This window comes from Enterococcus sp. ZQ21 (assembly GCF_030053755.1).
Classification (GTDB): domain Bacteria; phylum Bacillota; class Bacilli; order Lactobacillales; family Enterococcaceae; genus Enterococcus_B; species Enterococcus_B lactis.
On the sequence record NZ_CP125658.1, the window covers coordinates 2,525,343 to 2,575,000 of the forward strand.

A 49,658-nucleotide genomic window follows, 5' to 3' on the forward strand; every position below is an offset into this window, starting at 1 on the left:
AAAACAAGGACTTCATTCGATTTTAGCTTTAATGCATCAGCCATCCGTTTTACAATAAGGTTTTCGATTCCGTCGGCTATCTCATTAGCTTCTTTGATCCGATGGAAAATATCTTCCGCAACATTATCTGAAACACAGCCACCAATACTATCATGAGCCTGGTTTTGCAAAATCTTTTTCCATAACCGACGAAGTAGGCCTTTACTGATATGGATACCATTTCTTTCTGCAATCAGCATGAGCGGCTCAACTCGTTTTAAAATTTTTTGTTCCAATTTAAAATTTTCTATTTTCATTTTTGTTCTTACTGAGCCAATCGAACGATGAACACGAGAGTAAACCGGCTGACGAAGTTCACCTTTATATTCAGGTAATTCTTTTTTATTTTTGATAACTTCTACATAAGAAGGATAATCTGAAATAATATTGTGGAATTTACTGTATTTATTCAACTTCTCTACGACTTGATCAAAATTTAAAATCATTGACTTTTGATCTACACCCGAAGGTACTAAAATATCTTTGTTTTTTCCTTGCATATGAAGCATTTCAACTGCTTCATCCAACTTTTCTTTTGCAAATTCAGGAATATCTTTAATTGCGTCTAAGGTCATCATTCCAGTCATATAACCAAATGGAAAATTCATGGCATAAACAAATTTATCTCCTAATCCTTTCCAGATAAAGTAAGGAGATGGAACCATCGTTTCAAAGTTTAATCCTCGCCAACACATGAAATTATCGATTTCTACTTGATGCAAAAGTGTAGGCAAATTCGCATTGAACCCAAACGTGTCAGGCAAATACCCTACCATCATTGGATCTCCATATTTAAGGATCGTATCACTGATCCCAATCATTAAGTTTCTTAAAATTGATTCAGCATCCACTAATAAGGCATCTGTTTGTGCATACCACGGTCCCACAAATAGTTGTCCTGTTTTCATCAGTCGTTGGATAACCTTAAGCTTTTGCGGATTGATCTCCAAATACTCATCGACGATTGAAGTTTGTCCATCTAAACAAAAGTTTACTTTAGGGTTCCTTTCCAATTCATCTAGAACTTCAGTAAAGACCTGATCAGACAATACGATGGCATCTTCATTTGTAAAATACCATTCTCTGTCCCAGTGCGTGTGTTGAATTATATGTGCATTGACCATGTCAGATTCCCCTACTTTCCTTCTTCTACTGAATTTACTTGTTGTTCTTTTTTATACTTGATGGATTTTAGTGCATTGACCATTAACGCTGTAACCACTCCCCCAATAACAATTGATACTAAATATAGAGGTATATTCGTAACAAAAGGAATTGCCATAAAGGTTGAAAGCATTGTTTCTTGAGTAACACCAAAAAATCCATTTAGACCACATGCTACTGCAGTGCCCACCACGATGCTTGGTATTACTCGTAAAGGATCTTTCACGGCAAACGGGATCGTCCCTTCAGTAATCCCAACAAGGCCCATAATCATAGCTGTCTTTGCATTATCTCGTTCTGATTCATCATAAAGTTTTTTGTTTAAAATTGTTGCTAAAAACATTCCAAATGGCGGAATAGCAATACCTAATAACATGGCTGTACTAGGTCCAAAGCTTCCGCTTGAAAAAGAAGCAACCCCAAAAGCATATGCAATTTTATTGATAGGTCCTCCCATATCAAACGCCATCATTCCTCCTAAAATAGCCGACATCAAAGCAGCATTTGCTCCTGACATGCCTTCTAGCCAATTAGTCAGTCCTGTTGTCATTGCTTGAATAGGCGTAGCTAGTACATACCATAATATGATTCCAACAACTAATGTAGTAACAAAAGGAATCAGCATAATTGATTTTAGACTAATAACTTGCATCGGTACTTTTACTTTTTTCAATGCATTAGCTAAATAGCCACAAGCTAATCCAGCAACCATTCCTCCAATAAATCCCATACCAAGATTTTGACACATCATCCCAGTGATAAAAGCTGGTGCTAGACCGGGACGGTCAGCAATTGAATATGCGATATAGGCTGAAATCATCGGTACAATAAACTGTAATCCCGTCTGACCAATCATTCGCAGGACTCCCCAGAATGTATCCGTCTGGTCCCAAACACCTGTGCCACCAAAAATGACTGCAATAGAAGTTAGTAACCCTGCTGCTACGACAAGCGGGATCATATAGGAAACCCCACTTTGGAAATGATTTAAAATTTCTCTTCCTTGTTTCTTGAATTCCATTAGTAACTCCCCCACGATACATTTTTTATTTGTTAATTAATGCAATTGCTTCATCAATCGTCTCTTCACCATCTTTTACTACCTCTGAGGTTCCTACTGTTAAAATCGGTTTACCATCAAAGCGACCTCGTTCTGAAACATTTGTATCTACTGCAAATATGACAACATCTGCCTCGGAAACATCCGAAATTGAAAGTTTGTTTTCTATCCCCATAGCCCCCTGTGTTTCTACTTTAATATCTAACCCTTTCTTCTTCGCAAACTTTTCTAAATTAGCTTTTGCCATATAAGTATGGGCAATCCCTGCGATACATGCTGTTACTGCTACTATTTTTGTCATATGAAATTCCTCCTTTTAAAATGATAGAGCTTTTACCAATTCTTTTTTATTTCTCGAATCTTTTATTCTTTTAACAAACTCGTCATCCATCAATCTTCCAGATAATTCTGCTAAAATACGTAAATGATTAGTACCTTTATCAGTGTCTTTTATTGCTAACAAAAAGACGAGATCAACTGGTTGATCATCTAATGCACCCCATTCAACAGACCGCTTTAACTTGGCTACAGCCACTGTTGATTCAATTACTGCTAGGCTTTTGCCATGAGGAATGGCGATATTTTTCCCAATTCCTGTGGTCATATGGTTTTCTCTGTCAAATACGTCTTTTTGAAATTGTTTGTGGTCAGACACAAACCCATTAGTCTCTAACAATTTCGATAATTTTTCGACTACACTTTTTTTATCAGATGCATTTAAATCTATCACTATATTATTTATATTGATTTTTTCACTGATCATTTATAAGCCTTCTTTCAATATATAAACTAATTTTTCAAACGACGAACTCGTTTTTAAATTTGCTAATAACTCATGATTCGAAGCGATTTCATTGAATGTTTCATAAATTTTATTCAATTCAGGTTTTACTTTTTCATTAAGTGCAAAAAAGAAAACAGAATGAACAAGTGTCCCATCCCAATCAATTCCTTCTGGATTAACGTAGACACAGATTACTGGTTTTTTTATAAAATCTACTTCGATATGCGGCATAGCAAAATCATTCATCGCTGTTGAAGATAGTTTTTCTCTTTTGATTGCTCCCTCTAGTATCCCTTCTTTCGCGTAATTTTCTTTTACCAATTTTTTGGTAATTATATTTAAAACGTTCACTTGATTATCCTTTATTTGGTGGGTAAAAAAGCAAAATCGTTTATCTAATAAATTTAGAAAAGCATCTTCTGTTTGTTCATTTAACTGTAGATACTGTTTTACTTTTCTGACATCTGCCCCTAACATCAAAGGACTAACAACAATAACAGGAAAATTTGTATTTTCAATCGGAATCGTGCTTATAACAAGTTCATCAGTGACTTTTCGATCTTGTAGTTCATTGATGCTTAGTACATCTTTTATCTCAACCATATCTGCAAAACCGTTATTTATTCTTTGCTCTAATAATTTTGATGTTCCATATCCGCTACTACAAACTAATATCACTTTCGTTTTGTCAGGTTTGTAACGATCCAAAAGTGATTGAACATGGAGTGTTACGTAAGCGATTTCATCTTCATTGAAATGTATACAGAATCTCTCTTCGATTTCCTCTAATAAATCCACACTTATCATAAATGACCTTTTAAAAGAATATTTGATTTTGTCCGTATAAGGATTATAGATATTTACTCCCAATTTGAGTCTTTTAACTGCTGCATTGAGATGTAATACTAGATTATTGATCAATTCTTCATCAGGATAAAATTCATTTAATTTAGTTCTTACTAGCTCTTGTAGCTCAACACCCATATCTAAATAGGAAAGCTTCGTTTGATCTAAGTCGTGATTCATAGCATTTTTTTCAATCGAAGTAATGTGGATGTCAACATAAGCTTGTTCATCTATTGGCACAATAATTGAAAATGCTTTTTCAATCATTTTGATTAAAATAAGTGTGTTCTCTGAGATTTCTTCTTCAGAATTATTACTACGTGATAAGAAATTGCTTGTTTCAATCCTTTCTATCGCAATAGCAAGGTGGATAGCTAAAGTTTGAAATTCATAATCTGTAAATTTCAATTGTGTCTTATTCATGTATCGATTAAGCAATTCGGCTACTTTTTTCAATATGTCCTTATTTAAGAAATTATTTGCTTCACCAATGAAATTAATATTCAAGTCTAAGAGATCTGTTTTACTGTTAGATGCTGTAAAGCCACCCCAATAATAGTTCACAACTTCTGACATCAACCTTCTTTTACTTTTTTCATCAGCTTTGATGCGCACGCCATTTCGATCTGAAACTAAGGACATCCCATGCTTGTTTAGTCTTTTTCTAACATCTTTCATTGTGCTTTCTACCGTCGACCTGCTCACGTATAATTCGTCAGCAAGATTTTGAATCTTTAGAGAATCATTAGTATTCAATAATTTAGCAAACACATAAGTTAGACGGTCCTCCGGAGAGTCTGCGATATTGATTTTATAACTGGATAATAAATTTCGAAGTGTTTCTTTTTTTCCAATAAGCGAAACGCCTTTTTTAGGTTGGACCAACATTTGTACATCTGGCATTTTTTGGATTATTTCTTTCAAAATTAAAATATCTTTGCTAATTGTTTTCGTAGATACATATAATTGTTCTGATAATTCTTTGTAAGTTGTGTGCTCATTTTCAATCAAAAAGTATAGTATTTTCATTTGCCGTTCGCTAAATTCGATGCCCATTATCTTCACCTCCTGAATACAGCTTAAGTGTACAATTATTATCTCTATTTTCATACAGAAGAAAGTTCTTGATTAATGTAGAAGTTTCTAATATTCTTGATTATTTCAAATCAATAAAAAAGCCTGCAATATTTATATCACAGGCTTTTTTCTCTATTAAATATATATAAGATAATACATTTTTCTACTAGTTCTCACTAATCTTGTATAATTAAACCCTCCGCAACTTGACGGAGATGGAGAAGATGCCCCCGTCTAATTTAGCGGTCATCTCTCCTCTCATTCCTTCCACCAATTTTTTTGACAGGTAAAGCCCGATTCCGCTAGATTCCGTATTTGTGCGGCTGGTATTTTCTGTATAAAAACGCTGGAAAACTTTTTTACTCTCTTCAATCTTGATAATCATAATCAATTGAATTATAGCTTCTCTTGCTAACTTTAACAACTCAATAGTTAGCTCTTCAAAATCATTAAAGCTAATATTATAGGCAAATTCATCTAATCTGCTACTTTCTTTATTTAAATTTAACTCGTAATAGTCTAAAATTTTTAGATACCTATGCTCCATAGCATTCCTTACACCAGATATTTTTTTTAATACTGGATCAATATGTTTATCACCATACACTGTTTTGTTTCTTAAATCTTTGTATATCCACCACAACCCATTCAAAGCATAATTTTCTCTTTGAATTTTTTGGATTTCCTTCCTCCTTTTTTGATTTCTCACATCTTTGTACCATAGATTTACAAAACTAATAACATCATCGGATATGCCCAATTTTAAGTACTTATTTAGAAAATAAGCAAGTTTATCAAATATTGAATATATGCTTCGATACGCAGCTTTTACTTTTTCAATTCCTATTCCATATACTGGGTAGTCAAGAGTATCCACTAAATATACATCCTTATCAGAATAATGTAGCGTTCTATCAGTCAATCCTTCATAAATCCAAAATCTTGCAGATACATATTCTTGTTTAATTTGATTAAAAATACCATGATACCTCGGAAACCACGTATTATCTATATCTTCTACTATTCCAGGTAAGTGTAATGGATCATAGCCAACTTCCATTTCCAAAAAAAGATCATTCAATTGATTGAGTGCTACTCCATTAGCCCCAACCCATGATCTATAGTTCTCTTCTTCCTCAGACATATTCTCTATAGGTTCTAAAAAGTCCGTTAAAGAAAAATCAATCTTTAAATAATCTAAACTGACACTACTTTTAATCCCATTTAAATATTTATAGAAAAGTACCTGTGCCATTTCCTTTTCAGGAAACGTTACTTTCTCATCTAAAACACTTTCCAGTAAATGAAATGCATAACAAAACATAATATGCCTATGGCTCTCATCAAAATAAGAATAGTCTACTATTTTTAAAGCTAAATTTCCAACTGCCATAGGAAAGTTCATTTCTAAAACTTCATTCAAATTATTAATTGATTTTACATATCTACCACACTGAGAAAGTATGTTTCCATAATTAACAGTTAGTTGTAGAAAGAGTCCGTCTATATAAGTTTTTGAAATTATAGAAGATTCATCGTCCATTATCAATTCATCATAGCCTAACAAACATAAATCTTTTGCTGTTCTATATAAATAAAGACACCGTTCATAAGTTTGCTCTTTAGTGTCTATATTTTCATTTTTGGGCAAAATATCCATTAAACTAGTAGCTGAACAATATAAATAACTGGCTTTTATCATCGTGTCTAGTTCTTCTTCATGACCTAAATTAAAACAAATTTCACTCAATTTTAGAGATTTATCAATATCTCCAGAATCAAGAGCTTGATCGCATTCTAATTGCATAATTCGTAATTTCTGATTTTCCCACCAATTTCCGATTTAAACCTCCTCCTTAAGATAAGATGCTATTTCTCTACTATCCTAATAATCTCTGATATATCATCAATCTCTAACGCATCCGCGATTCTTTCAATGTGTTCTAAATAAATTTTCTGTCTTTTTCCATTTGCCAAATTGCTTAAATTTGATGGCTCAATTCCCGATAATCTTGCGAGCTCTCTTAAAGATATTTGTCGTTCTGCTAATAAATCGTTGATTAGCACTTCCACTTTTCTACCACCTTCATTTTCGTTCATTTATATTTCCTCCCCCGTGTTGTCTATATAAACATGGTATAGTATAATAATTTTAGATTGTTGTTCAAATAGACATGGGTTTTATAAAATAGCAGGAGGTACCCTTATGACATCGAAAAATGAAAATAAAGAATTACTGACAAAGAAGAATCAACCGATTAAAACCATTACTCAACAAGATATCAATGCGCTAGAAATAACGCTTGAGCAACTTCAATCATGGTCATCAATACTAGAGGTATTAAACAAATTTTTCGATTGTGAAAAAGAACCAATTAATAAGAAAAATATTATTCAGAAATACCATGCAAATGCCCAAATATTCAAAATCTTTCTCAATGACTTTCTACAACGTACTGAGAGTTTAGAAAAACAGCTTGAAAAGTTAAAAACTAGAGAAAAGGTTAAAATTTATGAAAAATGAGGTAGCTAAAAAGTATTTTTTTTTGACTATTTCGTTTCAATATTCATCTCATTTATTTGCACCTAAAAACACACAAAAAAAAGACACTTTCCAAAACTTGGAAAGTGCCAGAAAAGTTAGGATCAAGGTAACTGCGCTCAGCATTGCTTCGCCCAGTACGATTCTCGTAACTCGTGAACTCGAACGATAATCGCAATTAACGTTTTGAGAATTGTGATGCTTTACGAGCTTTTTTAAGACCTGGTTTTTTACGTTCGACCATACGTGCGTCACGTGTAAGCAAGCCAGCACGTTTAAGCGCTAAACGGAAGTCAGGATCAACTTCTAGCAATGCACGAGCGATACCATGACGGATAGCTCCTGATTGTCCAGCGTATCCTCCGCCGTTTACGTTAACAAATACGTCATATGCGCCTTTTGTTTCAGTAACAGCGAAAGGTTGATTGATTACTTCACGCAAGTCAGCATGTGGAATGTATTCTTCAACATCTTTTTTATTTACAGTAATTTTACCAGTTCCTGGTACTAGACGTACGCGAGCAACTGCGTTTTTACGACGGCCTGTGCCGATATATTGAACTTGTGCCAATGAAATTCCCTCCTATTAGATTAAGTTTGTGATGTCTAAAACTTCTGGTTGTTGTGCTGCATGTGGATGTTCTGCTCCACCGTATACGTTCAATTTTGTAAATTGTTTGCGGCCTAAAGTGTTTTTAGGAAGCATACCTTTTACAGAAGTTTCGATCAAACGACGAGAATTTTTAGCACGCAATTCGCCAGCAGTGATTGATTTCAATCCTCCTGGGTAGTTGCTGTGACGGTAATAAATTTTGTCAGTCGCTTTTTTACCTGTTAATTTCACTTTGTCTGCATTGATGACGATGACGAAATCGCCAGTATCCAAATGAGGTGTGAAAGTTGGTTTATTTTTACCACGTAGTACAGATGCAACAACTGTTGAAAGACGTCCCAATGGAACATCAGTTGCGTCTACTACATACCATTTACGTTCTACTTCGCCTGGTTTGGCCATATATGTTGTACGCACGTTATTTTCCTCCAATTTAAGTTCTGATGTTTGACATACACTTCGAGTTTCCGGGGCTCTTTGTGGGGCAAACAATACCATTTAACATATTACCCGCTAATCTAGTCAATGTCAACGTTTTTCTGCTTGATTGAAAAATTTATATGAAACTTTACTTCTTTTTCTTTCTTTTATATAAAAGGGTCGTTTCCTGCCAAAATGAAAAACAAAAAGGACGCTGAACTATCAAGTTCTGCGTCCTTTTTTCGGTCAAGTTCAACAAAGTTTTTACGCGTCGATCTCTGGCGCTTTGCCTAGATGAGCTTGGATCATCCAGATACGTTTTTCTGTGGCTGTTTTGAATTCGATAAAGATATCTTGTGTTGGATCGTCGCCTTCTTCTCCAGAAACTTCGATTCCTTTTTGGTAAAGATCTGCTAGATAACGGTAGCCTGCAACAAGTGTTTCCAAACGTTCAGGAATCGTGCGGTCCCAACGTCCTACTTCATCAGGGATTTTCGTGTTATCTGCAAATTCACGTAATGTAGAATAAGGTGAACCGTCTAATGTGATCAAGCGTTCGGATACTTCATCTAACTGAGCGTTCAAATCGTCCATGAACTCATCCATCATTGGGTGCAATGTAAGGAAACCTGGTCCTCTCATGTACCAATGTGTTTGGTGAACAACAACAGACATTTGGCTTAGATCTGCAACTAATTGATTTAATACTTCTTTGGTTTGTTGGAATTTCATCTTTCTTGCCTCCTAACATTTTCTTACACTTAAAATAATAGTAGACTTTCAATGAAAAGTACAACAAAATCCTTTACCTGAGAACGATTTTCATTTCGCTTTTTTATCCGTAAAGCCAATCATTTTTCAGAATCAGCTAATTCTTCTCGCAGTTCAGCAAATTGCTGATAAGTCTGTGCTAAATGCTTTTGTGTCGAAACAAATAATGGATAGATTTTCTGATATTTTTTATGATCGTTTTCTTGTACTCCGACTTGCGCTTTCAATTCTATCAATTCCTGTGCTTCACTGATACTTTGAATCTTTCCGATGCTTCGCCAGCCTAAAATCACAGCTCCTAATGCGGATGCTTCTGTGACAGTAGGGAAAACAAGCGGGTAACCCAGTACATCAGCCATCATCTGACGAAAAATCGGAGATTGAGCAAAACCGCCTGTAGCACGGATCTCTGTGAGCTGATTTTCTTGGCAAACTCCTTTTAAAATTCGATAAAGGTTGAGACAGATCCCTTCTAGAATCGCCTTCATCATTTCTTTTTCTGTATGTTGCCGCTGCAAGCCGATAAAACTGCCAAACGCATCTGCGTCCCAAAGCGGTGCTCGCTCGCCAAGCAAATAGGGATGAAAAATCAGACCATTGGCACCTGCTGGCACAAAAGCAATAGCCGAAAGCAGTGCATCATATGGATTTTCGCCTTTTTCTTTAGCAGATTGAACGACTTCCTGTAAAAATGTGTGCCCTGCCCAATCAAAGATGCCAGCACCATTGCTAGTCGCTCCTCCCACTACCCAATGTTTCTGATCCAGAACATAACAAAACGTCTCCATTTCTGGATGGAACTGAGGCTGAGTAGTAATAAAACGAAGTGCTCCGCTCGTTCCTACAGTCAAAGCGGCAATCGTATCACCAAAAGCGCCTAACCCTAGATTAGAAAGCGGCCCGTCTGCCCCTCCCAAAACAAATGATATATCATTTGGCAAACCTAGTTCTGCTGCTGTTTCTGACGGTAGACCTGTTACTTGATAGGTGGAAGGAAACACTTGCGGCAATTGTTCTGTTCGAATGCCCAAGTAGTCAAGCACTTCTTCTGCCCATTGGAATTCATGGATGTCAAAGTATCCAGTTCCTGAAGCTGTTCCGTAATCGCTGATGAGTTCGCCAAACAATCTATAAAAGATATAGTCTTTGATACCGGCAAAATAAGCAGTTTTTTTGAATAATTCAGGTTGGCTGTTTTGCAGCCACTTGATTTTGTTCAATGGTGTCATTGGATGGATCGGTGTCCCAGTCTGCCGATAAAATTCTTTGCCAAGCACGGTATATTTCAGTTTTTCTGCTTCGTCCGCTGCTCGGTTATCTGCCCAAGTGATCATTCGAGATAACGGTGTTTTCTCTTCATCCAACAATATCAGGCTATGCATCGCAGAGGAGAAGGAGACAAATTGAATGGTCGTGTCTGAAGGCAACTGTTTAATTACTTCTTTTATAACGGTGCAGACGCCTTGAAAGATCAATTCCTGATCTTGTTCTGCCATCCCTTGTGTTTCTTGGATCAAAGGGTAGCGAAAATAAGCGGATGCTGCTTCTTGGGCTTCATCTGTGAAAGCAACTGCTTTGGTTTGTGTGGTTCCGATATCTAATCCGATTGAAACGTTCATTTTTTCACCTCAAATTTTATGTATGTACAAAAATTTAGTTTAAGCTTGCGTATCTTGGTTTTGAAAAGGGGGAGATGGCGTGTTACTTTATTTTATCATTGGTTGCTGTATTGGGTCATTTTTATGTTTAACCGCCCAGCGGATTCCGTTAGGTCACTCTATTATTTATCCTAGATCCCATTGTGTCAAATGCTGTCGTTCGCTTTCTTGGTATGAATTGATTCCGATTCTCTCGATCATCGTCCAACGTTTTCGCTGCCGCTATTGCCGGTGTCGGTTGCCCTTCTACTATTTGCTGGCAGAAGTCTTATGTGGTGGTCTTTTTGTCTGGTTCTTTACTTTTTCTTCCGCAAGAAATTTTTCGACGTTCATTTGGGTGCTTTCGGCTTTGCTATTTTCGTTGATAGACTTGTTTTACTTCATGGTCCATTCTCACACGCTATTCTGCTCCTGGGCTGTCTTATGGATTTTTTGGTTGCAGGCCGGCGTTTTCCAATGGCACAGTATGTTGTTAACGTTCATCGTAGGCGTTGTATGCCTTCGCTATGGTCAATCCTATCTCGGAGCTGGCGATACTCTGTTGGTGCTTTCTTGGAGTGGGGGCTTGCCTCTGGAAGAGTTGCTTCGGGTCTTGTTTCTGGCTAGCCTGTTTGGAATATCCTTTTTTTCTGTTTACTTTATCTGTCATAAAAAAAAGTTGGAAAAGCTGCCTTTCATTCCTTTTTTGAGTAGTGCCTTGCTGATCGTCCTTCATTTTAGGTATTGAAAAAAGGTTGTGACAAACGACTTGTCACAACCTCTGATATACGGTGTTCCAGAAGTAGCTTTTTCGGCTTCTTATTTTTTGCCGCCCCAATGTCGACGAATGAAACCGGCACGTCCAGAACCTTCTCGATAAAGATTGTAATGGAGCTTGTTTTTCTTGTAATAATCCTGATGGTAATCTTCTGCAGGATAAAATTCGCTTCTTGGTTCGATTTTTGTCACGATCGGCTTATCGAATCGCCCGCTGTCTTGCAATGCTTGTTTTGAACGCTCTGCAATGTTTCGTTCTTCTTCATCACTATAGTAGATCACTGGTCGATAAGAATCACCACGATCAGCGAACTGTCCTAACGCGTCAGTCGGATCGGTTTGCTGCCAATAGATTTCCACCAACTGATCATAAGAAATAACTTCTGGGTCATATTCGATCTCTACGGCTTCTGTATGCCCTGTTGTGCCTGTTGTTACTTGTTCGTAAGTTGGATTTGGTACATGCCCGCCTGTATAACCGGATGTCACAGAAATGATCCCTGGCTGCTCTTCAAATGGTTTGACCATACACCAAAAGCATCCGCCTGCGAAAACTGCTTTTTTTGTCATATAAAATCCCCCTTTTTTCTCATCATACCTGTTTTATAGATAATTAAAATTATTTTGCTTGTTTTTACCCCCTCCCGGTATTTTAGCAGATTTTTCTTCATTTTCCTTCTCTTTTAATTGGTTGTGGATAACTATAAGGTTTGTATTAAACTATTTTTTCCACAGGCAAGAAAAAGTTGTCTTTTCAGCCACGTTGTGTATAAGTTTTATATGGTATGCTTATTCCAAAATTATGTACCTTTATTTTTTCATGCGAATAAACAAATCCATGTTATCGGAGGGATAACTATGCCTAAAGCAAAAAGAAAACATTCAGATACATCCACTGACTTTATTGCATTTGATGAACTATTAACTAAAGCGAACAAAAAAATAAAAACGCCCCCTGTAACTTCCCACGAATTTGATTCTCATTCAAAGGATGATGCTCTAACTCTCCTAGAAGATGAGAAGCAACTCGTTAATGAACTAGCTTCAGTTATTCCAAATTCACCTGAACATTCGCCATTTGAGGAGTCATTTTCATCTCCACCTATTGACATCTTTGGGGAAGGTTATCGTTTCCATAACTTAATGGAGCACGAGTCTCTCACAAGAGAGGAGCGACAATTTATTGATGAACCATTGCCCGATCCAATCTTCCATCAACAAACGAACGAAGAACCCATCTCGCCTACTGAGCCAGGACCTTCCTTTGTTGTGGATGGACAAAAAACGAGCAATCTAGTAGAAGGAAATGATGGAAATAACGCTTATCAGCTTTTGTATGAGACATTTGGTCCTATTCCTTCTAGAGAAGGAAAGAATAAAAGACTATCACAAGAATTGCGTAATCAAATCGAACACGCATTAACAATGCCTGATATTAAACAAAGTCAAATTGCCACATTTTTTGGCGTATCCTCATGTTTAGTAAGCAATATATACCTCAAACAACTTGCAGAAGGTGATGCTCAAAATCATACATATCAAGTCTTATACAAGGAATTCGGCGAAATTTCCAGAAAAAGAGAAAAAAGGGGTTTATCACAGAAATTACGCGAACAGATCACACATGCATTAACATTGCCTAATCTTAGTCAAAGGCAGATTGCCGCATTTTTTGGCGTGTCTAACTTTACAGTAAATAATATATACCAAAAACATTTTGAAGAAGACTATGATGAAAAAATGACCCATCAGCTTTTTCATGGGAAATTCGGAAAAATTTCCAGAGAAAAAAATCAAAGGATACCACAAAAATTACGTAATCAAATCGAAGAAGCATTAACAATACCCTATACTAAACAAAAACATGTGGCAACATTTTTTGGCGTATCCCTAACTACAGTAAAAGAAATAAAACAAAAAGTGAAACGCAGTAAACAGTTAGCTGACATAGCAAAACCTGTAGCTTCAAGATCATCTCCTACTCTTTCTTCTAACCAAACAGATGAGAGGTAAACTACTTCATATAAGCAAAAAAGGGAGTGTGACAAAAAACTTGTCACACTCCCTTTTTCCGAATAAACGGTGTTCAATCAGCTGACCGTCGGTATTAGCTCAACAAACGGCAAAATATGAGGAACTATTTTTTCGTTTATTTCTCTAATACTCAGGTCAAAACGCTGATTTCACAACCTCTTATACACGATGTTCCAGAAGTAACTTCTGTCACAACCTCTATTTTGTTTGATTGTTCATTGCGTCTTCTGCAGCCATTTGCGCTTCAATATCTGAAATACTGTAGACATTTTCACTTGCTACACCGACTTCTTTTGGTTCCATGTCACGGTAACGTTGCATACCAGTACCAGCTGGGATGATCTTACCGATAATAACATTTTCTTTCAAACCAAGAAGAGGATCTTTCTTACCGCGGATCGCAGCATCCGTCAAGACACGAGTTGTTTCTTGGAATGATGCAGCAGATAAGAAACTATTTGTTTCTAATGATGCTTTTGTGATACCTAGCAAGACTGGTCGAGAAGTTGCAGGAACGCCTCCTGAGACTAGCGTATTGTAGTTTTGATCTTTAAAGTCTGCGATGTCTAATAATGTACCTGGCAAGATATCTGTATCTCCTGGATCCATTACACGAACTTTACGCAGCATTTGACGAACCATTACTTCGATATGCTTGTCGCCGATTTCTACCCCTTGCATACGGTAAACACGTTGTACTTCACGAAGCAAGTAGTTTTCAACAGATAATACATCGCGGACTTGCAACAATTGTTTTGGATCGATTGATCCTTCTGTCAATGGTGCACCACGGTGGATCATATCGCCTTCTGCTACTTTCATACGTGCTGTATAAGGAACAGTATACGTACGTGTATCTGTTTTTCCTTTGATTGTTACTTCTTTGGTACGTGTTGCAGGATCTTCTGAGATATCGATGACATCCCCTGTTACTTCTGTGATCACTGCTTGCCCTTTCGGATTACGTGCTTCAAAGATTTCTTGGACACGAGGAAGACCTTGAGTGATATCGTCTCCGGCAACCCCACCCGTATGGAATGTACGCATCGTCAACTGAGTACCAGGTTCACCGATTGATTGAGCGGCGATCGTACCAACTGCTTCGCCGACTTCAACGTCAGAGCCAGTTGCAAGGTTGCGTCCGTAACAATGTTTGCAGACACCATGTTTTGTATTACATGTGAAGACAGAACGGATCGTCACTGTTTCGACACCTGCATCAACGATTTGTTTTGAGATGTCTTCGGAAATCAATTGGTTTCCTGCGATGATCAATTCATTTGTTTCAGGATGACGTACTTCTTTACGAGTGTAACGTCCCACTAAACGATCTTCTAATGATTCGATGATTTCATTTCCTTCACGGATTGCTTGGATCTCAAGACCTCGGTCAGTACCGCAATCTTCTTCACGAATGATTACATCTTGAGCCACATCAACCAGACGACGAGTCAAGTAACCTGAATCGGCAGTCTTCAAGGCTGTATCGGTCATCCCTTTACGAGCCCCGTGAGTTGAGATAAACATTTCCAAGACAGATAGTCCTTCACGGAAGTTTGAAATGATTGGCAATTCCATGATTCGACCATTAGGAGCGGCCATCAAACCACGCATTCCGGCAAGCTGTGTAAAGTTGGAAATGTTCCCACGAGCTCCAGAATCAGACATCATGAAGATTGGGTTTTTCGCTTCCAAACCTTCCATCAGTTTTTGTTGGATGCTGTCTTTTGCAGCGTTCCAAACAGCAATGACACGTTCATAACGCTCGTCATCTGTAATCAGACCACGACGGAATTGTTTTGTAATAGTTTCAACTTGTTTATGGGCATTTTCAATAATTTCTTGTTTTTCATTCAGTACACTGATGTCAGCGATCCCTACTGTGATACCGGCATGTGTTGAATGTTTGTACCCTAAGTCTTTCATACGGTCAAGCATCTTAGAAGTTTCTGTTACTTTGAATCGTTTGAAGACTTCTGCGATGATGTTCCCTAAGTTTTTCTTCTTGAACGGTAATACTAATTCTTGCTCTTTGATATGTGCAGGAATATCCGTACCAGCTTCAACAAAGTATTTGTCCGGTGTTTGGACGGTCAAGTTGAAGTCTGTTGGTTCATTCAGATAAGGGAATTCAGGAGGCATGATCTCGTTGAAAATGATCTTACCAACTGTTGTGATCATCGTACGTTCTTTTTGCCATTCAGTAAATGGTTTTTCACCTAATGAGTTAGGGTTCACACCGATACGTGAATGTAAATGAACGTATCCGTTGCGCCATGCGATAACAGCTTCGTTTTGATCTCTGAAGACCATTCCTTCGCCTTCGCGTCCTTCTTCTTCCATTGTCAAGTAGTAGTTACCTAGAACCATATCTTGAGAAGGAGTAACAACTGGTTTACCATCTTTAGGATTCAAGATGTTTTGAGCAGCTAACATCAACATACGTGCTTCTGCTTGTGCTTCTTCATTCAATGGCACGTGGACAGCCATTTGGTCTCCATCGAAATCGGCATTATAAGCTTCACATACAAGTGGATGCAAACGGATTGCGCGTCCTTGTACTAAAACTGGTTCGAATGCTTGGATACCAAGTCGGTGAAGCGTAGGTGCCCGGTTCAGCAATACTGGGTGTTCCTTGATTACGTCTTCTAAGACATCCCATACTTCGTCTTCTTGACGTTCGATTTTACGTTTCGCATTTTTGATGTTTGAAGCTAGTTCACGTTGAACAAGCTCACGCATCACGAATGGTTTGAATAATTCGATGGCCATTTCTTTTGGAAGTCCACATTGGTACATCTTCAAGAAAGGTCCAACAACGATAACGGAACGACCGGAGTAGTCCACACGTTTACCTAGCAAGTTTTGACGGAAACGACCTTGTTTCCCTTTCAACATATGAGAAAGAGATTTCAATGGGCGGTTACCTGGTCCAGTTACTGGACGTCCGCGACGACCGTTATCGATCAATGCATCTACTGCTTCTTGCAACATGCGTTTTTCGTTTTGAACGATGATTCCAGGTGCGTTCAAGTCTAATAAACGTTTCAAACGGTTATTACGGTTGATGACACGACGGTAAAGATCATTCAAGTCACTTGTTGCAAAACGTCCACCTTCTAATTGAACCATTGGGCGCAAATCTGGTGGAATAACAGGGATAACATCCATAACCATCCAGCTTGGTTGATTTCCTGAAGCGCGGAATGCTTCTAAAATATCCAAACGGCGGATCGCACGTGTACGTTTTTGTCCTTGTGCAGATTTCAATTCTTCTTTCAATTCGGCTGCTTCTGCATCTAGATCAACATTATCAAGTAATTGTTTGATCGCTTCTGCACCCATAGCAGCTTGGAACTCTTGTCCATATTGTTCACGTTTTTCGCGATATTCGCGTTCTGTCAACAATTGTTTTTTCTCTAAATTCGTGTTTCCTGGTTCGATAACCACATATGAAGCAAAATAAATGATTTCTTCCAAAGCGCGTGGGCTCATGTCTAATACAAGTCCCATACGTGAAGGAATCCCTTTAAAGTACCAGATATGTGAAACAGGAGCTGCTAATTCAATATGTCCCATGCGTTCACGGCGAACTTTCGAACGAGTCACTTCCACTCCGCATCGATCACAAACGATTCCTTTATAACGGATACGTTTGTATTTTCCGCAGGCACATTCCCAGTCTTTTGTAGGACCAAAAATCCGCTCACAGAACAACCCTTCGCGTTCAGGTTTTAAGGTACGATAGTTAATCGTCTCAGGTTTTTTTACTTCACCGTAAGACCAGCTTCTGATTTTTTCGGGAGAAGCCAAACCTATTTGCATACTTTCGAATTTATTTACATCGATCAAAAGGGGTTCCCTCCATTTCATTTAATGGCAAACCGCAAGACGGCTGATCTTCGACCGCCTTGCAGCTCATAGACCGGATTAGTCTAAATTATCTTCTGCGGTTTCAAAGTTTTGGATGACATCGTCTCTTTCATCTTCCACTTGTTCAGCAGCTTTCTTTTCTAATTCTTTGGCAGTTTGCTGTTCGGCAAATTTTGTCAAAGCATCAACAGTGATCAAATCGTCGTCTTCATCGTCCATGTCGCGAAGTTCGATCTCTGTCTCTTCGATATCCAAGACACGCATGTCCAGACCTAGTGATTGCAATTCTTTCACCAATACGCGGAAGGATTCCGGTACACCTGGTTTTGGAATTGGTTCACCTTTGACGATTGCTTCGTATGTTTTCACACGTCCGACTACGTCATCTGATTTGTATGTCAAGATTTCTTGTAAAGTATAAGCCGCACCGTAAGCTTCCAGTGCCCATACTTCCATTTCACCAAAACGTTGTCCACCAAATTGAGCTTTACCTCCCAATGGTTGTTGTGTAACCAATGAGTAAGGTCCTATTGAACGTGCATGCAATTTGTCATCGACCATGTGAGCAAGTTTGATCATGTACATCACACCGACAGACACACGTCCGTCAAATGGTTCACCTGTACGTCCGTCGTACAGAACAGTTTTCGCATCGCTGGCCATACCGGCTTCACGAACTGTTTCCCATACGTCTTCATCACTTGCACCATCGAATACTGGCGTTGCTACGTGGATACCTAACTGACGTGCAGCCATACCCAAGTGTAATTCCAATACTTGTCCGATGTTCATACGTGAAGGCACCCCTAAAGGATTCAGCATGATATCGATTGGTGTTCCGTCAGGTAGGAATGGCATATCTTCTTCCGGCATAATACGGGATACAACCCCTTTATTTCCGTGACGACCGGCCATTTTATCCCCTTCATGGATTTTACGTTTTTGAACGATATAAACACGAACTAACATGTTTACGCCTGGTGACAATTCATCTCCAGCTTCACGAGTAAAGATTTTCACATCGTGAACGATCCCGCCGCCGCCATGCGGTACACGTAATGATGTATCGCGGACTTCACGAGCTTTTTCGCCAAAGATCGCATGCAATAGACGTTCTTCTGCAGATAATTCTGTTACCCCTTTTGGCGTGACTTTCCCTACAAGCAAATCGCCATCTTGGACTTCTGCACCGATACGGATAATACCCATTTCGTCTAAATCTTTCAATGCGTCTTCCCCGACATTAGGGATTTCGCGTGTGATTTCTTCAGGTCCTAATTTTGTATCGCGGGCTTCTGATTCATATTCTTCAATATGAATAGAAGTGTATACGTCATCTTTTACCAAACGACGGCTCATGATGATCGCATCTTCATAGTTGTACCCTTCCCAAGTCATGAAACCAACTAAAACGTTTTGACCTAGAGCCATTTCGCCTTGTTCCATAGATGGTCCGTCTGCCAGAGTATCTCCTTTTTCGACTTTCTCACCCAAATGAACGATTGGACGTTGGTTGTAGCTTGTTCCGGAGTTTGAACGACGGAATTTTGTCACATCGTATTTATCTAATGCACCGTTGTCGCGGCGTACACGGATTTCAGAAGCATCAACGTATTCAACGACACCGTCATGTTTACATAACAAAGCAGCTCCTGAGTCATGCGCTGATTTGTATTCCATACCAGTACCAACCCATGGTGCTTGAGGATTGATCAACGGCACTGCTTGACGCTGCATGTTGGCACCCATCAAGGCACGGTTGGAGTCATCGTTTTCCAAGAAAGGAATACATGCTGTCGCAACGGCAACTACTTGTTTAGGTGATACGTCCATGTAGTCTACTTTATCAATAGATACTTCTAAGTTTTCACTTTGAGCACGCGCCATAACAACGTCTTGAGCAAATGTTCCATCTTCATTCAATGGGCTGTTTGCTTGGGCTACGATGTAATGGTCTTCGATATCTGCTGTCAAGTAGTCGATTTGGTCAGTAACCCGACCTGTTTCGCGGTCTACACGACGATAAGGTGTTTCGATAAATCCGAATTTATTTACTTTCGCATAACTGGACAAACTATTGATCAACCCGATGTTTGGGCCTTCAGGAGTTTCGATCGGACACATACGGCCATAGTGGGAGTAGTGAACGTCACGAACTTCATAACCGGCACGGTCACGAGTCAATCCGCCAGGTCCTAAGGCTGAAAGACGACGTTTGTGTGTCAATTCGCCAAGAGGATTTGTTTGATCCATGAACTGTGACAACTGAGAAGAACCAAAGAATTCTTTGATACTTGCCACAACTGGACGGATATTGATCAATTGTTGAGGTGTCAATGTTTCAGTATCTTGGATCGACATTCTTTCACGAACCACACGTTCCATACGTGCTAGCCCGATACGGAATTGGTTTTGTAAAAGTTCACCGACTGAACGGATACGACGATTTCCTAAGTGGTCGATATCATCGACATTGCCGATACCTTCCATCAAGTTCAAGAAATAGCTCATTGAAGCAATGATGTCGGCTGGACGAACTGTTTTTACAGCTGCTTCTGGATAGCCGTTTCCGATCACGTTCACTTCACGTTCAGGATCTCTTGGTGAAAATACTTTGATGACTTGGACAGTCATTGGATCTGTGACCACACCATCTTCTGATGGATAGTAAGTCACTGAATTTAGACCGTTATCAATAAAAGGAGCTAATGTTTCCATGACTTGGTGAGTCAGAACTGTTCCTTTTTCAACGATGATCTCGCCTGTTTCTGGATCAACTAATGTTTCAGCTAATGTCAGATTCAATAGACGTGTTTTCAAATCTAATTTTTTGTTTACTTTGTAACGACCAACGTTTGCTAAGTCGTAACGTTTTGGATCGAAGAAACGAGCATTCAGCAAGTTACGTGAGCTGTCTGCTGTTTTTGGTTCGCCTGGACGCAAACGTTCGTAAACGTCTTTCAAACCTTCTTCTGTTCTTGAGTCGCTTGCGTTTTTATGCAAGTCTTTTTCGACTGTATTGCGTAATGTTTCGCTGTCGCCGAAGATTTCAAAGATCGTATCATCGGAACCAAATCCTAACGCACGAACTAATACGGTTAAAGGAATCTTACGTGTACGGTCGATACGTACATAAGAGATGTCTTTTGCATCAGTTTCCATCTCTAGCCAAGCGCCACGGTTAGGGATAACAGTAGAACCGAATCCTTCTTTTCCGTTTTTATCGACTTTTCCATGGAAATAGACACCTGGTGAACGGACTAACTGAGAAACGATTACTCGCTCTGCCCCGTTGATGATGAATGTTCCTTGTTCTGTCATTAATGGGAAATCACCGAAGAATACTTCTTGTGCTTTGATTTCGCCAGTCTCGCGGTTTGTCAAACGCAATGTTACATGTAATGGTGCAGAGTAGTTTGCATCATGCGCACGAGCTTCTGCTACTGTATACTTTGGTTCTTTCAATTCATAATCTACAAATTCCAAAGATAGATTGCCATTGAAGTCATCGATTGGCAAAATGTCTTCAAACATTTCTCTAAGTCCCTCATCTAAGAACCATTGGTAAGAGTCTGTTTGAATTTCGATCAAATTTGGTAATTCCAACACTTCACTGATTCTTGCGAAACTTCTACGTTCGCGATGTTTTCCGTATTTTACTACGTGTCCAGCCAAGCTCTTCACCCCTCTAAAATGTCATTCAAAAAGACTACCCGATCAATTGTTACAATAATATTTCAAATATTATTTTTAGGCAACAACAGACATTTTTTGCGGCTTTTAGGCAAAAAAAAACCAAAAATAGAACATTCTCTTGAAACCTAACTTCGTGAGCTTCTACTTTTGTTTCCTTATATTAAAGCCGAAACGGACAATATTTCGTTTCTGCCTTTTCTTCATCAGATAGTTTTTGCAACTTCATATACTACACTTATTTTCTATAAAAGTCAACACTTCCTGGCGTTTCTTCTGCTTTTTCGCAATATTTTCTTAATGTTTTCAATTTTATGTTTTCAATTATCTGACAATTCTTAATTGACAGACCATTTTTTCTCGGTTATACTTTAGAAAATTCATTTTGTGGAGGAACTTCTATGCGAACCAATATCAAGCAAATCGTACCAACACAACTGAATAACTTTTACTTTAGCTACTTTAGATAGGTTTGTATTCATCATGATGGATACAAACGTTAAACGACAGTTTGTATCTATGATGGCTAAAGAACTTTGTATTGCAGCAAAAAGCCACGTAGACAAAATGCTAAGTGGCTGAGCAGTGAAAATACAAAGTAAAAGTATCAAGCATTCTACTTTTCAATTTATTTTCCGACTTTTCAATCCATTTGGACATTTTGTCTGAATGGATTTTTTGTTTCCCAAAATTAAGGAGGAAAAAGAAATGAAAAAAAACATATTAATTGGATTAGGCGCTGCTCTGCTACTAGCTTGAGGAGGTTGCGCACAAAAAGACAATTCCGCAGAGGCATCAGATGGACAAAAAACAATTGGCGTATTGCAACTTGTACAACATAACTCGTTAGACGCTGCCTATAAAGGATTCAAAGAAGGATTAGCAGAAGAAGGGTATAAAGAAGGCGATAATCTAACAATCGATTATCAAAATGCCCAAAACAATCAAGACAACCTGAAAAGCATGAGTGAGAAGCTCGTCAAAGAAGATCCTGATTTGCTACTTGGGATCGCCACCCCAGCAGCACAATCTTTATTAAATGAAACAACCACTATCCCGATGACTGTCACAGCGGTCACAGACTTGGAACAAGCTCATTTAGTCACATCCAATGAAAAACCTGGCGGCAATGTGACTGGCACGACAGATATGGTGCCAATCGAAAAACAAATCGGCTTACTGTTAACTATCGTGCCAGACGCCAAAACAATCGGCATCATGTATAACAACGATGAAGCAAACTCTAAGATCCAAGCTGATTTGGCAGAAAAAGAATTGAAAAAAGCGGGCGTCAAAGTCAAAGTACTGACAGCAAATTCCACAAATGATGTCCAACAAGTGACGAAAAGTCTAGCTAAAGATGTAGACGGAATCTATATTCCTACTGATAACACGTTCGCAAGTGCGGCAAGTGTTGTCGGTGAAGTCGCAAAAGAAACAAAAACACCTGTCGTTGCTGGCGCAGTTGATCAAGTCAAAGACGGCGGTCTAGCAACAGTAGGGATCGACTACGAAAGCTTGGGCAAACAAACGGGGATCATGGCAGCAAAAATCTTAGACGGCAAGAAGCCAAGTGAACTTCCTGTCGAAACAGCAAATGATTTGGAACTGTATGTCAATAAAGACATGGCCAAAGCATTAGGTATCAATCCAGACAGCATCAAAGAAGCTGAATAAAACACAGGAGGATTCTCATGACAAATCTGCTCTCTCTTTTCTTATCATCTGCATCGCAAGGGGTCTTATGGGCCCTGCTTGCGATTGGTGTGTATATCACTTTCCGTATCTTGGACATTGCCGACTTGACTGCTGAAGGAAGCTTTCCTTTAGGCGCAGGGATCGCGGCAGTAAGTATTACAAATGGCTATCACCCATTGACAGCTTGTCTTCTAGGCTTTTTAGGGGGTGCGGCAGCAGGGCTTGTTTCCGGACTGCTTCACACAAAATTAAAAATCCCCGCCCTTCTTGCAGGGATCATCACCATGACTGGTTTATACTCTGTCACATCCCGTGTGATGGGTGCGCCGAACATCTCTTTATTGGGTCAGCCAACGATCTTTCATTGGGTCGAGTCATTCGGCATAACAAAAGACAACGCTGTACTGATCGTCGGTCTGCTTTTTGCTTTGATCGTTGTATGTTTACTTGTTTTGTTCTTACGTACAGAAACAGGTCTTGCCATTCGTGCAACTGGCGATAATCTGGCAATGAGCGAAGCAAACGGGATCAACACCGATAATATGAAGATCATCGGTTATATGATCTCTAATGGATGCATTGCTCTTTCTGGCTCCTTGCTTGCGCAAAACAACGGCTTTGCTGATTTGAATTCTGGTATTGGAACGATCGTGATTGGACTAGCTTCTATTATCATCGCAGAAGTTTTGTTACGTAACCAGCCACTATTGCTCCGTCTCTTGACTGTCGTTTTAGGTGCGGTCATTTACCGCTTTATTTTAGCGTTAGTCTTCGAACTGAATGTTGAACCAAGTGATTCGAAACTTGCTTCTGCTTTCGTGCTAGTGATCTGTCTTTCTTTCCCGCAGATTCAGCAAAAATTCCATTTATCTCAAAAGAAGAAAGGCGGTAGTGTCAAATGAATGACGTCTTAACATTGGAAAATCTCCATCATACCTTTGAAAAAGGAACGATCAACGAAAACTATGTCCTGAAAGGGATTAATCTTTCCTTAGAACCCGGCGACTTCGTGACGATCATCGGCGGAAATGGGGCTGGTAAATCTACTTTGCTGAACAGCATCGCCGGTACATTTTCTGTCGATCAGGGACAGATTTTATTGAATGGAAAAAATATCACGAAAAAATCCGTTGTCGAACGTTCGAAATCCATCAGTCGCGTATTCCAAGATCCTAAACTAGGGACAGCCGTTCGTTTAACGGTAGAAGAAAATCTTGCTCTTGCTATGAAACGAGGAAAAAAGCGCGGCTTCTTCCGTGGTGTCAAACCGCAAGACCGAAAATTTTTCAAAGAACAGCTGGCTCGGCTGAATTTGGGTTTGGAAAATCGTTTATCCTCAGAAATCGGTTTGCTGTCTGGGGGACAACGTCAAGCCATCACGCTGTTAATGGCCACATTACAGCGTCCAGAACTGATCTTATTAGATGAACACACCGCAGCGCTTGACCCGGCTACTTCCAAAACTGTCATGGACTTGACAGAAAAGCTGATCACCGAGCAGAATCTCACTGCTTTCATGGTCACACATGACATGGAAGACGCGATCCGCTATGGAAATCGACTGATCATGCTTCATCAAGGAAGGATCGTCGTCGATATCCAGCAAGAGGAAAAACAGCAGCTCACAGTACCTCAACTATTGGCGTTGTTCAAACAAAACAGCGGCACGACATTGAAAGACGATCAAGTACTTTTATCTTCATAATCAGAACGAGGCTGGGACAAAAAATGAACGCCCACCCTCTTCTTTTTTCTCTTTTCTTCTTTCGTTTTTGCTTTATGTATCAACCGTTGTTTCTTCGAAAACTATTTTGTTCTCTCCTTCTTCCTGATAGAATGGATGAGAAAGGAGCTTGGTGCCATGACAACAAAAGACAAAGTACTTCATTTATTGAAAGAGACACCAGATTTTCTTTCCGGAGAAAAGTTAGCACAGCAACTGGAAGTTTCCCGGACAAGTATTTGGAAAGCCATCAAAGAATTGGAAAAGGCAGGCTATCGTTTTGAGCACGGGCCTACAGGGTATCGTTACCTGCCCTCTGACGTACTAGATGCAAAAGAAATCCAGCAAGAGCTACGGTCTTTTATTCCCGATTTGAAGGTACAAACGATGTTGACTTCTGAATCTACGATGAAAGATGCCAAATTGGCAGCAGCTCACGGAGATTCTGTTTCGAAGTTATTTGTTGCTGATACACAAGAACAAGCTCGTGGACGTTTTGGACGACCTTTTTTTGCCGAACCTGGACGAGGAATCTACATGAGTCTCTTACTCCATCCAGACAAACGGTTTGATGAACTGCCTCAATATACGATCATCGCAGCCAGTGCCTGTGTGAAAGCCATTGAATCTGTTACCGGTCGTTCTGCTTCGATCAAATGGGTCAATGACATCTACATGGATGGAAAAAAAGTCTGTGGGATTTTATCTGAAGCAGTCAGTGATATGGAAAGCGGCAGGATCAGTCATATCATCATCGGGATCGGGCTGAATTTTTCTGTTCCTCAAAATCATTTTCCAGCTGATCTCCAAGAAAAAGCCACCTCTGTCTTTCCTGATGGACAAGCGAGTATCACAAGGAATCAGCTAATCAGCAAAATCTGGCAGAAATTGTTCACCTATCTTTCTCAACCGAAAAAAGCATTGGACTTCTATAAAGAAAAATCATTCGTATTGGGAAAAACCGTGTCGTTCAATCAGAAAGGAACGACTTATGTCGGTCTTGCAAAAGAAATCGGTGATCATGGCGAACTGATCGTCCAAACAAATGAACAGGAAATGAGTTTGTCTTCTGGCGAAATCAGTCTCACATCTATCCGTACGCAATAATAGCAGATTTCACAAAAGGACACCTGATCTCATACAGTGTCCTTTTTTCTGAGTTCTCTTCAAACGACTCTCCTTATTCTCTTGACTTACCTTTTTCTATCCTCTAGAAAAAGGTGTTCTAAACGTATCAAGAAAGCATGGTACACTTTCTTTAAAGGAATCCATGCAAAAAACAGGAGAAACATGCGTTTGTACAGCAAAAAGAGATAGAGGACCGATTCCTTTTCTCGGTTTTCTATCTCTTTTCTATCAATGGTGGTAAAGCTGATTATTGTTTCTATTCAGTTTTTTTATGATACCCACACAGGACTATTTGCTAGTCCTGTGTGAAAATACTTATGCGATCATAAGTTATGTGCTTGTTTCCTAAAAAATATCTATCTTCTCATCGTTCTTTTTTATTGAGGAACGATGTCGATAGAGCCGATATAACCTGCGCGATAGTTTTCGATGACTATCAGTGGCAGGCATTGCCGATACCATCTTCTCCCCCAGGATTGAGATCGTTCACCTTTTCTTCTTGAAGCGTGCGACTGATATTGAGCACGTGATTTTCCGCTTGCAAGTCTTCATTGATGAACATATTTATCATACTCGTCAACACTAGCGTTGATAGTAATAGACTACCAATGATTTTCTTTTTCAATCCAATTACTCCCCCTTTATTATCTATGTAGCAACCAACTTACAACTAAAAAATCAACGCATCCCATCCCCCCTGTCTGACATTCTCGTGTTTCCATCTCCTATAATAAAGGACTATTTTGTTTTTTACTCTTTTTGTATGCGATTGCAACACTTTTAATAACATATTTGTTATTTTTTCCTGTTTGCTACATAGATAGAACAATAAATAGAGTGATCAAGAAAGTTCTTTTGCTTTTGGAAAGAACTTCAGCTGGTTCTCCGGTGCTTCGCACACCACTTGCATTTTGAATTTTTTCTCTGCGACAGAACGGATCAAAAATTTGTCTGCGCTCGTCAATTTTATCCCGCTTTCTTTTTCGATGTCTTCAAACGTAAATGCATGTTTCTCTCCTTTTAACCGAAGAATCAGGGGCGAAACATCTGTACGTGTTAAATTAGTGATGAGTTTTTTCAAATGCATCCTCCTCGATTTGATTTTTGTGGACAGCTGTTTTTCGCTTAGATAGACAGTAAAAATCGGCTGATTCCTCTGCCAACTTCACTTATGTTTTTACTATAACATGTTTTTTTTCATGCCTTGGGACCATAATTTCTAAAAATAAAAAAGAATGATACGAAGAAAAAAAGCCTTTGACAACAAGGATAAATGAGGATTGAAAAAAATCGGTACGAATCTTTTTTCATAAAGGAGCCCCTTGTTTTATTTTTTATGGAAAATATCAGAAAACCGTACCAGATATTTTCCACCTTAGAAAAAGACGGAACAAAAACAAAAAGAAAGCATGATAAAGTGAATACAAAGATACAAATAAAAAAAGAAAAGAGGAATTGACATGCCAAAAGAAGATATTGCAAATTCACCAGATTATAGGCAAGAAACACTATTAGATAAAATGATCAATGAGATTAAAGATCCTACAACAAAAGATCTTGTAGCACAACTCCGAGATAATATAAATGTTATGGAAAGTACACCCAAACATGGAAAACATACACCTGAATACAAAATAGTTGAAGATAACAAGGTATATGCGAAGGCAGAATTAAAAGCATCAAAATTACGAGAAGAACTGAAAACACGAGCACCAGAAATATTAAAGACCTTTGATAATACTAGAAAAACAATGGCGAAACAAAAGACACAACAGAAGCAAAAAGAACAATCATTTAAAAAACAAGAGGCAAAACAAGAGACCAGTTTAAATGATTTTAAGTCGCTGCTAGCTAAACAAACAAATAATTTAAAACAATGTAAAAAGGTAGATACATTCATGAATAGACTTTTTAACAAAAATAAGATCACAAATGCAATACAAAATTACGTAACTACTCAAGTAAAAATTGATAATGCACTCAGAGCTGATCAATCTTTAGGTTGGAATGCTAGGAAAGAGATGGCGAAACTAGAAAATCCACCTCAAAAATTACAAAAAGCAGTTGAGGACTACAAACAGAGCCTTTCTAAAAGCCTAACCTCTCATCAGGTAAAAACCAGACGAAAATCCACCCACGCAGCATTAGATAACTTAACTCAAAACGCTAGTAACAGAGCTAAGAATTCAAATCTATCAAGTCCATCGCAGTCAAAGCCTAACCCTACACGATAATACTCAAAAAGCCCATCAACTATTTGCGTCAGTCGTTCCAAAAAGCAATTTTTTAGGAATCTTGACATCGATCCATTCCGTCGAGTTCTCCACGATAAATGGTACCGTATAGTTATACGTAGCTGTGCCACCTGTCGCTAATGTTTCTTCTACTTCGATGATCCCGTTACTTGTTCCAGCTTTACTTGTGTCAGGATATTGGATGAACTTTGTCACATGGATCGTATCGAATCCGTCAGTTGACAGATAAGATTCGATATTTTGACTTAATTCCTCTTCTGTCAATCCACTTTCAATGGTTTGCGTTTCTACTTTTAATTGGTTGATACGTAGAAGATTGAACCCATTAGCTGTCAGTTCGTAAAAAGCTTGTGGATGACCGATTACTTCTTTTACTAACTGTTCATTTCTTGAGACAGCTGTTTTATTTCCAAGTAGGTTATTCCCCGCAGAATCGAAAACTTCAAAAGAAAGCACATCACCATAGGCTAATTCATTTTGTCTAAGAACATTGTTCCAATTGCTTCTCAGTGTTTGTGCGTCCACAGCCAAGTTATTGGTCAAAAGGGAGAATCTTGGTGAAGTAAGATCACCTCGATAAAATACTGCTTGTGGTGCAGAGGCTACTGGACTGAAAGAATCAAGTCCGTCTCCTTGCGTAGCTGTCAGTTTTGGCAAATTATTCTCTTCGGTCAATGACAGAACAGCTACTGTCTTATCAGAGTTTGCTGCCTGATCTTGGGCGATGATCGAGTTCCCCCACTTCACTTCATAAGGAACTGTCAGTTGTACGATACCTAGTCCATCAGTTGTACGGACTTCAATATCGATTTCACGCGTACCAATCAATGACGTATCAAGTTCTGAACGTAAGGTGACTTCATACTCGCTTGCGTCTACGACTGTGCCATTTACTCGTACATTTCTAACCAATTCCTTTAGATTGCGTTCATCGGCGCTTTCACCTAAGTTAAATGTCTGAGGAACTGCTTCGGCTTCCAACTGTTTGATTGGAACTAAGCCATTGTCAGTCACTCGATAATAAGAGAAAAGGGTGCCGAATGTATAGTTTTCCGCAACTTCATTTACCATCAGTCTGCTTCGGGTGTTGGATTCCGCATGGTAAACTTTAATGATATTCCCAGCGGAAACCTCTAACGGATCGCCTTGATTGAATCCATTGATTGCATTCCTGATAACCGCATTACCCGTGACTTCATATTGATAGGTGCTTGTTTCTCCGTCTAGTACTTCGATCGAATAATAGACACTACTTCCATAATAAGGATGAACTTGTGTATCTAAGTTCGCTCGGTTATCCCCAAAAGTTGAATACAGACGTAGTGTACCATCAACGCTTCTCGTCAAACTGTATGCTCCTGCTGTACGATCACCAAGTCCTCTCAAGGAAATCGTACTTCCCCATTTCACGTCATAAGGTACAGTGATCTGCGTCATACCTAATTACAACGACTACAAGCGATAGCTCAGATACTACTCGAACAATAAGTGACAGTACCGATACGGCAGATACAACATTTATCACAAGTGATAGTCGTCATGCAAGTGTCTCTTTCCCAAGAACAAGTTCGGATAACAAGACGAACGTCAACTTAACTAATAAAACAAGCGATGATCATTTAAACAAATCAAAAAAAGTACTTCCTAAAACTGGAAGTCAATCAAATAATTGGATAACAGTCGCAGGCGTTATATTACTTGTAATCGGTTTAAGAATCACTTTCATGAGTCATAAGAAGTCGAAAAGATAAAAAAATGATCCGAGATAAAAAATAAAGGGCAACGTCAGTTAGCGACGTTGCTCTTTATTTTTGCTTGTTAACATCAAAAAATCCATTTCAAGTGATCCAAAACACGCAGATTTCATCCTTAGGAATTTATCCACGTGTTGCACCAAATTCTATTCAGTCTTTGCGGTCTAGAATCAATTGAGTAAGGGAAAAAAGGTTTTCTCTCGTTCGAAGAGAGGTATCAGGTAATTTCTTGATTTCTTTCAACGCCTTTTCGGTGTAGGCTGCTGCTAATTTCTTAGCTTCTCCCACACCTCCTGTACGTTCAACGATTTTGCGTACGGCTTCAACATCTTCTTCTGTCATTTCCGTTTTCTTCTCTAAATAAGGCAGTAAACTCTGTTTGTTTTTTTGCAAAGAATAGATCAATGGCAAAGAATAGACTCCTTGACGCATGTCTTCTAGTACAGGTTTCCCGATTTCCTGACTCTCTTTTGTATAATCCAAAATATCATCGATAATCTGGAAGGCCATCCCGATAGAAAGTCCGATATCTCCTGCTTTTTTTGCGAAACGCTCGCTTGTTCCACTTTCAAAAGCGCCAACAGAACAACTTAGTTGGAACAATTCAGCTGTCTTACCTGAGATATTCTCCAAATATTCTTTTACAGAAAGTTCATAATTATAGCGATCATCCATCTGCCCTAATTCGCCGTTCAATACTTTTTCCATACTGCGAGAATTCAATTGAAGACTTTTCAGGGAAGTCGAGTAATCAGACAATAGTTTAAAACAGCAGACGAATAAATAATCTCCTGCATAGACAGAAACGACATTCCCAAACTGACTACGGATATTAGGCTGACCACGTCGCAGATCTGCTTCATCAACGATATCATCATGAATCAGTGTGGCCGTATGGAGCATTTCGATGGAAGCTGCCAAAGCGATGGCTTTGTCCCGGTCTTGCTCTGGTCCAAATTGTGAGAACAGTAACTGATAGGCAGGTCGCAACAGTTTTCCGCCGGCATGGATCGTTTCTTTGATTGCTTGTTCGACAGGTTTGTTTTTCAGACGGACAGTTTCTTCCATCCGTTTTAGTGTTTCTGTCAATTCTTTACTTAAAGCAGGATAGTTTTCCCACATTGGATGTAGCTTCATAAAAAAACTCCTTGTGTGACGATTATTTTTTAGTAAACATCGGGCTCCATTGTTGTTTGGTTCCCTGCTCATAATCTTTTTGGAATCGTTGCAGTGTCTGCACATGTCGTAAAAGATAATTCGCCGCGATCCCGATAGCGATTCCTGACAAGATTCCCAGAACGGAAAGGACTGGCAAGTACAGCATGACTGTACATGATTGCGCAATGAAAGAGGCCATCAAAAGCTGACCGACATTATGCATGAACCCGCCGGCCGCACTGATTCCGATGATACTGACACGTTTGGGACCTAATTGCTTGACCAATAACATCCCAAAATAACTAAGCAGCGCACCGCTCATACTATAAAGGAACGTAGAAATCGTTCCACCTAGCAAGGTAGTCAGAAATAGTCGCAGCCACAATAACAAGAAGCTGTCCCGTTTTTTCATGGTAAAAATCGCAACGATCGTGATCAGGTTGGCTAATCCCAGTTTTGCCCCAGGCGCAAAAGCAAAAGGATAAGGGATCATATTTTCCAGTAAGCCAATGATCACTCCTTGTGCAACAAGTAGCGAAATATAAATCATTTTTTGTAATTTGCTCATGGTGTGTGAAGGTCTAATAAATCAGACTGTCTTCGTCACCCCCATCTGTTGATCGGACCTCGATCACTAATTTATGTGGTAAACAAACAATGGTTTCGCCATTTTTCGTTGCCCAGCCTCGACGTACGCAGATCTGGTCATCGCAATCTGCTTCTTTTATCCGTACTCGATCGCCATCTATCTCAATCAAGTTATAATCTCCGTGTTTATCTTTGTAAGTATATGTGTAGCTCTTTTCTCCAGCCATCAAAGGGAATGTTTTGATTTCTGTGCCATCCACACGCAATACCGCTTCTTTTTCTGCTGTTGCGGTGTTTTGCTGAAGACCAAAAATCATGACTGGTAAAAAAGAAAGAACAGTCAAAAGAAAAATTATAAAAACATCCCAAGGTTTGAGCAGACTTTTTTCAGCAAATTCTTTAAGGCTCATTTTTGTTCTCCTTTTTCCAGATTAACTCACCCAATTTTAGCATAAAAACAAGAGGTTGTGACACCTGCGCCTTGCTTTGAGTAATAAGAACGAAGAATAGAAAACAGCTTTCCATGTTTTCTGATTCTTAGGGCTTATTACCGAGAAGCAGCAGGTGGAACACCATTTATATCAAGAGGTTGTGACAGAAGTGGGCAGCTTCAAGAAATAAGAAGGAATTTATGAAAATTGCTTCTCAAATTTTTGTGAAATTTCGTCTTATTTCCGAAGAAGCTACTTCTGGAATACCGTTTATCAGAGGTTGTGACACCTGCGTCTTGCTTTAAGCGTGGAGGCTTATCTCGGGCATCTTATTCCTTTATTTTACATAAAAAGGAGGCTGCGACGGTTTGCCTCAGCCCCTTTCTATTGAAATCTTGCATTCAAGTAACGTTGTTCATCTATTTTGGTCTATTTATTTCTTGCCGTATTGGGCACTTGGTCTACCGTACCACCAATTGCCTAGTGTACGTTGTAGCCATGGAATCACCCAGCGATCCAAACCAATCGCACGACCGGAACCGTTCATCAATGCGAAAGCAACAAAAATGAACCAAATGTTTACCCAGTAAAACATACCTGATAAACAGAACATGATCACTAATACGATCGTTGTCGCACTGCATAGCCATGTGAATAACCCAGCAATCAATGCTAATGCCAAGGCGATTTCAAAGAATACCATGAATTTCTGGAAGAACATTGCTACATCATTATTTGGCATGATCACTTGCATGATCTTTGTGAACCAGTCTGGTGACTTCTCAATCACAGCCATTGGTTCTTCTCCGTATGCATAACTCAAACCGAAATGTGCAGCATGAGTCGCTGCTTCTCCGGCACTTGCCCCTGCTCCACTAGCAGCTGTCGTTGCATCTCCAGCAGCAGAAGCACCACTGGCAACATCTGTTACGTTATATTCCCATGTCCAAGGGAATACACTGTTTCCAGTGAACCATGATCCTTCACCAAACCAAGTACTTGGTTTGAACACTTCACCATTCCCGATGATTTTTTTGGAAGCTTCAACGAACCAAACTAAACCATAGAAAATACGAAGTGGCACACTCCATAAAACGTTGCCGTAACGAGAAGAATGTCCTCGAGTCACGTTGCGATCGTCTTTGATATGGAAAAACTCATGCATTAAATATTGGAACATATAATAACCAGAACGAATATCAAAGAAGTATTTCAAATTCACGATATGTTTCATTACGATAGCTAAAAATCCGCTTAGATGAATCTTATCAAATAGGTTGGCTACCCCCCATTTAGCACCAATAGAAACCATAAATCCTTGATAGTTTCCTTTAAATTTATGCTTTTCTCCGCCTTTGATCGAAGCCACGATATTCGCTGCGGCTGTGTGTCCTGTTTGTTCAGCAGCTTGGACGATTTGCGGTGTCGGTGTTCCTGGAAACTCTTCATAAAAGACTAAATCACCGATGATATAGATGTTTTTATCTTCGTAGCCTTTTGCCTGCATGTATTCATTGGCGATCAACCGCTGTCCGCGTGCTGCTTCTAATCCAAAATCAGCAGCATCAGAAGTTCCTTTAACACCAGCTGTCCAAATCAGTGTGTGGGTCGGAATGTTGCGTCCGTCCTTCAGCTTGATATGATCCGCAGCCACTTCTACGATTGGTGCGTTCAATAATAATTCTACATTGTGCTTACGCAAATAGCGTTCAGCTTTTGCAGCATCATTTCGGTCTAACATATTTAAGATCGTCGGCATTGCCTCTACGACCATCAGTGTGATCTCGTTTGGATCCAACTTATAATCTTTGGCTAAGCGATTTTTCCAGTCGATCAGTTCCCCAATCATTTCAATACCGGTAAACCCAGAACCACAGACAACGAAAGTCAGCATGGCTTTACGCAACTCATCATTTGGTTCCAATGCAGCTTTTGCTACTGTTTTCTCAATATGTTCACGAATCCTTACAGAGTCTTCAAATGACCAAAGAGTGAATCCGTGTGCTTTGACACCAGGTGTACCAAAGTCATTCGGCTCTCCGCCCATTCCAAGGATCAGCTGATCAAAAGGATAGGAACCTAATTTGGTCTTGACGATTTTCTGTTCTTTATCGATACCGACAACTGTGTCTGTGACAAGCTGTACATTCTTTTGACGAGCAAACAAATGCTGCAGATCGTATTGGATTGCTTCTGGTTCTACACGTCCGCCAGCTACTTCATGCAACTCGGTCATCATAGTATGGTACGAATGACGATCGATCAGAGTAATTGCTACATCTTCTTTTTTCAGTTTCTTTGCCAAGTATTTTGTAGCTGAAACACCGGCATATCCTGCTCCTACAACGACAATATTTTGCTTTGCCATTGATCATCCGCTCCTTATAGACTATCTATATAATGAATATATGATAATTCTTTTAGTTTGATACTTATTACACAATCTCCATATATTATATAGATGTTCTGTTCTTTTGTCTAACTCCTTTTGGATTTTTTTCAAATTTTAAAATAAAGCGTTTTTTCGCGAAATTTGCTGAAAGAAAACGTTTGAAATATTACATGGGTTATTTATCGAAAATAGTTGACTTATAGGCTAAAAAGATTAGAATGTATAATGAATCACAAAGAAAAATTGTGGACTAAAAATGGAATGGTGGGGTATTAAAATGAAGAAAAAACGTTTTGTAACTGGATTTGCCGTGTTAGCATTTTCAGCTCTAGTGTTAGGCGCTTGCGGCGCAGATGACAACGGAAGTTCAAATTCTTCTTCTGAATCATCTACAGCACAATCTTCGACTGCAAAAAGCACAACAGAATCATCTGCAAAAGTTGTTGCTGGCGGAGACTTGCAAGACGGCACATATAAATTAGAAGAAAAAAATTATTCAAATGGTTACCGCGCAGTCTTTGAAATGGTTGTAAAAGACGGCAAAATCACTGAATCAAAATATGATAACGTCAATGAAAACGGCGAATCAAAAACAAAAGATGCAGAATACAACAAAAACATGGAAGCTAAATCTGGCACAAATCCAGAAAAATACATTCCTGAGTTGAATGACCAATTCTTAAAAGCACAAAGCGCAAGCGGTGTGGAAGTCGTAACTGGAGCTACTCACTCATCTGAAAGCTTCCAAAACTACGCACAACAATTGATCCAAGCTGCTCAAGCTGGTAACACAGATACAATCGAAATCGACAATGGTGCTGATTTGAAAGACGGCACTTACAAGCTAGAAGAAAAGAACTACTCTAACGGCTACCGTGTGCAATTCGAAATGACAGTTGCTGGCGGCAAAGTAACTGAATCAAACTTTGATTATATCGACAAAGACGGCAAATCAAAACAAGATGATACAGAATACAATGAAAACATGAAAGCCAAAAGCGGGACAGAACCAAAAACTTACATCCCTACTCTTAACGATGAATTCGTCAAAGCAATGGGTGAAGAAGACGGCTCACCAGCTGATGTAGAAGTTGTTACAGGTGCTACACACAGCTCACATTCATTCATCATGTATGCACAACAATTAGTGAATGCAGCTGAAAAAGGCGACACTCAAACAATCGAAGTAGATAATATCGTAACAGAAAAATAATCACATAATCATACGAATAAAAGTTGGAGGGTGGGATGATAGCCAGGTTAGGCAGTCGTCTCACCTTTCAAAATGAAGAGAGGAAAACAATGCGGAAAAAACTACTATTTTCCTTAATCACACTGAGCATCTCTTTTATGGTGCTAACTGGCTGCACTAACTCAACAAAAAATACAACCACTGAAAGTTCAGCATCTACCAAGATCTTAAAAGATCCGTACTCTGATGAACAGTTCTTGTTAGGGACTTACGTTCGTATCCGTGTGTATGATGAAGGCAAAGAATCAGCATTGAAACCTGCCTTTGATCGAGTAAAAGAACTTGGTGATAAAATCACGATCAATCAAAAAGGTTCCGAGATCGATGAAGTGAATGAACAAGCTGGTATCAAACCAGTAAAAGTTTCTGACGACGTCTACACGTTAGTCAAACGAGCCTATGAATACAGCCAAGATTCTCAAGGCGGATTCGATATGGCAATTGGTGCGATCACTCAATTATGGCGAATCGGTTTTGATGACGCCAGAAAACCTTCACAAGAAGAAATCGATCAGGCATTGAAATTAGTGGATTATCATAAGATCGAACTAAATGACAAAGAAAAAACGGTCTATCTAAAAGAAAAAGGGATGATCATCGACTTAGGTGCAATCGCCAAAGGCTACATTACGGACGAAGTAGTAAAAGTCTTGAAAAAACAAGGTGTGACTACTGCTATCGTTGACTTAGGTGGGAATGTCTATGTCTTAGGATACAGCCCAAGAGGCGAAAATCAAGACTGGACAGTTGGCATCCAAGATCCGAATATGGCTCGTGGCTCTGTTCTAGGTTCTATCAAAGAACGGAACAAAACGTTAGTTACTTCTGGAATTTACGAGCGCTATTTAGAAGTAGATGGCAAAAAATACCATCATTTGTTCGATCCAAAAACGGGTTACCCGTTCGACAACGATATCGCAAGTGTCACGATCATAACAGATAAATCGATCGATGGTGACGGTCTGTCTACAGCAGTCTTTTCAATGGGTGTGAAAAAAGGTCTGGAATATGTCGAAAGCGAATTGAACAATGGGACGGAAGCAATCTTCGTAACGAAAGATGATAAAGTATATGTGACCGATCCAATTAAAGACACTTTCAAATTATCTGAGGATTCCCATTACACGATGGGTGACCGTTCTGAATTAAAATAAGGAGCACGAACCATGACACTAAAAATCTTTTTAGAAGTAGTTGAAATACGAACAAAGGTGGCTAGTGTATTTCCTTTTGCGGTAGGGGTATTATTCTCTATCGCTTTTTTTCACGAGATACATTGGCTAAACACTTTTTTATTTTTTATTGGGATGCTAGTTTTTGATTTAGCGACTACCGCGATCAATAATTACATGGATTATGAAAAAGCTCATTCTGAAGTATATAAGTATGAAGAAAACGTCATTGGTCGCAGAAATCTATCCCCTGTATTGATCCGAAACATGATTTTAGCGATGATCGCATTTGTTTTTGTTATTGGCGTTATTTTAACGATCAATACGGGTTGGCTTTTGCTTTTGATGGGATTTATCTGTTGTTTTATCGGAGTATTCTATACATTCGGTCCAATTCCCTTGTCTCGAATGCCTTTAGGGGAAATCTTCAGCGGGGTGACTATGGGACTTGGGATTTTTGCCATGGTCGTTTATGTCAATACATTCGGTTCGGATGTCTATGATCTGACGATCAACTTTTCATCCGGGCAATTTGCTTTGGTAGGAAACCTTTGGGCTATAGCAGCAATTGTCTTAGCCTCTTTACCCCTGGTGTTTACGATTGCCAATATCATGTTAGCTAATAATTTGCGAGATCTTGACCGCGATATTGAAAATCATCGCTATACACTGGTTTTTTATATCGGACGCCCAGCAGGAACAGTCTTATTCCAGCTATTGATGTATGCTTGCTATTTTGTGATTTTGATGGGATTGTTGAGTGGTATCTATGAATGGCCGATCTTAGTCACCTTCTTGACTTTTCCAATTGTGAAGAAGCATTTAGATCAATTCAAGCAAACATTACCCCAACCTATCAGTTTCAGCTATTCCATCAAAAATATGGTCTTATTCAATGCTAGCTATGTATTGGGTTTATTACTAACGATCGTTGTACAAGCCATTTAACGACTTGAAGAGGTTGTGACAGAAGTAGTCAGCTTCAAGAAATAAGAAGGAGTTTACGAAAATTGCTTCTCAAATTTTTGTGAAATTTTGGCTTATTTCCGAAGAAGCTACTTCTGGAACACCGTTTATTCGAAAATAAGGGCTGTGACAAGACTTTTGTCACAGCCCCTTATTTTTTTTTGATTCGTATCAGCGAACTTGACGAGAATTTTCTTGAACTGATGGCTTTTGAGATATTAGCTTAGCGCTCTGGTTAATTCCTTTTAATTTAGCTGTTAAGGTTGCTTGTTCTTGGGTAAAATCGGTTCGTTTTTTAACTTATTTGTCTTGTCTGCATCCTTGGAAGCATCTGATATCCGATTGGCAATAGTCCCATATTGTCTATTGCTTTCCCTTGATGATGTAGATGAAATATTTGAAAGATTACTCTCTCTTTTGTTGGCTTTGCATTCTTTGTAACACTTGTATCCTGCGACTGGTAATAAAACAAGGGTTCTTGCCACGTAATACAATGCTTTGATCATTGAGGCCAATATTCTGAACGTAAAGGATAAAATACAAAATAAACCGATTAACTCTTTCATTTTCGTTCCTCCAGTGTTTTTGTTTTTATCTTAACGCTGAAAATTGTCTATACCACACCTACTTTTTCCGAAATAATAATTTATTGGCAACTCTTTTTTCAAGTAGAATGAAGAAACGTTTCCAAATTATGCCAGAAAGCATCCGTCGGTACTTTAGAAATTTTCAGAATGGCAGAAGATATGCGATTCAAATTCAAATTCACATCGGTCAATACTAGGTCATATTGGTTGATCAGTGTATAGTCTAAAGAAAAAACATCTTTTTCATAAATATCGACTTTCTTAAAAGAAGGGTACTTATTCAAAATCAAGTTCTTATATAAAATAGGAAGTCCCATTTCTTGTGAACTTAATAACAAAATAGACCGTTCTTTTAGTTTTGGCTCCACTCGATGCAGTAATTCATTCGAAGAGACAATCAGCTCCAACAGTAATTCTTTTAACAAAAGTTCATTTTTCCGTACAGAGGATAAGTTAGAGATGATCAATGCACTTTGATAAGCTTCCCATATCTGGACTTTTTTCTTCAGGATTTTCTTATAAAAGATATCTGCATAGCTGACTTTGAAAAAAGTCAATTCTTTATAAAAGGTAATAAAACTGGTGAAATGCAAAACCTTTTCAGTTGTGACCGTTTCATTGATATTGGAAAGATAATAGAAATGTTTAAGAAACAGTTCTACTCTTCTGAGCATATACTCATCTGTTTCAGCTGGATTGGTAAAAAGCAGACTGAGATATGGGCTCAAAATATTTTCTATATTTTCTCTACTGATCACAAATTTATAATTTTGATTGATAAGCGTGCAGAAGACGGTATCGCTCTTGATCGTTTCCATAATTGAGTCAACGACAGCTGGCCGATCTGCCAGTTCCTCTTTGGGAATCAGATGGTCGTTCCCGATTCGAATGATCGAAGTAAAAATATAATAGACTGTATAAATGATTTTAGAAGAGCTAGCATCCCGTCCTTGCTTGATCAAACAGCGTTTCAACATTTTATAAATCATTTCAAAATAAGGAAGATCTTTTTCTTTGCAGATTTCTTTGAACATACTTGAGAAAAATTTGCGAATATAGATTTCATCACCGATGATTTGTAGTCTAGTGGTTAAGATGATTTGTAGTCTGGTGGTTAAGATGATTTGTATATCTAATCTTTCTTTTGAAAAGTACGTATTTATTTTGGTAATGATTCTCCTGACACTTGTCTTACTCAAAAATAATTTAGCTGAAATCTCAGTTAAAGACGGTTCTGAAATCAGAATGTATTTTAAGACTTCTATATAGATAGAATTATTTAGGATCTTGATAAAAATATCATCTAAATTGAGGTTACTGGGTATTTTCAACGTTACTTCTTTATACTGATTGACCTCGATGTACGCAGGAAAACAAGAAGAATTAAAATTATCAATATCTGCAATAATTGTTTTATCCGTCACTTTTAGCTCTTCCGCAAGGTCGTTGATCTCAGCCATATCCATGCTTAACAAGCAGATCAGCATGATTTGTCTCTCTAGTTGTTTTTCCAAAAATCCTACCATTTTTTACTTCCCCTTTTCTCGTTTGCTATTAAATCTATCCTACAGTTATTTACGCTAGAATTTAGTATTATTTTTTTTCTATTTTGGAAAACCTGTTTCTTAAAAACTGTTTTTGTATGTTATAATTATTATTTTTGGATAAACAGTATAAATAACTATATCTAAGGGAGTATTTATCAAAAAAATAAAAGAAAACGATCTTTTATTTTCGGAAACAAAAAATCGAATGAAGAGCAACTCCCTTGAAATATCATTTTCAACCCTCGAAGATATAAATAAAAAAACAATTTTATATAAAATAATTAAAAGTATAGTTGGTTTAGTTTTCATTCAGTAGTTATATTTGCTATTTTAAATAACAATAATCTAAAGAACATAAGCATGATATTTCTATCTAAGCTTTTTATTTATGTTTTATTTTTTTACTGTAAATATAGAGAGTACAATAATGATTTATAAATACATAATTAAAAATAACAAAAATAAAAAACATCCAACTATTCATTTTATGGTTATTTAGTTATTTTAATTAACAAAAATATGAGGTCAAAGCATTCTGTTTTTGCTGTTTTTGCTGTTTATTCTGCCTGTTGCTTAAAATTGTTGAACAAACATACAAATGAATTAATTTTCTCTATAACGTGGGATAATGGTTAAGAACGACCGAAAAGAAAAGAAAGGAAGTGAAGGAGCGTTTTATCTATTATTTCTTAAAAAACGCAGATGGAAATATGACAGAAGATATAACTATGCTTGAAAAATTATCAGAAAGACAGTTAAGATTAGCCATGCTTTTGAGTATGGATTCATTTTATTTAGAAGACTTAGCGAAGAAAATTGCTGTAACAAAAAAAACACTCTTATCTGATATTGCCGCATTTAATTTTGTTCATTCTCCGGCATCTATTCATATCGACGAGCAACAGAAAGTTTCTTTGAGATTACCTTGTGAATATAATTTAGAAAGCATCACGAGTACTATCTTAAAACATTCAAGCCATATACAATTGTTGAAAATCATTTTGATGCAAGAACCTTGTATTGCTAAACTAGCTGATCAGTTATTTCTAAGTACAGCAAGTATTCGCAGAATCATTATGTTTCTGAATGAATCCTTTCAAAAGCGAGGATTTCTTTTTAGAATCCACACTACTCCATATGTACATATTCAAGGTGAGGAGAGACAAATACGTTTTTTTTACTGCAGTTTATTTGAGGAGATCTATACACCGGATCAACTTCCTCATTCCCAAATATTGTCTGCAGCTATCAAACGATACATGAAACTTTATCCTCCATTAAACAAACTATCTGGCCACAAACAGCTGTTTTTGATTTATTATTTTTTGATTTCTATTATCCGGATCGGAAAGAAACATAAATTATCCGATCAGTTGAAAAGCCAACCTCTCGAAATGGATATTGATTTATTTTTTGAGCGAACGAAAAATAACATTACATTTTGCTCCGTTATGGAGAAAAATTATCATTTCTATTTAACTAAAGAAACAGCTAGTGAACTTTTGCGTCCAATCAGCCAAATGATCCATTTTGCTTCTGTAAAGGCGCCAGCTCATGAAATCAAAAAATTAAGAAACTTGTCACAAAATTTCTATCGTTCTTTATCTACTGATACAATGTTATCTGATCAGCAATTAAATTACTTGTATCATTTGATTTCTTTCAAGAAGGAGTTTTTACCTTTTCTAACCAATTCCTTTAAACAATTCTTTGTGATCGTCTTGAAATCGGATCCACTCATTCTTTCTTTTTATGAACAAGCATTGGTGGAAGAAAATTATTCGTTTATTCTAACCAATCGTCTATTATATGAAGAATTGCTGGAAGAACTGGTTTTGCTGTCTCCAGCTCTTATTGATCGAATCATTCCAAAAAAAAAGACATATACAGTCATGATCCTTTCTTCTCAAGAACCGAAAGTTTGTTTCTTATATAAGGAATTGTTAACTAAAAAATTTCCTGAGATAAAAGAAATAAAAGAATATCAGGATAGCTTTTTTGATTTGAACTATCGGTTGATCAATCAATATGATTTGGTTTTGACTGACTTTCCTTTAGATAGGAACCAGCTGAATACGAAGATGATCAAAATATCCAACTTCCCTACTTATTCGTTTTGGGAAAATATCGAAGCAATCTTACATAAATAGTTAAAAAACAAAAAACCAGAAAATCAGTATACTGATTTTCTGGTTTTACATTGATTTATTCAATAAAAAGCTGCTGGAACTGCTAGTATTAAATTATCGCATCGTTACGAATTCTTCCGCCCCTGTTGGATGGATGGCTACTGTATTATCAAAGTCTTCTTTTGTTGCGCCCATCTTGATAGCCACAGCAAAACCTTGTAGCATTTCATCGACACCTACACCAATAGCATGCAAGCCGACAATTTTTTCTTCTTTTCCGACGCAAATCAATTTCATTTCGCATTTTTGGCGATAATCATTCAAAGCAAAGTACATTGGAGTAAAGCGTGAACGATAAACTTTCAATTCATTTTCGCCATATTTTTCCAATGCTTCTTCTTCTGTCAAACCAATCGTTGCAATTGGTGGATGCGTAAAGACAACTGTCGGAACAAGATTATAGTCCAGATAAGAATCTTTCTTCCCATTAAACAAACGTTCCGACAAACGTCGGCCAGCTGCGATTGCAACAGGAGTCAAGTCTAATTTACCGATCACATCACCAACTGCAAAAATATGTTCATCCGTTGTGTTTTGGTATTTATCTACTTTAATAAATCCTTTTTCGTCCAATTCGACATTTGTATTTTCCAGACCTAAATTTTCAGTATTCGGTACACGCCCGCCTGCAAAAAGGACACAATCGCCAGTTAAGGTTTCGCCATTTTCAAATAACACCGTGTATTCGTCATCATTTTTAGTGATTTCTTTAGCAATATGATGTGCGTAAGTCTTGATCCCAGCTTCTTGGTACATTTGGATCAGATTGTCCGAAAGCATGTTATCAAACGTTCTAAGTGGACGTTCTTTTCGGTATGCCCACATGACTTCACTACCTAAACCACGAAATACACCTGAAAGTTCAGCTGCGATGTATCCAGCACCTAAAACAATTGCTCTCTTAGGTAATTCCTTTAATTCAAAAAATCCATTTGAATCAATGGCGTACTCACCACCAGGAATGCTCATCTTGCTTGCACGGCCTCCAGTTGCAATCAAGATTTTAGGCGCATGATAAGTTTCACCGTTTACTTCGATCGTTTGACTATCGATAAAAGTAGCATATCCTTTTATAGCCTCGACATGATTGCTATCTAATCCTCTTTGGTAAGCACCGTGTAGAAAATCAATATATTTTTCTCGTCTTTCTACTAGACCGGCGAAATCGACACTTTTTAAATCTGCTTGGATGCCGTAACTTGGAGCATCACGTTCAATTGTTTCCAAAATCGTACTTGCTTGCCACATGACTTTTTTAGGTACACAACCGACATTGACACAGGTTCCGCCTAATTCATTTGCTTCAATCAGCAAAACTTTTGCGCCATGCATCCCTGCTCTGTTTGCTGAAGCAATACCGCCAGAGCCGCCACCAATTACGATGTAATCATATATTTGCATTTTGTTCCTCCTTATTGAAGAGATCAATCAAAACCTTTATTTAACGATCCTTTTTCTACAGAAAACAAGTGTAACACTTTTCTTGGATTTTGTATGCGAAGATGCTTGAAACAAGGATGTATCAGCTTTTTCTTTATTTACGTTTCCGGATCATATCTCCAGGTTTCACTGGTTGTGCGACTGGCATGGTCAAAACCATCATTGGATTTGGTGCTCGGTCAATGGATTCCCCTTCTTCATTATGCATGATTTCGACTGTTTGACTGAAATGACTGAACCCTGGACCATAAAATTCGATTTCATCCCCTACAGAGAATAAGTTTCTCTGACGTATCGTAGCAATCTGTGTTGCCTCATCATAAGATAATACTTCACCGACAAATTTATATACTGGGATTTTACGACGTTCACCAAATAATTGCTCGTTTTCAGTTGGTGTATTGTAATAAAAGCCTGTAGCTAACTCTCGTTGTGCCACTTTCCATAACTCGTCGATCCATTCTTGTTTGCAGACATAGTTTTCAGGATCTTCCATATAGCTGTCTACAGCTGCTTTATAGACGTTTGACACTGTAGATACATAATGGATCGATTTCATTCTTCCTTCGATCTTGAAGCTGTCTACGCCGTTTTCAATCAATTCTGGAATATGCTCGATCATGGACATATCAACTGCACTCATCGAGAATTCTTCTTCAATTTCTCCTGTATCAGTCAAACTATTTCGTTCTTGACCAAAAGGCATATCGAACAATCCATATTTCCAACGACAAGATTGAGAGCATCCGCCACGATTCGCATCCCGCATTGACATATGGTTGGACAATGTGCAGCGACCAGAATAAGAGATACACATGGCTCCATGAATAAATGCTTCGATTTCGATATCCGTATTTTTACGGATCTCTGCCACTTCCTCCATTGAAACTTCACGAGCTAAAACGACACGTTCCAACCCTTCCTCTTTCCAGAATTCCAATGTCTCAAAATTGGTTGCTGAAGCTTGAGTGGATAAATGGATCGGCAGACCTGGAGCTTCTGTCGCGCAAATTTCGATCAAAGCTGGATCAGAAACGATCACTGCAGAAATACCGACATCGCGCAGACTGCGGAAAAATTCCCCAGCGCCTTCTTCATTTCCTTCATGGGTGACCATATTAGCAGCCACGTACACTTTTGCATCGTGTTCTTTTGCAAAAGCAACCCCTTCAGCCATTTCTTCATAAGTAAAATTGCCTGCACGGCTTCTTAAACCATACGCATTTCCGCCAATATATACTGCATCTGCTCCATAATGGATCGCTGTTTTTAACTTTTCCAGTGTTCCTGCTGGCGCTAAGACTTCTGGACGTTTCAATTTTCTTTTTACTGTCATTTCATTCATCATACTCCTTATTTGATAGCAGAAGGATCAATATAAAAGAATCCTGTATCTAATTCACGGTTTTCAGGATGTAATTTGTTGATTTCGCTCGTCAATTTTTCTGCTTTTGCTTGATCCCAGCTACCTTCTAAAATTTGTTTTTTTGCTTCGGCGAATAGTTGAGTGATATTCACGAAATTTTCGCCTGGAGTAAATAACCCGTCCAATTTCCATGTACGGTAATGATGCTGATAAAGTTCATTCAATTCATTCGAGAGATTTAGATCATTACTGGCAAAAATATGTGTGCCATGACTATCTTCATAAATAGAATAATGTGTCTCTTCTTTTTTAGGTTCCGAGATAAAAAGACCTCTTTCACGATCTTTTTGTTCGTCTTGCTTCGTATAGTTATAGTAATTCTGTAGCAGTGGACGTTTGGATTGATGGATGCATGTAGCACCATACACAAGGATTTCTACAGGGATGTCGAGTTTTTCTTCCATCGCCTTCATCTCTTCAAAAGGAACTTCACGAGCAAGTATTGCGCCAACTGCGCCTTTTTTCGCCCAAAAATTGATTTGACGTGCACTCGTTACTAATGTTTCAGCATCATAAATATACGGTATACGCAATTCAGGATTTTTTTTCATCGTATAAATGATACCTGTATCACCAACTGTGATCACATCTACGTTTATTTCTTTTAAAAAAGCCAAATATTCAGGTACATTTTTCATTTTTTCAGGATGAATGATCCCATTTACAGCAATATTTGCTTTTTTACCATGCTTGTGTGCTAATTCTACTAATTGTCGCTGTTCTTCTCGTGTAAATGAAGCAGGCAGACGCAATCCAAATTGCTCTTCACCGAAATATAGTGTGTCTGCACCTGCAGCAAGCAACTGTTCTGCTTGTTTGATAGTCTCTACTGTGGTTATGAGTTCGATCATAATTTCCTCCTCCTACAACTTCATAATAGTAGCATAGCTCTAAAAACTTTCCAATACTTCTTCTATTTAAAGTCGGATTTTTGAAAATTATTTCACAAAAAGTCAAAATAAAGTTCGATATATTCTGTCCAAATATAAAAAGAGATTGTGACAAAAAACTTGTCACAACCTCTTAATCAAGTCTTACTATTATAAAAATTCAGCTACATAGACCAAGTACCTATAGGGAACCTACTGTTTCCTTTTTAGGTCCGCGAACATTCAATGTGATCTTTCCTTTTGAAGCACCTACTGTTACGTGGTCACCTAAACGAATCTCTCCGCCAAGCAACGCCTCGCTCAATCGATCTTCAATTTCTTTTTGAAGTGCGCGACGGATTGGACGTGCACCATATTCAGGATCAAATCCGGCTTTCCCGATCACATCGATTGCAGATGGGGTGATTTTCACTTGAATATCTTGTTCTTTCAATCGCTTGATAATCGCTTTACTCATGATTTGGACGATTGTATGGATTTCATCTTTACTCAATGAATGGAAGACGACAGTCTCATCAATTCGATTCAAGAATTCAGGTCGGAAAGCTTTCTTTAACTCTTCTAAGATACGTTTTTGCATGGCTTTGTGATCTTTCGTGACATCTTGGACATTAAATCCGACATTTTTTTCTTCTCGGATTTGTGTCGCTCCGATATTTGAAGTCATAATCATGATCGTATTTCTAAAGTCCACTTTTCTACCTTTAGAATCTGTTAAATGACCATCATCCAATACTTGCAGAAGTAAATTGAAAACATCTGGATGTGCTTTCTCCACTTCGTCTAAGAGAATCACTGAATATGGTTTTTGACGAATTTTTTCTGTCAACTGTCCACCTTCATCATACCCTACGTATCCTGGAGGAGATCCGATTAATCGGCTTGTACTGTATTTTTCCATAAATTCTGACATATCAACACGGATCAGGGCATCTTCGCTTCCAAACATGACTTCTGAAAGTGCTTTGGCCAATTCTGTTTTTCCGACACCAGTTGGTCCAAGGAACATAAATGACCCAATTGGACGGTCAGGATCTTTCAAGCCGCTTCGTGCACGACGGATGGCGCGTGAAACTGCTTTGACAGCCTCATCTTGACCAACCACACGTTCATGCAGGAGACCTTCCAATTCTAACAAACGTTCACTTTCTTTTTTCTCCAACTGCTGTAGAGGGACACCAGTCCACTCCGATACAACTGTAGCAACATCTTCTTCTGTTACACGATCAGCATATCCTTGTTCCTGTTTTGCTTCGATTGCAGAAACTTTTTGTAGCTTTTTACGTAGTGCTTTTTCTTGTCTACGTAATTGCGCAGCATTTTCAAAGTCTTGTTTTTGGATTGCTGCTTCTTTTTCTTGTACTAATTCATCAATTTCTAATTTGATTACAGTTGATTTTGTTAAGTGATCGGTTTGATCCAAACGGACTTTCGCTGCTGATTCATCAATCAAATCAATCGCTTTATCAGGTAGTTTACGAGAAGTGATATAACGAACAGAAAGATTCACTGCTGCCCGCACAGCTTCATCTGTAATCTCTACCCCGTGGTGCTCTTCATATCTTGAACGTAATCCTTGAAGAATCTCTTCCGCTTCTTCAGGAGTTGGTTCATCTACTTGAATTCGTGCAAAACGTCGCTCTAATGCAGAATCTTTTTCGATATATTTTTGATATTCATCTAGGGTCGTTGCTCCGATCGTTTGTAATTCTCCTCGAGCTAACGCCGGTTTCAAGATATTCGAAGCATCAATTGCTCCTTCTGCTCCACCTGCACCAATCAAGGTATGCAATTCATCAATGAATAAGATTACTTGACCATCATTATAGATTTCGTCGATGACTTTTTTCATTCGATCTTCAAATTCACCGCGATATTTCGTACCAGCAACCAAAGATCCCATATCAAGCATCATCAGGCGCTTTTCTTGCATGTCTTCTGGTACTTCTCCTAAAATGATTTTTTGTGCTAGTCCTTCAGCAATGGCTGTTTTACCTACACCAGGTTCGCCCACCAGTACAGGGTTGTTCTTTGTCCGTCGGCTAAGAATCTGAATAAGCCGTTTCACTTCTCTAGAACGACCAACAACTGGGTCCAACTTGTTTTCTTTTGCTAATTTCGTCAAATCACGTGCTAATGAATCCAGTGTAGGTGTTCCTTGCGGTGTTTGCCGTTTATCTTGTATATTTCTACGACGATTCATTCCCTTTCCACCCGAATCACCAGCTAGTCCCATTTTGTGTTTCAGAACTTGTCGGGCTTTTGAAAGGCTGATACCTAAGTTGATCATGATTCGAGTAGCCATGATACTTTCATCTTTTAATAAGCTCATCAAAATATGTTCTGTTCCAACTTTTTGAGAACTCGTTTTCTTTACTTCGCTGCTAGCTAAAGCAAAAACTTGTTTCATTCTTGGAGAATATGGAAGAAAGACTCCTTTAGGGTAAGAACGGATACCGCCATAACCAATCAGATGTTCAATTTCTTCATAAATTTCTGTCTCATTCAAATCCATTTCACGTAATACTTTTCCAGCAATTCCATTTTGTTCAACTACTAATGCTAGTAAAACATGCTCTGAACTAACTGATTGATGTTTTAATCGTTTTGCTTCTTCTTGTGCAATTTCTAATACCGCTTGGGCTCTTTCAGTAAAAAGTTCTTCCATCTAATCTCACTTCCCATCTTCATAACTTAAACGTTCCAGAAATGCTCGGAGAATCCGAGCACGTGTATGATCTTCAAATTCATTGAAATTCAATGTGTTTTTTGCAATTGCACTTAACATCAAGTTTCCTTCTTTTTTTGTAATTATTTGGTCTTCATAAAGTTTTTGAATAATAGCAAAAGCATTTTTCTCACTGATTGTATCATCAAACAACTGATTTATCTGCTCAAGTAACTGTTTTTTATCTGAAATTCTTACTTTCGCAATTCGTATATAACCGCCACCCCCGCGTTTGCTCTCTACTAAATAACCGCGTTGGATGGTAAAACGGGTATTAATCACATAGTTGATTTGTGAAGGAACACAGTTAAAGAGGTCTGCCATTTCAATCCTTCGAATCTCGATCATTTCACTATTTTCCAGAATTTTCTTTATATATGATTCAATTAAATCCGAGGTATTCTGATGTGCCATCTTATTCATTCCCTTTGACTAATATTGACCTTAATTATAACGAATTTGGTAATAGAAAGAAAGAAGAACGCTTTTTGTTAAATAAATCCTTTAGAATCAACAAAAAAAAATACGGAATATACTATTCCGTATCGACGCGCCCAAGAGGAGTCGAACCCCTAACCTTTTGATCCGTAGTCAAACACTCTATCCAGTTGAGCTATGGGCGCATATTCAATTTAAAAAAATTATAAATCATTTGAAAACAAAAAGCAAGATAAAAAAAAATCGGGAAGACAGGATTCGAACCTGCGACCCCTTGGTCCCAAACCAAGTGCTCTACCAAGCTGAGCTACTTCCCGTTTAAAAAATAAAAAAGACTACGCGCCCAAGAGGAGTCGAACCCCTAACCTTTTGATCCGTAGTCAAACACTCTATCCAGTTGAGCTATGGGCGCATATTTAAAATGCCGAGGACCGGAATCGAACCGGTACGGTGATCACTCACCGCAGGATTTTAAGTCCTGTGCGTCTGCCAGTTCCGCCACCCCGGCGCGATTGCTTTGGCAAAGCGGAAAACGGGGTTCGAACCCGCGACCCCCACCTTGGCAA

Annotated in this window: 39 protein-coding genes, 5 tRNA genes and 3 pseudogenes (2 of these 47 cut by a window edge); 13 read left to right on the forward strand and 34 right to left on the reverse strand. The window is 38.4% G+C overall.

Translation table 11 applies throughout. From position 1 onward, the window contains the following. The 8 genes and pseudogenes from QK255_RS12200 to QK255_RS12235 all read right to left on the reverse strand — a co-directional run. A protein-coding gene (locus tag QK255_RS12200; protein ID WP_002329806.1) for a glycoside hydrolase family 38 N-terminal domain-containing protein crosses the window boundary here: on the reverse strand, positions 1-1,163 show its start. The gene continues 1,441 nt to the left of window position 1, outside the view; 1,163 of the gene's 2,604 nt are visible here — the first part of the coding sequence; the start codon lies at positions 1,161-1,163; its stop codon lies beyond the left edge, outside the window. An 11-nt stretch (positions 1,164-1,174) separates the two neighbouring features. After that, a complete protein-coding gene (locus QK255_RS12205) occupies positions 1,175-2,224 on the reverse strand; it encodes a PTS fructose transporter subunit IIC (protein ID WP_002305530.1) in 1,050 nt (349 codons plus the stop codon). A gap of 25 nt (positions 2,225-2,249) precedes the next feature. Continuing rightward, positions 2,250-2,564, reverse strand: a complete 315-nt coding sequence (locus QK255_RS12210) for a PTS fructose transporter subunit IIB (RefSeq protein ID WP_002302516.1) — start codon at positions 2,562-2,564, stop codon at positions 2,250-2,252. A gap of 15 nt (positions 2,565-2,579) precedes the next feature. Continuing rightward, a complete protein-coding gene (locus QK255_RS12215) occupies positions 2,580-3,026 on the reverse strand; it encodes a PTS sugar transporter subunit IIA (RefSeq protein WP_002302514.1) in 447 nt (148 codons plus the stop codon). Beyond that, the gene (locus tag QK255_RS12220; protein WP_002329805.1) at positions 3,027-4,949 is read right to left on the reverse strand and encodes a BglG family transcription antiterminator; all 1,923 of its coding nucleotides are present in this window, start codon (positions 4,947-4,949) and stop codon (positions 3,027-3,029) included. 211 nt (positions 4,950-5,160) lie between these two features. After that, positions 5,161-5,331, reverse strand: a pseudogene (locus QK255_RS12225) (ATP-binding protein); the annotation flags it as partial. A gap of 18 nt (positions 5,332-5,349) precedes the next feature. Next, positions 5,350-6,777: pseudogene (locus QK255_RS13375) on the reverse strand (LA2681 family HEPN domain-containing protein); the annotation flags it as partial. A 62-nt stretch (positions 6,778-6,839) separates the two neighbouring features. After that, on the reverse strand, positions 6,840-7,070 hold the full coding sequence (locus QK255_RS12235) for a helix-turn-helix domain-containing protein (protein ID WP_002342327.1): 231 nt from the start codon (positions 7,068-7,070) through the stop codon (positions 6,840-6,842). Between the two features lie 106 nt (positions 7,071-7,176). Between QK255_RS12235 and QK255_RS12240 the strand changes: the two genes are divergently transcribed. Continuing rightward, a complete protein-coding gene (locus QK255_RS12240) occupies positions 7,177-7,494 on the forward strand; it encodes a hypothetical protein (protein WP_002329802.1) in 318 nt (105 codons plus the stop codon). Between the two features lie 196 nt (positions 7,495-7,690). Here the strand turns inward: QK255_RS12240 and rpsI are convergent, their stop codons facing one another. From rpsI to QK255_RS12260, 4 genes are all read right to left on the reverse strand, one after another. Continuing rightward, positions 7,691-8,083, reverse strand: coding sequence for a 30S ribosomal protein S9 (gene rpsI / locus QK255_RS12245; protein ID WP_002287505.1), 393 nt, complete (start codon positions 8,081-8,083; stop codon positions 7,691-7,693). A gap of 15 nt (positions 8,084-8,098) precedes the next feature. Continuing rightward, positions 8,099-8,527, reverse strand: a complete 429-nt coding sequence (gene rplM / locus QK255_RS12250) for a 50S ribosomal protein L13 (protein ID WP_002323724.1) — start codon at positions 8,525-8,527, stop codon at positions 8,099-8,101. Between the two features lie 282 nt (positions 8,528-8,809). Beyond that, positions 8,810-9,277: a Dps family protein gene (locus QK255_RS12255; RefSeq protein ID WP_002310545.1), complete on the reverse strand. Its 468-nt coding sequence runs from the start codon at positions 9,275-9,277 to the stop codon at positions 8,810-8,812. A 119-nt stretch (positions 9,278-9,396) separates the two neighbouring features. Then, on the reverse strand, positions 9,397-10,935 hold the full coding sequence (locus QK255_RS12260) for a gluconokinase (RefSeq protein ID WP_002329800.1): 1,539 nt from the start codon (positions 10,933-10,935) through the stop codon (positions 9,397-9,399). Positions 10,936-11,014: 79 nt separating this feature from the next. Between QK255_RS12260 and QK255_RS12265 the strand changes: the two genes are divergently transcribed. Next, entirely contained in the window at positions 11,015-11,701 is a 687-nt protein-coding gene (locus tag QK255_RS12265; protein ID WP_002342325.1) for a prepilin peptidase, read from the forward strand. Between the two features lie 71 nt (positions 11,702-11,772). Here the strand turns inward: QK255_RS12265 and msrA are convergent, their stop codons facing one another. Further along, positions 11,773-12,300 (reverse strand): peptide-methionine (S)-S-oxide reductase MsrA, encoded by a 528-nt coding sequence (gene msrA, locus QK255_RS12270; RefSeq protein ID WP_002329798.1) that lies wholly within the window; start codon positions 12,298-12,300, stop codon positions 11,773-11,775. 288 nt (positions 12,301-12,588) lie between these two features. On the opposite strand from msrA, the gene QK255_RS12275 reads away from it, so the two are divergent. Further along, positions 12,589-13,743 (forward strand): hypothetical protein, encoded by a 1,155-nt coding sequence (locus QK255_RS12275; protein ID WP_002329797.1) that lies wholly within the window; start codon positions 12,589-12,591, stop codon positions 13,741-13,743. Between the two features lie 219 nt (positions 13,744-13,962). Here QK255_RS12275 and rpoC read toward each other — a convergent pair whose 3' ends face one another. Then, positions 13,963-17,616 (reverse strand): DNA-directed RNA polymerase subunit beta', encoded by a 3,654-nt coding sequence (gene rpoC / locus QK255_RS12280; protein WP_002329796.1) that lies wholly within the window; start codon positions 17,614-17,616, stop codon positions 13,963-13,965. A gap of 78 nt (positions 17,617-17,694) precedes the next feature. Further along, a complete protein-coding gene (gene rpoB, locus QK255_RS12285; protein ID WP_002310550.1) occupies positions 17,695-21,312 on the reverse strand; it encodes a DNA-directed RNA polymerase subunit beta in 3,618 nt (1,205 codons plus the stop codon). Between the two features lie 726 nt (positions 21,313-22,038). Between rpoB and QK255_RS12290 the strand changes: the two are divergent. From QK255_RS12290 to QK255_RS12305, 4 genes and pseudogenes are all read left to right on the forward strand, one after another. Next, a pseudogene (locus QK255_RS12290) lies at positions 22,039-23,007 on the forward strand (ABC transporter substrate-binding protein). 17 nt (positions 23,008-23,024) lie between these two features. Then, positions 23,025-23,930: an ABC transporter permease gene (locus QK255_RS12295; RefSeq protein WP_002329794.1), complete on the forward strand. Its 906-nt coding sequence runs from the start codon at positions 23,025-23,027 to the stop codon at positions 23,928-23,930. Continuing rightward, positions 23,927-24,733 carry an ABC transporter ATP-binding protein gene (locus tag QK255_RS12300; RefSeq protein ID WP_002336172.1) on the forward strand — a complete coding sequence of 269 codons (807 nt, stop codon included), beginning with the start codon at positions 23,927-23,929 and terminating at the stop codon, positions 24,731-24,733. The genes QK255_RS12295 and QK255_RS12300 overlap by 4 nt, the downstream gene beginning before the upstream one ends. 156 nt (positions 24,734-24,889) lie before the next feature. Then, entirely contained in the window at positions 24,890-25,858 is a 969-nt protein-coding gene (locus QK255_RS12305; RefSeq protein ID WP_002329792.1) for a biotin--[acetyl-CoA-carboxylase] ligase, read from the forward strand. 457 nt (positions 25,859-26,315) lie between these two features. Here the strand turns inward: QK255_RS12305 and QK255_RS12310 are convergent, their stop codons facing one another. After that, entirely contained in the window at positions 26,316-26,504 is a 189-nt protein-coding gene (locus QK255_RS12310; RefSeq protein WP_002315817.1) for a hypothetical protein, read from the reverse strand. Between the two features lie 216 nt (positions 26,505-26,720). Continuing rightward, on the reverse strand, positions 26,721-26,966 hold the full coding sequence (locus QK255_RS12315; protein ID WP_016629240.1) for a hypothetical protein: 246 nt from the start codon (positions 26,964-26,966) through the stop codon (positions 26,721-26,723). A gap of 373 nt (positions 26,967-27,339) precedes the next feature. Here QK255_RS12315 and QK255_RS12320 point away from each other — a divergent pair, with 373 nt between their 5' ends. Beyond that, complete coding sequence (locus tag QK255_RS12320; protein WP_002329790.1) at positions 27,340-28,113, forward strand: hypothetical protein; 774 nt, start codon at positions 27,340-27,342, stop codon at positions 28,111-28,113. A gap of 15 nt (positions 28,114-28,128) precedes the next feature. On the opposite strand, the gene QK255_RS12325 is transcribed toward QK255_RS12320, so the two are convergent. Further along, positions 28,129-29,571, reverse strand: a complete 1,443-nt coding sequence (locus QK255_RS12325; protein WP_002329789.1) for a putative mucin/carbohydrate-binding domain-containing protein — start codon at positions 29,569-29,571, stop codon at positions 28,129-28,131. Positions 29,572-29,654: 83 nt separating this feature from the next. Between QK255_RS12325 and QK255_RS12330 the strand changes: the two genes are divergently transcribed. Further along, a complete protein-coding gene (locus QK255_RS12330; protein WP_269202445.1) occupies positions 29,655-29,885 on the forward strand; it encodes an LPXTG cell wall anchor domain-containing protein in 231 nt (76 codons plus the stop codon). 153 nt (positions 29,886-30,038) lie between these two features. Here QK255_RS12330 and QK255_RS12335 read toward each other — a convergent pair whose 3' ends face one another. From QK255_RS12335 to QK255_RS12350, 4 genes are all read right to left on the reverse strand, one after another. Beyond that, a complete protein-coding gene (locus tag QK255_RS12335; protein ID WP_002329788.1) occupies positions 30,039-31,025 on the reverse strand; it encodes a polyprenyl synthetase family protein in 987 nt (328 codons plus the stop codon). Between the two features lie 22 nt (positions 31,026-31,047). Then, positions 31,048-31,614 (reverse strand): Gx transporter family protein, encoded by a 567-nt coding sequence (locus QK255_RS12340; protein ID WP_002329787.1) that lies wholly within the window; start codon positions 31,612-31,614, stop codon positions 31,048-31,050. A gap of 13 nt (positions 31,615-31,627) precedes the next feature. After that, positions 31,628-32,044 carry a NusG domain II-containing protein gene (locus QK255_RS12345; protein ID WP_002315806.1) on the reverse strand — a complete coding sequence of 139 codons (417 nt, stop codon included), beginning with the start codon at positions 32,042-32,044 and terminating at the stop codon, positions 31,628-31,630. A 454-nt stretch (positions 32,045-32,498) separates the two neighbouring features. Then, positions 32,499-34,433, reverse strand: coding sequence for an NAD(P)/FAD-dependent oxidoreductase (locus QK255_RS12350; protein ID WP_002329786.1), 1,935 nt, complete (start codon positions 34,431-34,433; stop codon positions 32,499-32,501). 301 nt (positions 34,434-34,734) lie between these two features. Between QK255_RS12350 and pplA the strand changes: the two genes are divergently transcribed. The 3 genes from pplA (at position 34,735) to menA (ending at position 37,829) form a co-directional block, all read left to right on the forward strand. After that, entirely contained in the window at positions 34,735-35,670 is a 936-nt protein-coding gene (gene pplA, locus QK255_RS12355) for an extracellular electron transfer flavoprotein PplA (protein ID WP_002307821.1), read from the forward strand. Positions 35,671-35,759: 89 nt separating this feature from the next. Further along, complete coding sequence (locus tag QK255_RS12360) at positions 35,760-36,863, forward strand: FAD:protein FMN transferase (RefSeq protein ID WP_002329785.1); 1,104 nt, start codon at positions 35,760-35,762, stop codon at positions 36,861-36,863. 12 nt (positions 36,864-36,875) lie between these two features. Then, positions 36,876-37,829, forward strand: coding sequence for a 1,4-dihydroxy-2-naphthoate polyprenyltransferase (gene menA / locus QK255_RS12365; RefSeq protein ID WP_002329784.1), 954 nt, complete (start codon positions 36,876-36,878; stop codon positions 37,827-37,829). Between the two features lie 275 nt (positions 37,830-38,104). On the opposite strand, the gene QK255_RS12370 is transcribed toward menA, so the two are convergent. After that, on the reverse strand, positions 38,105-38,413 hold the full coding sequence (locus tag QK255_RS12370) for a hypothetical protein (RefSeq protein ID WP_002329783.1): 309 nt from the start codon (positions 38,411-38,413) through the stop codon (positions 38,105-38,107). A gap of 98 nt (positions 38,414-38,511) precedes the next feature. Further along, the gene (locus tag QK255_RS12375; protein ID WP_002342321.1) at positions 38,512-39,960 is read right to left on the reverse strand and encodes a helix-turn-helix domain-containing protein; all 1,449 of its coding nucleotides are present in this window, start codon (positions 39,958-39,960) and stop codon (positions 38,512-38,514) included. Positions 39,961-40,691: 731 nt separating this feature from the next. Here QK255_RS12375 and QK255_RS12380 point away from each other — a divergent pair. Further along, entirely contained in the window at positions 40,692-42,131 is a 1,440-nt protein-coding gene (locus QK255_RS12380) for an AcpB/EbpR/MafR family transcriptional regulator (RefSeq protein WP_033607411.1), read from the forward strand. Between the two features lie 93 nt (positions 42,132-42,224). Here QK255_RS12380 and gor read toward each other — a convergent pair whose 3' ends face one another. The 10 genes from gor to QK255_RS12430 form a co-directional block, all read right to left on the reverse strand. Then, positions 42,225-43,571, reverse strand: coding sequence for a glutathione-disulfide reductase (gor, locus tag QK255_RS12385; protein WP_002329780.1), 1,347 nt, complete (start codon positions 43,569-43,571; stop codon positions 42,225-42,227). Positions 43,572-43,704: 133 nt separating this feature from the next. Beyond that, positions 43,705-44,958 carry a peptidase U32 family protein gene (locus tag QK255_RS12390; protein WP_016629233.1) on the reverse strand — a complete coding sequence of 418 codons (1,254 nt, stop codon included), beginning with the start codon at positions 44,956-44,958 and terminating at the stop codon, positions 43,705-43,707. 5 nt (positions 44,959-44,963) lie between these two features. After that, the gene (locus tag QK255_RS12395; RefSeq protein ID WP_002315795.1) at positions 44,964-45,887 is read right to left on the reverse strand and encodes a peptidase U32 family protein; all 924 of its coding nucleotides are present in this window, start codon (positions 45,885-45,887) and stop codon (positions 44,964-44,966) included. A 220-nt stretch (positions 45,888-46,107) separates the two neighbouring features. Next, positions 46,108-48,594 (reverse strand): ATP-dependent Clp protease ATP-binding subunit, encoded by a 2,487-nt coding sequence (locus QK255_RS12400; protein ID WP_002336607.1) that lies wholly within the window; start codon positions 48,592-48,594, stop codon positions 46,108-46,110. Between the two features lie 6 nt (positions 48,595-48,600). After that, positions 48,601-49,068 (reverse strand): CtsR family transcriptional regulator, encoded by a 468-nt coding sequence (locus QK255_RS12405; protein ID WP_002310600.1) that lies wholly within the window; start codon positions 49,066-49,068, stop codon positions 48,601-48,603. Between the two features lie 135 nt (positions 49,069-49,203). Further along, positions 49,204-49,277: transfer RNA gene (locus QK255_RS12410), tRNA-Arg, on the reverse strand. Positions 49,278-49,335: 58 nt separating this feature from the next. Then, positions 49,336-49,409 (reverse strand) — tRNA-Pro (locus tag QK255_RS12415). 21 nt (positions 49,410-49,430) lie between these two features. Beyond that, positions 49,431-49,504 (reverse strand) — tRNA-Arg (locus tag QK255_RS12420). A 10-nt stretch (positions 49,505-49,514) separates the two neighbouring features. Further along, positions 49,515-49,600: transfer RNA gene (locus QK255_RS12425), tRNA-Leu, on the reverse strand. A gap of 16 nt (positions 49,601-49,616) precedes the next feature. Next, positions 49,617-49,658: transfer RNA gene (locus tag QK255_RS12430), tRNA-Gly, on the reverse strand (it continues 30 nt past the right edge of the window).

Bases quoted from the DNA above. Each gene is read 5' to 3' on its own strand.
- QK255_RS12335 (WP_002329788.1), bottom strand. From the start codon at position 31,025: ATGAAGCTACATCCAATGTGGGAAAACTATCCTGCTTTAAGTAAAGAA.
- QK255_RS12405 (WP_002310600.1), bottom strand. From the start codon at position 49,068: ATGGCACATCAGAATACCTCGGATTTAATTGAATCATATATAAAGAAA.
- QK255_RS12375 (WP_002342321.1), bottom strand. From the start codon at position 39,960: ATGGTAGGATTTTTGGAAAAACAACTAGAGAGACAAATCATGCTGATC.
- gor (WP_002329780.1), bottom strand. From the start codon at position 43,571: ATGCAAATATATGATTACATCGTAATTGGTGGCGGCTCTGGCGGTATT.
- QK255_RS12215 (WP_002302514.1), bottom strand. From the start codon at position 3,026: ATGATCAGTGAAAAAATCAATATAAATAATATAGTGATAGATTTAAAT.
- QK255_RS12340 (WP_002329787.1), bottom strand. From the start codon at position 31,614: ATGAGCAAATTACAAAAAATGATTTATATTTCGCTACTTGTTGCACAA.
- QK255_RS12380 (WP_033607411.1), top strand. From the start codon at position 40,692: ATGACAGAAGATATAACTATGCTTGAAAAATTATCAGAAAGACAGTTA.
- menA (WP_002329784.1), top strand. From the start codon at position 36,876: ATGACACTAAAAATCTTTTTAGAAGTAGTTGAAATACGAACAAAGGTG.
- QK255_RS12395 (WP_002315795.1), bottom strand. From the start codon at position 45,887: ATGATCGAACTCATAACCACAGTAGAGACTATCAAACAAGCAGAACAG.
- QK255_RS12345 (WP_002315806.1), bottom strand. From the start codon at position 32,044: ATGAGCCTTAAAGAATTTGCTGAAAAAAGTCTGCTCAAACCTTGGGAT.
- QK255_RS12320 (WP_002329790.1), top strand. From the start codon at position 27,340: ATGCCAAAAGAAGATATTGCAAATTCACCAGATTATAGGCAAGAAACA.
- QK255_RS12255 (WP_002310545.1), bottom strand. From the start codon at position 9,277: ATGAAATTCCAACAAACCAAAGAAGTATTAAATCAATTAGTTGCAGAT.
- QK255_RS12350 (WP_002329786.1), bottom strand. From the start codon at position 34,433: ATGGCAAAGCAAAATATTGTCGTTGTAGGAGCAGGATATGCCGGTGTT.
- QK255_RS12315 (WP_016629240.1), bottom strand. From the start codon at position 26,966: ATGCATTTGAAAAAACTCATCACTAATTTAACACGTACAGATGTTTCG.
- QK255_RS12390 (WP_016629233.1), bottom strand. From the start codon at position 44,958: ATGATGAATGAAATGACAGTAAAAAGAAAATTGAAACGTCCAGAAGTC.
- QK255_RS12300 (WP_002336172.1), top strand. From the start codon at position 23,927: ATGAATGACGTCTTAACATTGGAAAATCTCCATCATACCTTTGAAAAA.
- QK255_RS12275 (WP_002329797.1), top strand. From the start codon at position 12,589: ATGCCTAAAGCAAAAAGAAAACATTCAGATACATCCACTGACTTTATT.
- QK255_RS12235 (WP_002342327.1), bottom strand. From the start codon at position 7,070: ATGAACGAAAATGAAGGTGGTAGAAAAGTGGAAGTGCTAATCAACGAT.
- QK255_RS12210 (WP_002302516.1), bottom strand. From the start codon at position 2,564: ATGACAAAAATAGTAGCAGTAACAGCATGTATCGCAGGGATTGCCCAT.
- QK255_RS12400 (WP_002336607.1), bottom strand. From the start codon at position 48,594: ATGGAAGAACTTTTTACTGAAAGAGCCCAAGCGGTATTAGAAATTGCA.
- QK255_RS12360 (WP_002329785.1), top strand. From the start codon at position 35,760: ATGCGGAAAAAACTACTATTTTCCTTAATCACACTGAGCATCTCTTTT.
- QK255_RS12305 (WP_002329792.1), top strand. From the start codon at position 24,890: ATGACAACAAAAGACAAAGTACTTCATTTATTGAAAGAGACACCAGAT.
- QK255_RS12295 (WP_002329794.1), top strand. From the start codon at position 23,025: ATGACAAATCTGCTCTCTCTTTTCTTATCATCTGCATCGCAAGGGGTC.
- QK255_RS12220 (WP_002329805.1), bottom strand. From the start codon at position 4,949: ATGGGCATCGAATTTAGCGAACGGCAAATGAAAATACTATACTTTTTG.
- QK255_RS12260 (WP_002329800.1), bottom strand. From the start codon at position 10,935: ATGAACGTTTCAATCGGATTAGATATCGGAACCACACAAACCAAAGCA.
- QK255_RS12240 (WP_002329802.1), top strand. From the start codon at position 7,177: ATGACATCGAAAAATGAAAATAAAGAATTACTGACAAAGAAGAATCAA.
- msrA (WP_002329798.1), bottom strand. From the start codon at position 12,300: ATGACAAAAAAAGCAGTTTTCGCAGGCGGATGCTTTTGGTGTATGGTC.
- QK255_RS12370 (WP_002329783.1), bottom strand. From the start codon at position 38,413: ATGAAAGAGTTAATCGGTTTATTTTGTATTTTATCCTTTACGTTCAGA.
- pplA (WP_002307821.1), top strand. From the start codon at position 34,735: ATGAAGAAAAAACGTTTTGTAACTGGATTTGCCGTGTTAGCATTTTCA.
- rplM (WP_002323724.1), bottom strand. From the start codon at position 8,527: ATGGCCAAACCAGGCGAAGTAGAACGTAAATGGTATGTAGTAGACGCA.
- QK255_RS12205 (WP_002305530.1), bottom strand. From the start codon at position 2,224: ATGGAATTCAAGAAACAAGGAAGAGAAATTTTAAATCATTTCCAAAGT.
- QK255_RS12325 (WP_002329789.1), bottom strand. From the start codon at position 29,571: ATGACGCAGATCACTGTACCTTATGACGTGAAATGGGGAAGTACGATT.